Raw genomic sequence first — 57185 nt, 5'->3', positions numbered from 1 at the left:
GGAGGTGTCCTCCTGCGCGCCGGGCGGCGGGGCGAGCAGGGCCGCCGCGGTGCCGACGGCGACGGCCGAGCGGGGCAGCAGGGCGGCCTGGGCGAGCACGTCGCGGGCGCGGGCGTGGCTGGCGGGGTCGGTGATGATGACGCCGTCGACGAGTTCGGGGCGGGCGGCGAGCACCGCCGCGTGGTCGGCGGGGTCGACGGCCTGGGCGAGGTAGCGCCAGCCGGACAGGGCGGGCACGCCGTGCTCACCGAGGTACTCCACGGTGGCCAGGACGTCGGGGCCGGGCGGCAGCAGGCCTCCTTCGCCGAGCGCGCCGAGCATGCGCGCGTCGTCGCCCGCCGCGGTGCGCAGGTCGAACAGGCGGCGTTCGCAGGTGGCGACACGCTCCTCCAGCAGTTCGCGCAGTTCGTCGGCGCCCCGGTCGAGTTCGGTGCCGGTCAGTGGGCCGTCGGCGCCGAGCAGTTCGACCAGCCGGGGTTCGGCGCCCAGCGCGGTGGCGGCGTCCAGTTCGGCGCTGTGGGCGGCCTCGGCCGCACCGGCGGCGTCCGCCGCGCGGGCCGCGGCCAGCTCGGCGCGGGCGAGCGCCTCAGCGGCGTCCCGGTCTCGTTCGGCGGTGCGCCTGGCCGCCTCGCGTGCGTCGTCGAGGGCCTGCGCGGCGGCCTTCTCCGCGTCGGCGGCTGCGAGCGCGGCACGGGCCGGGTCGGCGTCGGGCGCGGTGTCGTCGAGCCACCCGGCCCGGACGGCCTGTGCGGTCTCCTGCTCGACCTCGGTCAGCCGCTGCCGCAGGTGCTCGCCCTCGCTGCGGGCGCGCTGGGCGGCGGTGGCGGCGGCCGTCGCGTCGCGGTGCGCGGTCTCGGCGGCGACCTGCAGGGCGGTGGAGCGCTCCTCCTCCTCCGCGGCTGTCCGCTCCCCGTCGGCCGCCGCGGCGTGCAGGGCGCCGACCAGGTCGGCGGCGGCGGCGGACCGGGCGGCGAGCGCGGGCGCGGCGTCGCGCTCGGCCTCTCGGATGGCCGCCGCGACGCGGGCGACGCGGTCGGCTGCCGCCCGGTGGCGCAGCGCGATCTCGGCGGCCTGCCAGGCGGCGGCGAGGGTGCGGGCGTCGGAGAGTTCGCGGCGCTGGGCGGTGGCCGCTCGTTCGGCGGCGGCCAGGGCGAGGGACGCGTGCCGGTAGGCGAGTTCGGCGGCGACCAGGTCGGCGCGGCCGCGCGACTGCTCGGCGTCGGCCACCGTGCGCGCGGCGGTGGTGGTCTGCTCGGCGAGTTCGCCGGTGCGGGCGCGTTCCAGTGCGCCCCGGGCGGCGAGGCGCGCGGCGAGGCCGCGGGTGCGCTGCTCGGCGGCGGTGTGCACGGCCCGGTGGCGTTCGCGGCGGCCGGCGGCCTCGTCGATGCGGCGCAGCAGGTCCAGGGACCCGGCGGTGAAGTCGCGTTCGGCGGTCAGCTCGGCGCGGCGGCCCAGCTTGTGGGCGAAGCCGTGCACCAGGTCGGCCAGGCCGTCGGTGTCGCGGGTGTCGGTGACGGCGCGCAGCAGCAGGTCGGTGAAGTCTGAGTCGTTCTTCACCGCGAACAGGCCGGCCGCTTCGCCCTCGTCTGCGTTCATCTCGCGCTGGTAGCGGAAGAGTTCGGGGTCCAGGCCGAGCGCGTCGAGGTGCTCCTTCCAGCGGTCGTGGCCCTCCTCCCAGACGACGTCGAGGTTGGGGTAGGCCTTCGCGGTCTCGGTGAGGACGTCGCGGAAGCCCTTCATGGTGCGGCGCCTGCCGCGGGCCCCGGAGGCGCCCTCGGCGCGCGGGCGCAGCGCGGTGGACTCCGACACGGGCAGCGAGTCGAGGCTCATGCCGGGTCCTGGGCGGAAGGAGTACCAGGCCTCGGCGAAGCGGCGGGGGTCGTTGGAGACCTGCCGTCCGCGCCATTCGCTGACCTTGCCGACGACGACGCTCTCACCGGTGAGGGTGTGCTGCCACTCCAGCGCGACGTGTCCGCAGTCGTCGGCGAGCAGGAACTTGCGCAGCACGCCGGAGCTGGCGCCGCCGAGGGTGTTGCGGTGGCCGGGCAGCATCACCGAGAAGATCAGCTTGAGCAGGACCGACTTGCCGCCGCCGTTCTCCAGGAAGAGCACGCCGGCCGGGGCGGGCCTGCGGGGCGGCCCGGTCGGCTCGTCCTCGAAGAAGTCGGCCTGCGCCGGGGCGGGGCTGGGCACCGGCTCGCCGACTCCGCGCAGGTCCAGCACGGTGTCGGCGTAGCGCGCACCGGCGGGTCCGATGGAGTGGAGGCGGATCCGGGACAGCTCGTACATGGGGCGGACTCTCGGTGCGGCGGTCGGGTGGGGGCGCGGACGGTCGGAGGGCGGGCGGGTCAGCGGTGGAAGGGCAGGCCGGCTCCGTCGGCGAGTTCGAGGTCGTCGCCCTCGGGCGGCGGCACGAGCGTGCCGCTGCCGTCGCTGACGGGCACGATGCCCAGGTCGAGCAGTTCGGCCATCGCCGCGTTGCCCGCCATGTCGCGGACCTGGAGCTGGTAGCGGGCGGTGGTGCGGTAGGTGCCGCCCGCCTCGTCGCCGGTGCGCTGCAGGAAGCCGGAGTCGGTGAGGAAGGCGACGGCCTTGCCGACGATGCCGGTGGTGGAGCCGGCGAGGCGGCGGGCGTCCTTGGTCGCGCCGGTGGCGCTGCGCCGGGCCCAGACCCGCCAGGCGGCCTCCAGCCCGGGCGCGTCGGTGGCGGGGTCGGTGTTCTCGCCGCGGGCTGCGGCCTGCTCCTCCAGCCGGCGGCAGGCCTGGCGGACGAAGGCGTCCACGCCGTTGACGGTGAGCCGCCCGACGTAGCCGTCGTCGGCGAGGTCCTCCGGGCGGGGGAAGGCCATGGCGGCGACGGCCAGGTGGGCCAGGCCGTGCAGGAAGCGGTCGGCGGAGTCGGCGGCGGCCCGGCGCGCGTAGTCGCCCATGCGGACGGCGAACACGGAGTCCTCGGCGGCGGTGACTGCCATGCCGGCGCGGGTGGAGACCTCCAGGACGACGAGGCCCAGCCCGGTGGCGACGGCGTCGGCGAGCCGGGCGAACGCCGGGTCCTCGCGGTGGCGGCGGAGCAGTTCGGCGTACTCGGCGTCGCGGGACGGCAGCAGCTTGGGCTGGAGGCCGAAGGAGACGAGCCGGGCCGCGTCGGCGGCGTCCGCCGGGGTGAGCCGGGCGGGTCCTTCGGCGGTGGTGTGCGGGCCTGGCCCGGTGCCGGGTTCGCTCACGTCGTGCGCTCCTCGGTGGTGGTCGGTCATGAGGCGGCCTCGGACCGTCCGGCGGCCATGCCGGCGGCGTCCAGCAGTGCGGTGCCGACGACCAGGTCGGCGCCGCCGAACTCCGGGTCCTCCAGCGGGGTGCCGTCGTCGACGGCGAACAGCAGCCGCTCGTCGCCCTGCCGGTAGGCGGTGCCCACCGGGGGGCTGGCGGCGTGCACGGCGAGCAGCGCCACCAGGTAGGGAAGGTCGCGGTCGTGGCCGCGGGCTTCGGCGAGCAGGCCGGACAGGCGCCGCGGGGCGTCCGGCGGCAGGTCGAGGAGTTCCCGGGCGTCGGCGAGCTGCTGTTCGCTGAAGCGGCTGTCGTCGGGGGTGGTGACCAGGTCCGGTTCTGGCATCTCGGCGCCGAGGTGCTCACGCGGCGCGGGGGGCGTCAGCAGCAGGTCGACGAGGTCGCCGACGCGTACCGCGCCGGGTGTGCGCAGGCCGGTGCCGTGCCGGAAGAACGCCTCGGTGACGCGGGCGGCGCGTTCGAGGGGTTCGGGCAGCAGCGGGGCGAGCAGCTGGCCGTGCAGGTCCAGCCCGGCGCGGCCGGCCGCCGGGGCGAACGCCTGCCGGTCCTGTTCGGCGCGGAACAGCGGGCCGGCCTCCAGCAGGCGGGACTGGAGCTGGGTGTGGCGCCTGATGCAGTCCTTGACTATGTCGACGAGTTCGGCGGCCCGCAGCCGGTGGTCGGGGTGCCGGTCGTCGGCGGTCTCGTCGCGGACGCGGCGGATGTTGGTGAGAATGGCGTTCTCGTGCCGGTAGCGGTCGGCGACGTGGTCGAGCGCCTCGGCGATGAGGTCGGGCACGGTGCGCAGCCAGTCGACGGAGCGCACGTCGCGGCGGGTGGCCTCCAGGGTGCGGCGGAGCGTCTCGGCGTACTGGACGGTGCGGTAGCGGGCCTGCTCGGCGGCGAGCTGGGCGTCCGCCAGCCGGCCGCGGTTGACCAGCACCTCCAGCTTGACCTCGGCGGCGATCTGGGCGCTGGTGACGTCCGTGTCGAGCGCGCCGACCAGGACGTTGACGGCCTCGTCGGTGGTGCGCAGGTACACGCCGCCACCGGGGCCGGGGACCTCCTCGATGAGCTTGAAGTCGTAGTCCCGCCGCACGTAGGCGCCGTCCGGCCCGAAGGTTCCGTAGACGGCGCGGAAGCCGCGGTCGACGCTGCCGACGTTGAGCAGGTTCTCCAGCACCCATCGGGCGACACGCTCGTGCTCGGCGGTGCTCCGCCCCGGGGCCTGCGCGGCGACGCGCGGCAGCAGGCGGGCGACGACGTCCTCGTGGTCGGCGCCGGTGTCGAAGTCCATCTGGAGGGTGACGAGGTCGATGGCGGAGAGGGCCACTTCGGCCATGGCGTAGGTGGTGTACTCCCCCGCCAGGTTCGCCTTGCGGACGTCCAGGTCGTGCAGCGGCGCGGTGCAGGCCAGGGCGCGCAGCCGCCGCGCGAGGCCCTCGTCGGCGGCGGGACCGAGCGCCGGGCGGAGGGAGGGAGCGGCCGGGCGGGGGGCTTGAGCGGCCATCGGGCGGGTGCCGGAGGCACCCGCGGTGGCAGCGCCGGAGGCACCCGCGGTGGCAGCGCCGGAGGCACCCGCGGTGGCAGCGCCGGAGGGTCCGCCGGTGGCGGCGGGCGCAGAGGGGCCGCCGTGGGACGGCGGGCTCTGCCGCCGCTGGCCGGGCACGCCGCTCTGAGCTGGAGAAGTCACGTCGCACAGATTAGGCCGTCGCACCGACATCGCACGAAACGGCACGGTTGGGCAGGAGGCCCGCCGGGTCAGTGCGCGGTGCCGCCCGGCTTCGGACGGGGGCGGGCCAGGAGCAGCGCGACGTCGTCCAGCGGCGTGTGGTGCAGGGCGTGCAGCACGGTGTCGCAGGTCTGTTCCAGGGGTCGCGGGTCACCGGTCAGTACACGTGTCAGGGCGCGCAGCCCGGCGTCGATGGGGGCGCGGCGGTCCTCGACGAGGCCGTCGGTGAACAGCGCGATCGTCGCGCCCTCGGGGAGGTCGCGCTTCTCGGTGCTGAACGGCACCCCGCCGACGCCCAGCGGGGCGGCGTTGGGCAGGTCGACGAGTTCGGCGACGCCCTCGGGCGAGATGAGGACCGGGGGCAGGTGTCCGGCGCTGGAGAGTTCGCACCGGCCGTGCAGCGGGTCGCAGACGGCGTAGACGCAGGTGGCGATGGACTCGCCGAGCGAGGTGAGGATGTCGTCGAGGTGCCGCATCAGTTCGGCGGGCGGCATGTCGAGGCGGGCCAGAGCCCTGGTGGCGGTGCGCAGTTGGCCCATGATGGCGGCGGCGTGCAGGCCCTTGCCCATCACGTCGCCGACGATCAGGCCGAGTTTGCCGTGGCGCAGCGGCAGGACGTCGAACCAGTCCCCGCCGACCGCGCTGACGGCCGGCAGGTAGCGGGCGGCGATCTCGATGTCGGGGTGGCGGGGCGGCGCGTCGGGCAGCAGGCTGCGCTGCAGTGTCAGCGCGGCGTTGCGCTCCCGGCTGTACAGGCGGGCGTTGTCGACGCAGATGGCGGCGCGGGCGGCGAGTTCGGCGGCGAGGGTGAGGTCCTGGTCGTCGAAGGGCCGCGGGTTGCCGGTGCGGTAGAGGCTGACGGTGCCCAGGACGTCGCCGCGTGCGATCAGCGGAGCTGCGAGGTAGGAGTGCACGCCGGCAGCCGTGAGCACGTCGGCGGCGGCTGTGTCCTTCGCGATGCGGCGCACGTCGGCGGAGTCCACCTCGGGGAGCAGGATGGGCCGGGCCTCCCGCACGCACTGGGTGATCATGCGGGTCGGTCCGTAGGACGCGAGTTCGCCGACCTGGTCGGCAGCCTGTGAGGCGTCGGTGCCTTCGGCTGCGATCACGGCCAGCGCCCGGAACCGTGCCGAGCCGTCGGGGCGGACGGCGGCTGCCACCTCACCGCCGAGCACGGAGTCCAGCACATCGACCGCCGCGAGGTCCGCGAGCCGGGGCACGGCCACTTCCGCGAGTTCCCTGGCGGTCTGCTGAAGGTCGAGGGTGGTGCCGATGCGGACGCCGGCGTCGGCGATGACGGCCAGACGGGCCCTGGCGCCGGCCATCTCGGCGGCCACCCGCTGGCGTTCGCTCACGTCGATCGCGGAGGTGGCCACGCCCAGCGGTCTGCCGCGCGGGTCGTCGATGCGGTAGTAGGACACCGACCACACACGTTCCTCGTCGCTGCCGACGGGGCTGCGGCAGGCTGTCATCTGATCCAGCAGGGGCCGGCCGGTCGCCATCACGTGGTGCAGGGCGCGGCGCACCACGTCGGGGTCGACGGCAGGCAGCACGTCTTCGAGGTTGCGGCCGAGCATGGCGCCCGCGGCGAGGCCGCCGGCGCGTTCCAGTGCCGGGTTGACCCGCAGCCAGCGCAGTTCGTTGTCGAACATCCCCATGGCCACCGGGGACTGGTTGACCAGGCTGTTGGAGAGGGCCAGGTCGGTCTCCAGGCGGCGCAGCGTCCCGGCGTCCGCGGCGAGCCCCAGTGCGTGCACGTCGCCGTGGGCGTCGTGCAGCCGGATGTTGCGGAACTCCACCCTCCGGACGGAGCCGTCCTTGGCGCGGACGGGGAAGACGCCCGACCAGCTGGCTCCGGCCCTGACCCTGCCGAACAGCTCCTTCACCAGGCCCAGGTGCTCGGGGGCGACGAGCAGGTGCCCGGCGGGGGCGCCCAGGGCCTCCTCGGCGGAGTACCCGAAGAGGTGCTCGGCCTCCGGGCTCCACAGCACCACGCGTCCGGCGCCGTTGAGGACGAACGCGGCGACGCGGAGCAGGTCGAGCAGGCCGCCGGGCGCGGCACTGACGCCCTCGGCGTCGGTGCCGCCGCGGATCTCCGGCTGCCCGGGGTCGTCCATACCGGCTGCTCCCCCTCTCAGCGCTCGTCGAGGAGTTGCTCGGTCCACATGGTCTTGCCGGAGGATGTGTACCGGCTGCCCCAGCGGTGGGCAAGCTGTGCGACGAGGAAAAGTCCGCGACCGCCCTCGTCGGTCACGCGGGCGCGCCGCAGATGCGGCTGGGTCTGGCTGGGGTCGGACACCTCGCACACCAGCGTCTCGTCCTTGATCAGCCGTACTCCGACCGGGCCGCCCGCGTAGCGGATGGAGTTGGTGACCAGCTCGCTGACGATCAGTTCGGTGACGAAGGCCAGCTCGGTCAGCCCCCACAGGTCGAGGCGTTCGTTGACGAGGTCCCTGGCCCGGGCGACCTGCACCGCCTCGGCGGGGAACGTCCACGACGCGGTGGCCTCCTCGGGCAGCCGGCGGACACGTGCCATCAGCAGGGCGACCTCGTTGTCCGGCGGGCCCTCGGGCAGCAGCTGCCGCAGGATGTCCCGGCCCGTCTCCGCGGGGGTGCGGCCCGACATGGCGGCGGCCCCGATCCGGGCGGCGAGCGTGCCGCCGTCGTCGCCCCGCCGGTGGGAGTCGTCGCCGCGCAGCATCAACTCGTCGCTGCCGAAGGCCAGTACGGAACCTGGTTCCAGTTGCAGTTCCAGCGGTTCGAACGGCTTGCCGCCCATGCCGAGCGGCGGGCCGGGCTTCAGGGCGACGGGCGCGGCGTCGCCGCCGTCCGGCCCGGCGAGAAGCGGCGGCATCCGGCCCGCGCTGGCCATGGCGCAGCGGCCGGTGACCGGGTCGTAGACGCAGTACAGGCAGGTGGCGCCCAGCACGCCCGCCGCGGGGCGGGCGGCGGTGCCGCCGCCGGGGTCGGCCAGCCGCACGGCCAGGTCGTCCAGGTGGGTCAGCAGTTCCTCGGGCGGCAGGTCGAGGTCGGCGAGGGTCTGCACGGCGGTGCGCAGCCGCCCCATGGTGGCGGTCGCGTCCAGGCCGTGCGCGGCCACGTCGCCGACGACGAAGGCCACCTGCGCGGAGGACAGCGAGATGACGTCGTACCAGGTGCCGCCGGTGCCCGCGGTGGTGCCGGCGGGGACGTAGACGCCGGCGGTGTCGGCGGCGCTGGTCTCCACGACGGGTTGCGGCAGCAGGCTGCGCTGGAGTGCCTCCACTGACCGGTGCTCGCGGGTGTAGCGGCGGGCGTTGTCGACGCTGAGCGCCGCGCGGGAGGTGATCTCCTCGGCGAGCGCCGCGTCCCGGGCCGTGAAACCCGTGCGGTCGCCGGTGCGCCACAGGGCGACGGCTCCCAGCACCAGCCCGCGCGCCTGCAGCGGCACGACCATCAGGGACGTCGCGGCGTCGGGGAGCACCAGCCGGGTGCGGCGCCGGTCGCCGCCGTAGCGGCTGCGCAGCCTGGCGAGGTCGGAGGTGAAGACCGGGGTGCCGCTGCGCAGCCGCTCGCTCTCCACGTCCTCGATGCGGAAGGTCTCCCCCACCGGGTACAGCTCCTCGGGCCACGGCCCGTCGTTGTGCGCGGCGGCGACGCGGCGCAGCGGGGCGCCGGCGCGGAAGTCCCCGGGTTCACCGCCGACGAGCACCGTCTCGGTGAGGTCGACGGCGGCGAGGTCGCCCAGACCGGACAACAGCACGCGCACCAGTTCCTCGGCGTTGCTGGTCACGTCGAGGCTGCGCCCGATGCGCTCGGAGGCGGCGTGCAGCAGCGCGAGTCGGCGCCGGTCGGCGCGCTGCTCGGTGACGTCGGTGGACACGCTGGCCACGCCGATCACCCGGCCCGCCGGGTCGCTGAGCCGATACGCGGCCAGCGACACGGCGCGGTCGCCCGCCGGGTCGTGGCGCAGGCGTGCGGGGTGCTCCCAGCCGATCAGCTGCCCACCGGTGTCGGCGACCTCCCGCAGCCGGGCGAGCAGCGCGTCCTGGTCCTCCTGGACGAGCGGGCCGGGGGCCCGGTTGCGCCGCACCACACGCAGTTCCTCGTCGTGCAGGGTGAAGCCGACCGCGGTCTGCTCGAAGAGTTCCCGCAGAAGGGCCTGTTCCCGGTCGGTGCGCCGGGCCTGTTCGAGCGGGACGACGGTGACGAGCAGTCCGTCCTCCAGCGGCACGCCGGTCACCCGTACGGCGACGGGCGGGCCGCCGGGGTGGCGCAGCTGGGTGTCGACGCCCATCGGGCGATCGGCGAGGCGTTCCGCGGGGCTCTCGGCGTCTTCGGCGGGCGGTGTGCGGCCGGGTTCGGTGAGCAGGTCGGCCAGGGGGAGGCCGCGCAGCGCGGCGGCGGGGCGGCCGGTGAGCGCCGCGGCGCCGGGGCTGACGGAGCGGACGGCGCCAAGGGCGTCGAGTACGAGCACCGCGGGTTCCGTGCCGGGCGGCGGGTCTGTGTACGGGCCGTGCTCGCTGGCGCTCACGTCTCTCCCTCACTGCGGGGGCATCGCGGCGGTGTCCCTCCGGCGGTCCGGGCTCTTGTCGTCCCTCCATTCAACCCGCAGCGCCGCAGCGCCGCTCGGTGGGCCGCCCGGGTGTAGGCCGGTCGGTGGTGCGGTGTTCACCCGCTCGGCGGTTGCTCTCCGTAACCTCCGCCGCCGGGTGTCTCCAGCACCAGGACGTCCCCGGTGTCCGCCTCCGCGGCGGCGACCCCTGCCAGGGGCGTCACCGTGCCGTCCGGGTGCTCCAGCGCGTTGCGTCCCAGCGCTCCCGGCCCGCCGCCGGCGAAGCCGTAGGGCGGGACGCGGCGGTGGCCGGTGAGCAGGGCGAGGCTGACGGGTTCGAGGAACCGCAGCCGGCGGCGCACCCCGTCGCCCCCGCGCCAGCGGCCGGTGCCGCCGCTGCCGGTGCGGACAGAGAACTCCTCCACCCGGACGGGCAGCCGCCATTCCAGCACCTCGGGGTCGGTGAGGCGGGAGTTGGTCATGTGGGTCTGCACGGCGTCGGCGCCGTCGAAGCCGTCACCGGCTCCGGAACCGCTGGCGACCGTCTCGTAGTACTGCACCCGGTTGTTGCCGAAGGCGACGTTGTTCATGGTGCCCGACCCTTCGGCCTGCACGCCGAGCGCCCGGTAGAGCGCGCCCGTGACCGCCTGCGAGGTCTCCACGTTGCCCGCGACGGTGGCGGCGGGCGGCCGGGGCGACAGCATGCTGCCGGGCGGGATGCGGATGTCCAGCGGGCGCAGGCAGCCGCCGTTGAGCGGGATGTCGTCGGCGACCAGCGTGCGGAAGACGTACAGCACGGCGGCGGTGACGACCGAGCTGGGCGCGTTGAAGTTGTCCGGGCGCTGCGCCGAGGTGCCGGTGAAGTCGACGACGGCACTGCGGGCGTGCCGGTCGACGCGGACGGCGACCTCGATGACGGCGCCGCTGTCGGTCTCGTAGCGGCAGGTGCCGTCGTTCAGCCCGGCGACGATGCGCCGCACCGACTCCTCCGCGTTGCCCTGGACGTGGCCCATGTAGGCGCGCACCACGTCGATGCCGAACTGGTCGACCAGGGCCCGCAGTTCCTCGATGCCCTTGTTGTTCGCGGCGATCTGGGCCCGCAGGTCGGCGAGATTGGCGTCCGGGTCGCGGGAGGGGTACGGGCCGCGGGTCAGCAGTGCCCTCGTCTCCGCCTCGCGCAGATGGCCGTCGCGGACCAGCAGCCAGTTGTCGAAGAGCACACCCTCCTCGGCCGCGGTCCGGCTGAACGCCGGCATCGACCCGGGGGTGATGCCGCCGATCTCCGCGTGGTGGCCGCGCGAGGCGACCAGGAAGAGGAGTTCGCCGCCGTCCTCGGAGAAGACGGGGCTGACGACGGTGACGTCCGGCAGGTGCGTGCCGCCGTGGAAGGGGTCGTTGACGGCGTGGACGTCGCCGGGGCGCAGCGAGGTGCCGTTGCGGCGCAGGATCTCCTTGACGGTGTCGCCCATCGAGCCCAGGTGCACGGGGATGTGCGGGGCGTTGGCGATCAGGTCGCCGTGGGCGTCGAAGAGCGCGCAGGAGAAGTCGAGCCGCTCCTTGATGTTGACGGAGTGCGCGGTGTTGGCCAGGCGCACGCCCATCTGCTCGGCGACGGCCATGAAGAGGTTGTTGAAGACCTCCAGGCGGACCGGGTCGGCGCGGGTACCGACCGCTGTGGTGCGCGGCCGGGGTGCGGCCCGGGTGAGCAGCAGGTGGCCGGCGGGGCCGGTGCGGGCCTCCCAGCCGGGTTCGACCACCGTGGTGGAGTCGGGCTCGGTGACGAGCGCCGGTCCGCGCACCGTGTCGCCGGAGGTGAGATCGGCACGGCGGTGAAGCGCGGCCGGCTGCCAGCGGCCCCCGGCGTGCACGGGCGAGGGCTCCGGCTGCGGGCCGCCCGGCGCGGTGGGTTCGGCCGGCGGTGGGGCGGACGCTCTGGTGGGCGAGGGGCCGGGCGGCGTGGGGGCGGCGGGCGTGGCGGGCGGCTGGGGGGCGGGGGCCCCGGCGGGCTGCGGGGTGTCGTCGGGCGGGCTGCTGCGGCCGACCGCCTCGACCGCCGCGGTCGCCGCGACCAGCGGCTTGTCCATGGTGAAGCCGTAGCGTGCCCGGTGGGTGCGGGTGAACTCCTCAGCCATCGCCGCGGGTTCGTCGAGCGCCACCGGCAGGGCGGCGTCCGTCCCGGCGTACCGCAGGTGCAGGTGGGCGGTGGTGCGCACCGAGTCGCCGGGCACGCCGTCGGCCCGCAGCTCGGCACGGGTGTGCTCCTCCAGCGCCCGGCACACCTCACGCAGGGAGCCCATGGCCTCCGGCGTCAGCTCGCGTTCCACCGACTGCTCGCGGAGCGCGGTGGCGTCCGCGACGCCGATGCCGTACGCCGAGAGCACGCCCGCCAGCGGCGGCACCACGACGGTGTCCACGCCGAGCGCGTCGGCGACGGCGCAGGCGTGCTGGCCGCCGGCGCCGCCGAAGCTGGCCAGGGCGTAGCGGGTGACGTCGTGGCCGCGCTGCACCGAGATCTTCTTCACCGCGTTGGCCATGTTGAGCACCGCGATCTCCAGGAAGCCCGCCGCGACCTGCTCGGGAGTGCGGTCGTCGCCGCTCTCGCGGCGGGCGCGGTCGGCCAGTGCCGTGAAGCGGCGGCGCACCTCCTCGCGGTCCAGCGGCTGGTCGCCGCGCGGGCCGAAGACGTGCGGGAAGTGCTCGGGCCTGACCCGGCCCAGCATCACGTTGGCGTCGGTCACGGTGAGCGGCCCGCCGCGCCGGTAGCAGGCCGGGCCCGGGTCGGCGCCCGCCGAGTCGGGGCCGACCCGGTAGCGGGTGCCGTCGAAGTGCAGGATCGAGCCGCCGCCCGCGGCGACGGTGTGGATGTCCATCATGGGCGCCCGCATCCGGACCCCTGCGACCTGGGTGTCGAAGCTGCGCTCCAGCTCACCTGCGTAGTGCGAGACGTCTGTCGAGGTGCCGCCCATGTCGAAGCCGATGACGCGGTGGTGCCCGGCCCGCGCGCAGCTGCGGGCCATGCCGACGACGCCGCCGGCCGGCCCGGAGAGCACCGCGTCCTTGCCCCGGAAGTGCCCGGCCTCCCGCAGCCCTCCCCCGGACTGCATGAACATCAGCCGCACTCCGCGCAGTTCACCGGCGACCTGGTCGACGTAGCGCCGCAGTACCGGGGACAGGTAGGCGTCGACCACGGTGGTGTCGCCGCGCGGCACCAGGCGGATCAGCGGGCTGACCTCGTGCGAGCAGCTGACCTGGTGGAAGCCGACCTCCCGGGCGAGCGCGGCGACCTGCTGCTCGTGCCCGGGATGGCGGTAGCCGTGCATCAGCACGATCGCGGCGGAGCGTACGCCCCGGGCGTACGCCGCGCGCAGCCGCTCGGCGGTGGTCGCCAGGTCCAGCGGGCGCACCTGCTCCCCGTGGGCGCCGACCCGCTCCGGGACCTCGACCACCTCCGTGTAGAGCGCGGACGGCAGCACGATGTGCCGGTCGAACAGCCGTGGGCGGTTCTGGTAGGCGATGCGCAGCGCGTCGCGAAACCCGGCGGTGGTCACCAGCACGGTCGGTTCGCCCTTGCGTTCCAGCAGGGCGTTGGTGGCGACGGTGGTGCCCATCTTGACCACCGCGATCCGCTCCGCCGGCACCTCTTCGCCGGGGCCGGTGCCCAGCATGCGGCGGATGCCCTCGACGGCGGCGTCCCGGTAGTGCTCGGGGTGGTGCGAGAGCAGCTTGCCGGTGGTCAGGGTGCCGTCCGGCCGTCTGCCCACCACGTCGGTGAACGTGCCGCCGCGGTCGATCCAGAACTCCCAGCGTCCGGTCATGGCGTCATCGTGCCAGGTGGCGGCCTGCCGTGGAACGCCGCGCTGCGGCGGGTCGGGCAGGCCGCGCACGGGCGGGGCGGCGGATCAGCGGGCGAGGGCGGTGCGGGCCTGGACGACGTGCGCGTAGTGCTCCAGCAGGCGGTCCCCGACCGCCTCCCAGGTGCGGCCGGCCACCGCGGCGCGGCCGGCGTCGGCGAGGGAGCGGCGCAGCGGCGCGTCGTCCCGCAGCCGGCGCACCGCGCTGCGGACCGCTGCGGCGTCCAGCGGCGGCACCAGCAGCCCGGTGCGTTCGTGCGCGACCAGGTCCAGCGGCCCGCCCGCCGCGGGCGCCACCACGGCGACCCCGGCGGCCTGGGCCTCCTGGACCGTCTGGCAGAACGTCTCGAACGGGCCGGTGTGCACGAAGACGTCCAGCGAGGCGTAGACGCGGGCCAGTTCGGCACCGGTGCGGCGGCCCAGGAACCGTGCGCCGGGCAGGGCGGTGCGCAGGGCCGCCTCGCTGGGCCCGTCGCCGACCACGACGGTCCGCACGCCGTCAAGCGCGCCCAAGCCGGCCAGCACCTCCACGTGCTTCTCCGGCGCGAGCCGGCCGACGTAGCCCACCACCAGCTCGCCGCCGGGCGCCCAGCTGCGGCGCAGCGCCTCGTCGCGCAGCTCCGGGCGGAAGCGCGCCGTGTCGACGCCGCGCCCCCACAGCCGCACGCGCGGCACGCCGTGCGCGGCGAGGTCCGCGGCGGCGGGCGAGGAGGGGGCGAGCGTCAGGTCGGCGGCGCTGTGCACGGCGCGTATCCGGCGCCAGGCGGCGGCCTCGCCGGCGCCGAGGTAGGTGCGGGCGTATCCGGCGAGGTCGGTCTGGTAGACGGCGACCGCGGGCCGTCCCAACCGGGCGGCGACCGCCATGCCGCGCACGCCCAGGACGAAGGGGCCGGCGAGGTGGACGACGTCCGGACGGTGGGCGGCCAGCGCAGCGCGCAGCCGGCGGCCGGGCAGCGCCACCCGCACCTGCGGGTAGCCGGGCAGTGGGAGCGAAGGGATGTGCACGACGGGGGCCGGGCCGTCCTGCGGCAGGTCGGTGCCCGGTGCCGGGGCGGGAGCGACGACCAGCACGTCGTGGCCGCGGCGGACCAGGTGGCGGGCGGTCTGCACGGCGCAGTGGGCCACACCGTTGACGTCGGGAGGGTAGGACTCGGTCACGAGGGCTACGCGCATGCCCCGGTTCTCGCCACCGCGGCCGTGCCCGGGGCCACGGCCGTGTGGCCGGGAGGGGAACGGTCCGTGAGGTCTTGGCGCGGGGGTGCGGCGGGTGGTCGGTGGGTGTCGGCGGGTCCGTTGACGAGCCGGTGGGCCCGGGCGCCCCGGCGGACGACGGACGTCCGGGCTGCTCAGGCGGAGCCCAGCCGGCCGCGGACGGCGCTCTGCACTCCGGCCTCCTCGGCCGGGTCGGTGGCCAGCCGCCGCAGCCGCTCCACGACGCGCACGTCACCGGTGGTGGCGTGCCGGGCCGCGAGTTCCCGGGTGGACTCCTCGCAGTCCCACAGGCACTCGATGGCGAAGCCGGCCGCGAAGGACGGATCGGTGGCGGCGAGGGCGCGGGCGGTGATGCCGCGCAGCCGGGAGGAGCACGTCTCCCGGTAGAGGTGGCGCAGCACCGGTGCGGCACGCTCCACGGTGAGCCTGCCGAGCCCCTCGACCAGCGGCCACAGCCGCTGGCTGTCGGGCCCCTCGGCCCGGGCGGTCCGCAGCACGGCGGCCAGCACCGCCTGCCCGTCGCGGGCACCGCCGCGGCAGGCGAGCATGGTGGCCGCCTCCACGCCCAGGGCGTCCGCCCGGACGGCCCAGCGGCGGGCGCGGTCCAGGGCGGCGACGCTGCGCATGCGGGCGAAGGCGGCGCAGGCGGCCTCGGCGACCGGCGCGGGACCGGCGACGACGGCGGCCTCGATCAGGTCCAGGGACTCGCGGTCGCCGCGTTCGGCGAGGTGCCGCAGGGCGGCGGCACGGGCGGCGTCGGGACCGCCTCGGGCGGCACGGAGCAACTCCTCGCGGTCCTGCGGGCCGGCGACCGCGGCGAGGCAGCGGGCGGCGGCGGCCTCCCGTGCCTGGCGGCGCTCGTCCGCCGGGTCGGCGTCCCGGTCGAGGCAGCCGTCGGCGGCCCACTCCAGGATCTCGCGCACGCTCCAGCCCGGGCGGGGGCCGGCGGCCCGCATCTGCTTCGCCCAGCGGTCGAAGGAGTGCTGCTCGCGGGCGCGGACCAGGCGCTCCCGCTGCTCGGGGCGGTGCGGGTCCTCCTCCCACAGCCGCCACGGGCGCGGCTCGAAGGCGTCCCGCAGGGCCAGTGCCAGCTCGGCGTCCCCCTCGGCGGTGCGGGGGAAGCGGTCGAGCACCGCCGCTCCCAGGGCGCGCAGGCCCTCGTCGTCGTCGCGCACCGCCAGCTCGTCGAGCGCCCACTGCCAGTTGGCGCCGCGGGCGGCGTAGCGACGCAGCAGCTCTAGGGCCCCGGTGTCCCCGTAGGAGGCGAGGTGCCCCAGCACCGACAGGGCGAGGCCGGTGCGCTCCTCGCCGGTCTCGGCGCCGTCCTCGGGGGCGAAGAGGTGCTCCTCGATCGCGTCGAGTGGCGCGGCCAGCTCGGTGTGCAGCCGGGCGTAGTACAGCGAACGGTGCTCCAGTTGCCAGTCCCGCCGGGGATCGTTCAGCAGGCACCGGCGCAGCGCGGCCAGGGCCTCGGGACGGGGTGCCGCCAGCGCGTGCAGGGTGCCGTCACCGCGGCCCCGCTGCAGGAGGCCGAGCAGCGTGCCGCTGGGCGCTATGTCTGGATCGACGTGTTCGGCGTACATAGGGGTCAGCATCCGGTGCGGGGTGTTCGACTGGCAACGGGATTTACGGTTCGTCCGGCAAAACCGCCGGTGGGAGGGTTGCGTGGGGCCGCGGAGAGCGGTACGAAGGGCGCAGCCTACCTTCGGCGGTGGCCGGCGGCGAGGGCCGGGGGGACGGCGCCTGCAACCGTCGCGCCGTTGACATATGCCGGAAGCACCACCGTATCGGGTGTCGCCGAATCCCTTACGGACCGTCGCACACTGTGCAAGAGTCGTAACCGGCCCTCCTGTCCCGGCGTCCGCCGGTGAAACGCCCGTATCGGAGTACGCGATGCCCTCCCATGTCCCCGCGGACCGTCCCGCCGCCGAAGTGGCCGAGCGGGGCACCCTCGACTCCCTCATCTCCCAGGCCCGCCGGTTGCGCGGTTCTCTGGACGCCGTGCGCCAGGGAGCGGTCGACACGGACGGCCAGCCGGACGGCGAGGGCGCCAGACAGCGGTGGCAGCGAGCGCTGTGCTCCCTGGCGGTGCAGCAACTCGACGACGTCGGACGCCAGTTGGATCAGCTGCGCGACGGCCCCCCGACTCCCGGGGTGCCCGCGGCGCGTACCGCGTCCCAGGGCCCCTCACAGCGCGGCGCCGCCGCGCCGGGGCGCACCGGCAGCGCCGAGTGGAACCTGCGCACCGACGAGGTGCAGTGGTCACCGGAGCTGTTCGTGATCTTCGGCCGGGAGCCCGCTGACGGACCCCTCTCCCTGGACGAGCTGCCCGCCTGGCTGCTGCCCGACGACCAGGTCTGGATGATGGAGGCCGTCACGGACTGCCTGGTCGACGGGAAGCCGGTCGACGGCGAGTTCCGCATCGTGCGGCCGGACGGTGACATGCGCACCCTGCACATGTCCGGCGAGCCAGTACTGGACGGCGACGGCTGCACGCTCTCGCTGTGGGCCGTGGTGCGCGACGTCAGCGCACTGCGGCGCACGGAGAAGGAGGTGCGGGACACCACCGAGTCACTGCGGCACGAACAGCACGCCGCCGAGACCGAGCACCGGCTCGCGGTCGAACTCCAGGAAGCCGTGCTGCCGCCGTGGCAGGGCCCGTTGCGGTTCCCGCACCGCGAGCCGGCCACCGGCGGCCTGGACGTGGCGGCGCACTACCTCCCCTCGGTGACCAGCGCGCTGATCGGCGGTGACTGGTACGACGCCATGGAACTGCCCGACGGCAGCGCGCTGCTCAGCGTCGGCGACCTCACCGGCCACGGTGTGGCGGCCACTTCGGGCATGGCCATGCTGCTCGGCGCGGTCCGCGGCATGGCCGTCGCCGGTGTCGCCCCGGGCGTCCTGATGGGCCACCTCAACCACCTGCTGGACGCCGCCGCGCAGCCCGCGCTCGGAAGTGCGCTGTGCTGCCGCTACGAACCGCGCACCGGGTTACTCACCTGGGCCCAGGCAGGCCATCCCGCGCCGCTGCTCTTCCGGGAGGGCCTGGGCCGGGCGCTGCCGCAGCCCGACGGCGTTCTGCTGGGTGCCACCAGCGGTGCCGTCTACGGTCAGCGCACCGAGCACCTTCGGCCGGGTGACCTGCTCGTGCTGCACACCGACGGACTGGCCCCCCGCGCGGGGCACTTCGGCCCCGAGCAGCAGTCCGGCACGGAACGCCTGCTGGCGCTCGGCCCGCGCCTCGGCATGGCCCGCACCGCACGTGAGTGCGTGCGCATCGTGGTGGAGGAGTTCGGCACGGAACGGGAGGACGACGGCTGCGCGCTGGTCGCCCGGGTCGGCGGCTGACGGGTCTGCCTCACCGCCGACGACCGCCGACGACCGCCGGGAGGGGCGGCTACACCCTCAGCTCCTTGGGGCTCTTGACGCCGCTCGCGCCGCTGCCGCGCGGCTTCCGGGGCAGCGCCGACTGGATCTCCTCCCGCAGGTCCTCGATCTTCGCGTAGCCGGAGTACTGGCCGGTGAGCCGGTACATCTCCCGCAGCCGGTCCCATGTGCGGTGGGAGGAGTTGTCCCCGATGGAGACCAGCGCCAGGCGCGCGTACCGGTCCGCCTGCTCGGGGTCGTCGGCGATGAAGCACGCCGAGGCGAGCGAGATGTAGTCGAAGATCTTCGACCGGTCCCGGTTGCTCTCCCGGAGCAGGAGGGCCTGCTTGGCGTGCTTCTCGGCGATCCGCGCGGCACCGGGGTCGTGCTCGGCGAGCGTGCGGAACGCCAGGGCCTGCATGCCGTGCAGGTCCGCCTCGTCGAACATCTGCATCCAGCTCGGCGGCGGCACGTCGCCCTTGTCGGAGACGAACAGCTCCTCGGCCTCGCCCAGGGTCCGCCGCATCGCCTGTCCGCGGCCCATCGATGCCTGCGCCCACGCCTCGATGGTGTGCAGCATCGCGCGGGTCCGGGGCAGCATCTGCTCACCCGAACCGCTCCTCGCCAGCTTCATCAGGTCCAGGGCGTCGTCCGGGCGTCCCAGGTGGACCATCTGGCGGGCGGCGCGGGAGAGCGCCTCGCCCGCCCGCGGCCGGTCGCCGCCCTCCCGTGCCGCGTGCGCCGCGATCACGAAGTACTTCTGGGCGGTGGGCTCCAGGCCCACGTCGTGCGACATCCAGCCGGCGAGGACCGCCAGGTTCGCCGCCACCCCCCACAGCCTGCGCTGCAGGTGCTCGGGATGGTGGTGGCCGAGCATGCCGCCCACCTCGTTGAGCTGCCCGACGACCGCCTTGCGCTGGAGTCCGCCGCCGCGCTGGGCGTCCCAGGCGCGGAACACCTCCACCGAGCGTTCCAGTGCGTCGATCTCCTGGGAGCCGACGGGGGCCGCTTCGTAGGTGTCGTACCCGGCCGCCTCGGCGGTGGTCCGAGGGTCGTACGCCGGGGCGGAGAAGGCCGGGGCCGGATCGGCCAGCAGCCAGTCGTGCAGTGAGCTGTGCAGGGCTGAGCCTGCCGCGAGCGCGGCACCCGCGCCCACCAAGCCGCGTCGGTTGAGCATGAGGTCCATTCCCGTGAATTCGGTGAGGACCGCGGCGGTCTGCTCAGGTGCCCAGGGCAGTCCATGCACGGACTGCCGTCGTGCTGCTCCTGGCCGGCCGAACCCGAGATCCTCGATGGTCACGACACGGCCGAGTCGCTCGGTGAACAGGGACGCCAGCACCTTCGGCACCGGCTCGCGGGGGGACTCCCCCATGTCGATCCAGCGCCGCACCCGGGAGGTGTCGGTGGCCAGCTGCGGATGGCCCATGGCCGCCGCGTGCCGGTTGACCAACCGGGCGAGTTCGCCCTTGGACCATCCGGCCAGGCCGAACAGGTCCGACAGACGGGTGTTGGGTCCTTTGTTCACTTCAAGCCCCCAGGTTCTCGGCTGAGTTGACAGTAACTGCCGGAAATGGGCCCTGCGAGCATTCGCCAGGGTTCGCCAGGGTTCGCCAAGTGGTGTGCCACCCGTTCGTGGGTGTCCTGTAGGAAGCGCGCCACCCCGGCCCGGTCTCCACCAGGCGGCTGACGGCATTCCCCAGGGTGCGACACAGCCTGATGTGAACCGTGCGCGACCGACATGCGCACGGTTTGTTCCGACCGGGCCGGGGGCGCGCGTCCATCTGTCGGCGCACGAAGGGATTCGGCCAGCTCATGTATCAAGCAACATCCCCCGTGTCCGCCCCGCCCCGGCCCCGGTTCCAGCACTACACCGGAGCCGTCACCCAGGAACGGACGCGGCGGCCGCTCGGACCCGCGTCCCCCGGTGCGTCGCCACCGCTGAGCGGACGGCTCGACCTCTCCGGCGCGCAGGGTGCGCGCCTGCGGGCCGCGCTCGGTTCGGTGCACCGGATCTGCCCCGACTTCCACCCGGTGCAGGTACTGCGGCGCAGCGGTCGGACGGTGATCCTCGCGGGCACCATCGGCCGCACCCCCGCCATCGCCAAGTGCCTGCTGGACCACTCCCCCGCGTGGACTGCCGGATTCCGGCAGGAGATAGCGGCCTACCGCTCCTTCGTCCGCCACCGGCCGCCGGTCAGGGTGCCGCGCCTGATCGCCGCCGATCCCGACAACTGCACACTGGTCATCGAGCGCCTGCCCGGCAGACCTGCCGCCGCGCACCGGCACCCGGCCGGCAGCCCTCAGCGCGCCGACCTGCGAACGGTGCTGGGGGCGGTGACCCGCCTCAACGGATGGCGTCCGCCCACCGGCATGTTCGAGCGGCCGCTGGACTACGGCACCCGACTGGCGCGTTTCCACGAACTCGGCCTGCTGACCGACCGCGACCTCGACGACCTGCACAAGCTGCTGCACGGGGTGGCCCACCCCGGTGGCCGTACCCGTCCCTCCTGGCAGTTCTGCCACGGCGACGCGCTGCCGGCCAACGTGCTGCTCTCCCCGACCGGGCCGGTCCTGGTCGACTGGGAGCAGGCCGGGTGGTACCTGCCGGGCTACGACCTGGCCACGCTGTGGTCGGTCCTCGGCGACTCCCCCGTGGCGCGGCGCCAGATCAGCCAGACGGCCCAGAGCGACGGCACACCCGCCCGGGACTCCTTCCTGGTGAACCTCATGCTGGTCCTCACCCGGGAGGTGCGGAACTGCGAGATGGCGGTGCAGCGCACGATGCGCGAACCGGTGGGCGGCACGGGCGGCGGCGAGCAGGGCGGGGTACCGGCGTCCGGCGAGGAGCAGCGGCTGCTGCTGCGCCGCCTGCACGACGACTGCGCGCTGGCCAGACGCGCGGTGCGGGCCGCCGTCGGCACCCGCTGACGCCCGCATCCGATCGACGTCCCGCCACGTCCGTCCACGTGGCGGGGGTACGCCGGCCGGGCCGGGGGCGACGCGCCCCTGGGCTCGACGGTCCTTTGACGGTCCGTCAGCCGGTGGTAGTTGTGAGGCAGCCGATGGGCGGGGCCCGTCCCGCCACGGCTTCCCCTGGAGGCTGCCGTGCGCCGCGTCGTTCCCCACCCGTCCCGGATCAGACTGCGGGCCGCGGGTGCCGCGCTGGCCGCGGTGGCGATGGCTGTGCCGCTGCTGTCCGCTGCCCGTCCCGCGGCGGTGGAGCCACGCGCCGGGTCCGCGCTGCAGCGCGAGTTCCGCGACGCCGCGGAACGCCACGGTGTGCCGGAGCGGGTGCTGCTGGCGGTGTCGTTCCTGCAGTCGCGGTGGGACTCCCACGGCGGCGCTCCCAGCGTCTCGGGTGGCTACGGCCCGATGCACCTGACCGACGCCGAGGCCGCGCTCGCCGACAGCCGGCACCACCATGCCGGGGCCGAGGACCCGCGCGGCGACGACGCCCGCGCGGCGCGGAAGGGGGTCACCGCCCTGCCGGACACAGACCGGCTGCCCGCACGGCTGCGCACGCTGGAGCGCGCGGCGCGCCTGACCGGACTGCCCGCGTCCCACCTGCGCACCGACCGGGCGGCGGGCATCAGCGGCGGGGCCGCGCTGCTGGCGCGGGCGCAGCGCGACCTGGGACTGCCCGCGAGCGGCGACCCGGCGCGCTGGTACGCGGCGGTGGCCTCCTACCCGGCCGCGGACAGCAGCCGCGCGGCACGCTTCTTCGCCGACGAGGTGTTCACCGTCCTGCGTGCGGGGCAGCGGCGCACCACTGACACCGGGGAGGCTGTGGTGCTGCCGCCGACCCGGAAGGTGGCGCCCGACACCCGCCAACTGGCCCTGCTGGAACTGCCGTCACTCAGGTCGGCGCTGGTGCCGGAGTGCCCGGCCGAAGTGTCCTGCGAGTCGGTGCCCGCTCCCCGCGAGGAGTACCCGGGCGCGGACGGCGGCACCGACTACGGCAACCACGACCGCTCCGGGCGGCCCGCGTCGCAGCGGATCGAGTACCTGGTGGTGCACGACGTGGAGGGGTACTGGGAGGGTGCACTCGGCATGGTGCGCAATCCGCGTTCGGTCTCCTGGCACTACACGCTGCGGTCCTCCGACGGCCACGTGGCACAGCACGTGCGGACCCGCGACGTGGCGTGGCACGCCGGGAACTGGTACGTCAACAGCAAGTCCGTGGGCCTGGAGCACGAGGGTTTCCTCACCGCCCCGGACGCCTGGTACACCGAGGTCATGTACCGGTCCTCGGCCCGCCTGGTGCGGTACCTGGCCGAGCGGTTCGACGTCCCGCTGGACCGGCAGCACGTCATCGGCCACGACAACGTGCCCGGCGGCACCCCGTCCGCCGTCCGCGGCATGCACACCGACCCGGGCCCGTACTGGGACTGGCGGCACTACTTCGACCTGCTGGGCGCGCCCTTCGAGGCCGAGCCGCGCGACGGCGCCGGCCGGCCGGGAGGCGCCGCCGCGGGCCGGGCCCCGGCCGAGGGCGAGGTGGTCACGGTGCGCCCGGACCACGACGCGCACCGGCCGGTGTACACACGCTGCGACGGCACTCCGGCCCGCTGCCCGGCACGGGGTTCGTCGGCGGTCCGGCTGCACACCGCGCCGGACGCCACGTCCCCGCTCGTCAGGGACGCGGGTCTGCGGCCGGACGGCAGCCCCTCGACCGACGGAGTGAACGACATCGGCGCACGCGCGGCCACCGGCCAGCAGTACGCGGTGGCCGGGCGGAGCGGGGAGTGGACGGCGATCTGGTACCTGGGTGGCAAGGCGTGGTTCCGCGATCCGGTGGACCGGCCGACGGCCGTGCGCACCACCGGCACGTTGGTGGAGGCGGCGCCGGGCCGCACGTCGGTACGGGTCTACGGACGGGCGTACCCGGAGCGGGACGCCTACCCGGCGGGGGTCCCGGTGCAGGAGGTGTCGCCGCTGCCGTACACGCTGGCCGCCGGCCAGCGGTACGTGCGGGGGCTCACCACTCACGCGGAGTACCTGTCGGCGCGCACCTTCGACCCGAAGGGGCACACCGTCGTGCGCGGGGAGGAGTACCACCAGATCCAGTTCGGCCACCGGGTCGCCTTCGTGAAGGCGGCCGACGTGCGGCTGCTGCCGGCGAGGTAGCGGACGCCTTGCGGGTCGGGCGGCGGGCTGCGGGCTGCCTCCGGTGGCCGGAGGCACCCCGTCACTGCTGGAAGAGCTCGGCAGGAAGCGGCTTGAGCAACTGGTAAAGGTCGTCGGTGATCGGCCGGTCCCAGCTGGCGATCGTCACCAGCACGCCGTCGCTGCGGTCGAACTGCACGCAGGAGATCCGGCTCTCGGAGCACTTCACACGCCGCACGATGAGCAGGTTCCCGTCGTGCATGACGGGGCTGTCCTCGGTGCCGGTCACGGCGACGGGCTCGTCGTTCTCCAGGGCGGCCAGCAACTGCGCCACCTCGAAGGGGACTTCGCCGTCCTCGATGTCGCGGGCCGGCGAGCCCTCGGGCAGGTTGCCGATGACCATCGCCGGTCCCCGCCCGCCGAAGAGGTCGTAGCGCAGGAACACACCCTGGCAGCTGCCGTCGGGGGCGGGCAGCAGTCCGGCGCCGAGGTTCCCGGGCCAGTCGCCGGGGTCCATCGCGAGGACGTCGAAGTCCGGCCCGGCGGGCGTGGCGGCACTGCGGCGGCGAAGGAAGGACATGTGGTTATGGTACGCGGACACTCAGGCTGTTCGACCCGCCAGGTCCTCCAGAACGGCGATGGCGACCGAGGCCCGCTCGTAGGGCACGAACAGGTGGTCGTGGTGGTAGCCGGCCACCACGTTGCAGCTCAGCCCGGCCTGTTCCAGGGCGGCGGACACGGCGGCGGTCAGTCCGACGGCCTCCAGCGCGGAGTGCACCCGCAGGGTGATCCAGCCGGCGGTGTAGGTGTAGGGCAGGCCGGAGGCGTCCGCCTCCTCGCGGGGCAGCACCAGGGTGAGCCCTTCGGCCTCCCTGACCGTCACGACCGGGTTCAGCCCGGCGGGCTGGTCACCACCGGGAAGGGTCACGAAGACGTAGGCGCCCGGATGGAGGTCCGGCCGCAGCCCGCGGAGCAGCTTCTTCAGATCGCGTTCACCTGCCATGATCACATCGTATGACGGATACGGTGAATCTGTGGCAGTCCGGGCTCACGCAGGTGCCAGACGAGGTCTGGCGAAACGTCGATCTGCGGGTACTCATCCTGGCGGAGAACCGCCTGGTTTCGGTGCCCGCCCGCCTCGGCGAGCTGCGCGCCCTGCACACCCTGGACCTCGGCCACAACCGGATCGAGGCGCTGCCGCCGCAGCTCGGTGACCTCACCACCCTGGACCGGTTCCTGTACCTGCACGACAACCGGCTGCGCACGCTCCCCTCCGAGCTGACCCGCCTGGCGGCCCTGACCTATCTGAACGTGGGCGACAACCCGCTGCACTCCCTGCCCCCTGACCTGGGCGCGATGCGCGCCCTGGTCGAGCTGCGGGCGCAGCGCTGCGGACTGGAGAGGCTGCCGGACAGCGCGGGCGCCCTCCCGGCGCTGCGCGAGCTGTGGCTGGGCGGAAACCGGCTGACCGGGCTGCCGGGAGCAGTGGGCGGGCTGCCCGAGCTGCGGCTTGTCGAGTTGCGGGACAACCGGCTGGAGGCCGTCCCCGGAGCGCTGCGCGGGCTGCCGCTGCTGCGGCGTGTGGACCTGCGGGGCAACGGGCTGACCACGCTGCCGGAGTGGCTGGTGGAGCTGCCCGCGCTGGAGAAGCTCGACCTGCGGTGGAACCCGCTGGACGAGGGGCCCGCGCTGCGGCGCACCGAAACCGCGCTGGTCAGCCGGGGCACGGTGGTACTCCGGTGAAGACCGGGCGGTGGGGGCGGCTGCGGGGGCGACCGGCTCGGCCGCCGCTGTCAGGTGAGCTGGTTGCCGTCGAAGACCCCGAGACGTTCCCGGTAGAGCTCGACGGGGACGCCGTTGGGGTCCTTGAGGTAGAGACTCTCCTCCACTCCGCGGTCGGGGCCGACGTAGGCGATCCCGGCGGTGTCCAGGGCGCGCCGGGCCTCGGCGTGCTGGACGGGGTCCATGGACAGCGCTAGGTGCTGCACGCCGCCGACGGTCTCGGTGAACGGCGGATGCGGGTGGCCGGGGAAGTCGAAGAAGCCGAGCAGGTTGTTGTTGCCGAGGTCGAAGAAGAAGTGGGTGGACCCCGGGTAGTCGCGGTTCTCCACCATCTCCACCAGCGGGAAGCCGAGCAGTCCCTGGTAGAAGTCGACGGTCTCGGCCACGTCTCGGCAGATGAACGCCACGTGGTGCACGCCCCGGGTGGGGGGCGGCGGCCGGTCTCCCGCATCCTTCAAATGGCGGGCCCTGATCTGCGCCCTGCGGGCCCGCAGGGCGTCCACGTCGGGCACATCGGGACGGGCGTCCACGTCGGAACCTCCGGGCACCTCGGGAAGGGCGGCGGCCTCGGATCGGCCGGGGGTGTCCGGCTGCGTCATCGGGATCTCCTCGCGCGACGAGTGGTTGCTCAATCAACCATCCCTCGCGCGGGGCCTCCAGGCAATGCGGGAGGTCCCACCCCGGCGGCACGGGGCGCGGGGCCGCCGGGGCGTCAGGCAGCCCGTCAGGCAGGACAGCGCCGGGCGGGCGGGGGCGCTCAGGCGCCGAAGGAGGCGGGGCCGCGGCGCAGGGTCGCCACCTGGCGGTACAGCTCGACCGCCTCGGTGCCGTGGCCGAGCTGCTCCAGGCAGTGCGCCTCGTCGCTGCGGCTGGTCAGCGCGTCCGGGTGGCCGGGCCCGAGGACCCGCTCCCGCGCCCGGGTGACCTGCCGGTAGACGTCCAGTGCCTCCTCCCAGCGCCCCAGCCAACCCAGCGCGACCGCGGTTTCCCGGCGGCTCACCAACGTGTCCGGATGGTCGGGGCCCAGAGCCCGCTCCCGGGCGGCGCACACGTCGCCGGCCTCCGTCAGGGCCTCTTCCCAGCGGCCCAGCCGGCCCAGGTTGACGCCGTAGCCGTGCCGGGCCCGCAGCGTCTCCGGCGCGTGCGGCCCCAGCGTGCGGGTGCGCACCAGGACCAGTTCGCGGTACAGCTCCAGCGCCTCCGCGCTGCGTCCCAGCCGTCCCAGCCCGACGCCCGTCTCGTAGCGGGCGGCGAGCGTGTCCGGGTGTGCGGGGCCGAGCACCCGGCTGCGGGCGTCGGCAACCTGGCGGCAGACGTCGAGCGCGTCCTCCCAGCGGCCCAGCCGGCCGAGCGTGTAGCCCACCTCGTGCCGCGAGGCCAGCGTGTCGGGGTGTTCCGGGCCCAGCACCGCGGTGCGGACGGCGGCCACCCCGGCTGCTGCCCGGTGGGCCTCGTCCAGCCGGCCCAGCCGGCTCAGGTTGAAGGCGAGGTTGTGGCGGCAGCGCAGCGTCTCCGGGTGTTCGGCGCCCATGGCCTCCTCGATGGCGGCGAGCACCGCCTCGTACTCCTGGTGCGCTTCGGCGTGGCGGCCGAGCCGGCCCAGCGCGTAGGCGCACTCCTGGCGGACGGCGAGGGTGTCCGGATGGTCCGCGCCCAGTGCCCTGAGCCGTCCGGCGGCCACCTGTTCCAGCTCCCGCAGCGCCTGCGCGGTGCGGCCGACGCGCCCCAGCGCGAAGCCGATCTCGTAGCGGCTGGCGAGCGTGTCGGGGTGGTCCGCGCCGAGCAGCGCCTCCCGTTCCGCCGCGACCGCCCGGTGCAGGTCGGCGGCCTGCTCCCAGCGGCCCAGACGTCCCAGGTCCAGGGCTCGCCGGTACCGGTCGGCCAGGTCGTCGAGCTGTGCGGGTGAGGCCGAACCGGCCGGCGGCGGTTCGGGCGGCCTGGTCCACCGGCCGCTGAGCGGGGCGGGCGGCGTCTGCGGCGGCGGGCGGTGGCCCCCGGCCCGGGAGCCGACGCGCATGCCGCGGGTCCAGGTCGGCAGCGCCGCGGCGCCGTGCACCTCGGCGGCCCGGCCGCCGCGACGCACGGCGGCGATGCGGCGGACCAGTTCACCGGCGTGCTGGGGGCGCTGCCCGGGGTCCTTCGCGAGCAGGTCGAGCACCACGTCCTCCAGCCCGCCGGGCAGGTCAGGGCGCAGCGCCCGCGGCGGCTTCGGCGGGGTGTCGCGGTGGCCGACCAGTACCGCCCAGGCGTCGTCCAGGTCGAACGGGGGCACACCGGTGGAGAGTTCGTACAGCACGCAGCCGAGGGAGTACAGGTCGCTGCGGTGGTCGACGTCCGTGCCGGCGATCTGCTCCGGCGACATGTAGTGCGGGGTGCCCATGGCGATGCCGGTGACGGTCAGCTGCGCGGAGGAGCCGCCGCCGTCCCCGGGACGGGCGATGCCGAAGTCGCAGATCTTGACCGTGCCGTCGGGCAGCCGGACGACGTTCGCCGGCTTCAGGTCGCGGTGCACGATGCCCTGGTCGTGGGTGTAGGCGAGGGCGGAAGCCACCTGGCCGGCGATGTCGAGCACGTCCGCGACGTCGAGCGGATGCTGCTTGTTCTCCTCCAGCAGCCTGCTCAGGTCGAGGCCGTCGAGCAGTTCCATCACCAGGTAGAGCACGCCCTCGTGCTCGCCGAAATCGTGCACGACGGTGATGCCGCGGTGCTGGAGCCCGGCCGCCAGCCTGGCCTCCCGGCGGAACCGCTCCCGGGTCACCTGCGCCAGCGAGGCGTCCGGCTGCTGGCCGAGGGGCTTGAGGCACTTGACGGCGACCCTGCGGCCCAGCGCCTCGTCGCGGGCCCGCCACACCTCGCCCATGCCGCCGCGACCTATCACCTCGAGCAGCTGGTACCGGCCCTGGATCAGCCTGGTGTCCGCCATCGAGCACTGTCCCCCGTCGTCGCTCCCGTTCTCCCCCTGCGCCTTCCAGTATGGCCGCCCACCGCCGGGGTGGGTATGCCGTCCGAAGCGCCCGCGGAGCCGGACGCGGGAACGCGCCCGGAGCGGTGACGGGCACAGGGCCCGCGCGCGGCATCGTTCCGTACCGCCCGCTGAGCTGCGACAGTGGCAGTGTCGGCGAAGACCAGGACGGGAGCCCGCGATGAAGCAACTGATCAACGTGCCGGAGAGCGTGGTGGCCGACGCCCTGCGCGGCATGGCCGCCGCCCACCCGGAGTTGGCCGTCGACGTCGAGCACCGCCTCGTGGTGCGGCGGGACGCGCCGGTGGCCGGCAAGGTCGGCCTGGTGTCCGGGGGCGGTTCGGGGCACGAGCCGCTGCACAGCGGCTTCGTCGGCCCCGGCATGCTCGACGCCGCCTGCGCCGGCGAGGTGTTCACCTCACCGGTGCCCGACCAGATGGTCCGGGCCGCCGCCGCCGTGGACAGCGGGCGCGGTGTGCTGTTCGTGGTGAAGAACTACACCGGTGACGTGCTCAACTTCGACATGGCCGCCGAACTCGCCGAGGACGAGGGCGTGCAGGTCGCACGGGTGCTGGTCGAAGACGACGTCGCGGTGACCGACAGCCTCTACACGGCCGGCCGCCGCGGGACCGGCGGCACGCTGTTCGTCGAGAAGATCGCCGGCGCGGCGGCCGAGGAGGGCGCGTCACTGGAGGAGGTCGAGTCCCTGGCCCGTCGGGTCGCCGGGGCGTGCCGCAGCTTCGGGGTGGCGCTCAGCGCGTGCAGTACGCCCGCCAAGGGCGGCCCCACCTTCGATCTGCCGCCGGGTGAACTGGAGCTGGGCATCGGCATCCACGGCGAGCCCGGCAGGGAGCGGCGCGGCATGATGACGGCCGGCGAGATCGCCGACGCGGCCGTCGACGCCCTGCTGGAGGACCTGCGGCCCGTGGGCCCGGTGCTGGCGCTGGTCAACGGCATGGGCGGCACACCCCTGCTGGAGCTGTACGGGTTCAACGCCGAGGTGCAGCGCGTGCTCACCGCGCGCGGTGTGCCGGTGGCCCGTACGCTCGTCGGCAACTACGTCACCGCGCTCGACATGGCCGGCTGCTCGGTGACGCTGTGCGAGGCGGACGAGACGATGCTCAGGCTCTGGGACGCGCCGGTCCGCACCGCCGGTCTGCGCTGGGGCGCCTGAGAAGCGACGGATGAGGAGTGAACGGGTGGAGATGGACGCCGACTTCTTCCGGCGGTGGATGGACGCAGCCGCGACTGCGGTGGACCGCGAGGCGGACCGGCTGACCGAACTGGACTCGGCCATCGGCGACGCGGACCACGGCAGCAACATGCGGCGCGGGTTCACCGCCGTGCGCACCGCGCTGGAGCAGGAGCAGCCGGACACGCCGGGCGCGGTGCTGATGCTGGCGGGCCGCACGCTGGTCTCCACGGTCGGCGGCGCCGCCGGACCGCTGTACGGGACGCTGCTGCGCCGCACCGGCAAGGCCTTGGCGGACACGTCCGCGGTGGACACCGAGGCGCTGCGGGCCGCGCTCGGAGAGGGTGTGGCCGCCGTCGGCGCGCTCGGTGGCGCCGCGGCCGGCGACAAGACGATGCTGGACGCGCTGCTGCCGGCCGTCGACGCGCTGGCCGGCGGTCCGGCCGCCGCCGCGCGGGCGGCGCGGGAGGGCGCGGTCGAGACGGTCCCGCTGCAGGCGCGCAAGGGCCGGGCGAGTTATCTGGGCGAGCGCAGCATCGGCCACCAGGACCCGGGCGCCGCATCGGCAGCGCTGCTGGTCGCGGCGCTGGCGGAGGTGGCTGATGACTGAGGACGGGCAGGTCGGGGTGGTACTGGTGTCGCACAGCCGGGCCGTCGCCGAGTCGGTGGCCCATCTGGCCGTGGGACTGGCCGCGGGCGGCGCGACGACGGCGGTGGAGCCGGCCGGCGGCACCGGTGACGGAGGACTGGGTACCAGCGCCGAGCTGATCACGCAGGCGGCACGGCAGGCGGACCGGGGCGCCGGTGTGGTGGTGCTCGCCGACCTGGGCAGCGCCGTCCTGACCGTGCGGGCGCTGCTGGCCGAGGGCGGGGAACTGCCCGACGGCACCCGGCTGGTGGACGCGCCGTTCGTGGAGGGCGCGGTGGCGGCCGTGGTGACCGCGTCCAGCGGGGCGCCGGCGGACGCGGTCGCGGCGGCAGCGGAGGAGGCGTACCGCTACCGCAAGTTGTGAACGCGTGCGGGCGGGACGGCGGCCGGTGAGGGGCAGCGACGCCGGGTCAGCGGCCGCCGGCGAACCAGGTGGGCCCGCCGGCGGCGGCGAGCTTGATCCGCTCCGTGCCGAACTCCTCCAGGGCGGGGAGTTCGTCCGGCGCGAACCAGCCGACCTCCAGTGACTCCTCGTCGTTCACCCTCGCCTCGCCGCCGACCGCGCGGCACAGCAGGGTGATGTCCAGGAACTGGCACACGTCGCCGTTGACGTACCGTATCGGCTCCCTCGTCTCCACCAGCACCACCCGCTCCACCTCGCACCGCACCGCGGTCTCCTCGTACACCTCGCGGACCGCGGTGTCCGCCGGCTGCTCACCGGGCTCGCAGATGCCGCCGATGACCGCCCAGCGACCGGTGTCCGTGCGTCTGCCGAGCAGCAGCCTGCCCCGGTCGTCGTAGACGAGCGCGGTGACGCCGGGCAGGAAGAGCAACTGCTGTCCGATGTGGGTCCGCAGGTCGCGGATGTACTCGGGAGTGGTCATGCGGCGAGCCTACGCGGCGGGCCCGGCGCGCGGACGCGCACACCGGGCGCATCGTTTCTGCGCGGGCTGTCCACATTCGTGACGTCAGCCGTTACGGTGGCCACCGAAGTCACCGGCCGTATCGGGCGTCCCGCGGCCGGGAGCGTTCGGGGGGCCATATGGCGTCGTCGGTGCGGACGGCGGACGGACAGCGCAGCCGGGTGGTACCCGTGCTCACCGGCGCCGCGCTGCTCGGCGCCACCGCGGCCTGGGCCCTGCTGTCCTCGCTCGACCGGGAGGAGGCCCGCCCGGAGGGTGTGCTGCTGGCCGTGCTCGCTGTCGCCGCCGGCTACGCCGCGGGACGGATCGGCGGAGCCCTGCACCCGGCCGCGGCGGCGGCGTCGGCAGCCGCCGCCGCGCTCGTGCTGGCCTTCACCTCCGGCGCGCTTCCGGGCGCCGTGTCGTCCGCGGAACGCACCGGTGAGATCGCGGCGCTGCTCGTGCTGGCGGCGGGGGCCGCGTGCTGTGCGGCGTGGGCCGGTTCGCGGCGCGCGGGCCGCACAGGCATGCGCCTCCTGGCGGTGCTCGCCGTGTGCTGCGCCCTGCTGCTGGGTTCCACCGCCGGAGCTCTGGCCGCCGCGGGGGTGCTGCTGTGCTCCTGGGCGTCGGGGCGGCCGCGCCGCCGCACCCCCGCCCTGGCGGTGGCGCTGCTGGCGGTGTCGACGGTGGCGGGCACCACCTGGCTGGTGGCGGAGGACGCGCTGCCGCCGGGGCTGACCGCAGCACTGGAGGGCCAGGTCGGTGCCCAGCGGACCGCGTTGTGGCGGGACGCCGCGGACATCGCGGTGCGGGAGCCGGTGACGGGGAGCGGTCCCGGCAGCTTCGGGACGCTGAGCCCGGCGGCGGCCCAGTCGCCGGTGGAGGACGTGCGGCCGCACTCGGCGCTGCTGCAGGTCGCCGCCGAGCAGGGTGTGCCCGGACTGCTGCTGCTGGCGGCCTCGTTCGGCTGGCTGCTGGTGGCGCTGGGGCGCTCCCCCGCCGCCACGCCCGTGGTGCTGACGGCCGCCGCCACCCTGGCCGTGATCGCCGCACTGGCGTGCGTCAGCAACGCGCTGAGCTTCAGCCCGGTGGCCGCCGGGGCGGGTGTGCTCGCCGGTCTGGCCACCGCGGCACGCGCCGAGCACCTCGAACATCCGGCGATGCGCTGAGCCGTGGGCGGGGCACAGCCCGCCGTTTGGCGCCGCCGGCTGCCGAACCAGCCGACGGGCTGTCAGGCCGGAGCCGGCCGGGCGCTCAGGAGCGGGAGGGGAAGGCGGCGAGGCGGATGGCGCGGGCGGCTTCGGCCAGGCCGTCGCGCCCCTCGTCGGGAGCGTCCAGGCGGGGCAGTCCGTGGGCGGGGACGTCCACCTGCCGCCCGGTGTGCAGCACGGTGAGGCGGCCGGTCGGCTCCGCGTCGGGATCGGGGCGGGTTGCCGCCCGGCGCAGGGCCTGGGCGGCGACGGCCTCGGCCGAGCCGAGCAGTTGCGGGGCCTCGCCGCCCTGCGGCGTCACCGCCTCGCGGATGCGGCCGGTGACCAGTTCGTAGTGGGTGCAGCCGAGCACCAGCGTCCGCACGTCGGGCGGGGTGAGCGCGGCGGCGGCGGCCACCGCGGCGGCGACGGCCGCGTCGTCGGCCTGCTCCACGGCGTCGGCGAGCCCGTGGCACGGCACCGGGGTGACGGCGACCCCGGCGGCGAAGTCCTCGATCAGCCTGCGCTGGTAGGGGCTTCCGGTGGTGGCCGGAGTGGCCCAGACGGCGACCGGCCCGCCCGCGGCTGCGGCCGGCTTCACCGCGGGCACCGTACCGATGACCGGCAGTTCGGGCTCCAGTTCGGCGCGCAGCGCGCCGAGCGCGTGCACCGAGGCGGTGTTGCACGCGACGATCAGCGCGTCGGGCCGGTACTCGGCCGCGGCCCTGGCGCACAGCAGGGCGTGCTCGGTGATGTCGGCCGGGGTGCGCGGGCCCCACGGCATGCCGTCCGGGTCCAGGGACAGGACGAGGTCGGCGTCCGGCCGAAGTCGCCGCACCGCGGCGGCAGCGGCGAGCAGCCCGATTCCGGAGTCGATCAGCGCGATCTTCACAGCAGTCAGGGTACGCGGCCCGGCTCCGCGCCACCCAGGGAGGTGGCGCGGAGCCGGACCCGGGTCACTTGCGCCCGGGCGTCCACTGCATGCCCCACCCGTAGGCGTAGTCCACGGTGCGCTGCGGGCTGACTCCGCGCTCGGGCACCAGGTAGCGGGCCTCGCGCTGGACGACGAGGTCGCCGTTGTTGTTGGTCAGCAGCGCCAGCGCGCAGACCGTGGAAGGCACGGTGCACTCGTCCAGCGAGAAGTCGACCGGCGCGCCGTGCTGCGGGGTGAGTGTCACCGAGGCGTTGAGGTTGGCGAAGCTGCGCGCGCCCTCGTAGATGGTCACGAAGATCAGTACCCGGCGCAGGTCGCGGATGTGGTCCAGGTTGACGGTGAGGTTCTCGCCGGTGGTGAGGGCGCCTGTGCGGTCGTCGCCGTCGAGGTGGATGAACGGCGGCTGGTGCAGCGAGCCGAAGGCGTTGCCGAGTGCCTGCACCACGCCCTTGCGGCCGTCGGCCAGTTCGTAGAGCGCGCACAGGTCCAGGTCGAGGTCGGAGTGCGCGGCCATGGCCCGGCCGAGCTTCTGCCCCCAGCCCTTGAACTGCTTGCGCACCTCCCAGTTGAGGTTGACGCGCAGCGCGCCGGAGGTGCCGCCCTGCTTGGTGAGGGAGACCGACGGGGCCTCCTTGGTCAGCGTGACCTTCGTCAGCCGCACCGGCGCGGGGGCGGGGGGCGCCGGGGGTGCGGCGGGAGCGGGAGCGGGCGGGGTGGGCTGGAGAGCGGGAGCCGGGGGCGGGGGCGGCGTCGCGGGGGCGGGCGAGTCCACGGTGATGCCGAAGTCACCGGCCAGACCGGCCAGTCCGCTGTCGTAGCCCTGGCCGACCGCGCGGAACTTCCAGCCGCCCTGCCTGCGGTACAGCTCGCCCAGTACGAAGGCGGTCTCCGGCCCGGCGTCCGCGCTGTCGAAGCGCGCGATCTCCCGCCCGTCGGCCGCGTCGACGATCCGCACGTACAGGCCGGGGACCTGGCCGAAGGTGCCACCGTCGGCGGAGGCCGCGAGCACCACCGTCTCCACCTCGGCCTCCACGCCGGCCAGATCGACCGTGAGGCAGTCGCTGACGGTCGTACCCGACGGCGTCTTGCCCTCGTGGCGGACGGCCCCCGAGGCGTGCGCCGACTGGTTGTAGAAGACGAAGTCGCTGTCGGAGCGGACCTTGCCCGCGGCCAGCAGCAGGGCCGAGGCGTCGACGTCCGGAACGCCGGGCCCCGACGTCCAGCCCGTCTCCACCCGTACGGCGGCGGCCGGTACGGGGGCGTTGGTCCCCTTGCGCATGGTCATACTGCTCCCCCTCGTGGGTGGCGTGCTGTCCCGCTCTGTCCTGCTCGGCAGGACCACAACCTATGCCAGCGAACTGCTCGCCCTGTCGCCCCCGTCGCCGCCCCCGACCCGAAAGTTCTCCCACATACCCCACATTGGGGCGATCATGCGACCGATTTGCAGAGTTTCGCTCGGATTAGGGACAAGCAGCCCCACAGAACCCGTGAAAAGACCCCCTTACCGGCCTCCTCATCCGGCACTTCTTCCGCTTAACTTATGGAGCATGACCTCCCCCTCCCTCGGCAGCAGCTACGGCGGCTACGGCGGTGGCTACTACGCCACCCCCTCCTTCCCCGACACGCCCATCTACGACAGCCTGGTGGCCGAGCGGGGCACCCCGCAGATCGCTCCCATCAGGGTCCCCGCCGCGTACGACGGCGGCAGCAACCTGCCCGCCCTCCCGTCGGCGCTGCCCGCTCTCACCGCGGGCCCCTCCTACGCGGCCCCGCGCGGCTACCAGGCACCCGCCCCGCAGCCCGCGCCGCTCCAGCAGGCGCCGTCTCCGTACTTCCAGCAGCAGGCCGGACCGGACCGCGGCGGATACCAGTCGGCCCCGCAGCAGTACCAGCAGCAACAGCAGCCGATGCGCCCGGTCGCACCCCGGCCCGCCGCACCGCGGCCGGCCGTGCCCCGGCAGATGCCGGGTGTCTACGAGGACCCGTACGGGCGCCAGCACCCGGCGCCGGGCTACTGACCGCGCGGTCCGGCCCGCGCGGCTGGCGTCAGGACGCGGCTGGCAGGATGACGGCATGCCCAGGCCTGAGCTGTCCGCGTTGCACGTCTATCCGGTGAAGGGGGTGCGGGGGACGTCCCCCGGCGAGGCGGAGGTGCAGCCCTGGGGGCTGGCCGCCGACCGGCGCTGGATGGTGGTGGACGCGGACCACCGCCAGGTGACGCAGCGCGAACAGCCGCGGCTCGCGCTGGCCGCGGCCGAGCCCCTGCCGGACGGCGGGCTGGAACTGTCCGCGCCCGCCATGCCCAAACTGCGCGTCGCGGTGCCCGGCGACGGGACCGGGACGGTCACGGTGTCGGTGTGGCGCGACCGGGTGCCCGCGGCGCCCGCGGACGTCGGCAGCGACTGGTTCTCCGCCTATCTGGGCCGGCCGGTGCTGCTGGTGTACCTGGCGGACCCGCGCGCCCGGCCGGTGGACCCGGAGTTCGGCCGCGAAGGGGAGACGGTCGGCTTCGCCGACGGCTTCCCGCTGCTGGTCACCACCACGGCCTCCCTGGAGGCGCTGAACGAGCTTGTCGCCGAGGGAGGCCACGCGGACGAGGGGCCGCTGCCGATGGACAGGTTCCGGCCGAATCTGGTGGTGTCCGGCACGCAGTCTTGGGCGGAGGACGGCTGGCGCCGACTGCGGGTCGGCCAGGTGGTGTTCCGCGTCGCCAAGCCGTGCGGGCGCTGCGTCGTGACCACCACCGACCAGCGCACCGCCCGGCGCGGCAGGGAGCCACTGCGCACCCTGGCCCGCCACCGTCGGTTCGGGAGCCAGCTGGTCTTCGGCCAGAACCTGGTCCCCGAATCCACGGGCAGGGTGCGCAGTGGGGATCAGGTGGAGGTGCTCGACCCGGTGCCCTGACCGGGGCTGCGGGCCGACTCCTCCTCGGTGAGCAGGCGGGAGCGGATGAGGAAGCGCACCCCTTCGGGTGCCTCCAGGGAGAACCCGCTGCCCCGTCCGGGCACCACGTCCACGGTCAGGTGGGTGTGGCTCCAGTACGCGTACTGGTCGGCGGCGATCCAGAACGGCACCGGCTCCGGCACGCCGTCCACCCGGAGTCGGCCGAGCAGCACGTCGGACGCGCCGGTGCGGAACTCGCCGAGCTGGTAGCACATGGGGGCGCTGCCGTCGCAGCAGCCGCCCGACTGGTGGAACATCAGCGGACCGTGCCTGCCGGTCAGTTCCCGGAGCAGTCCGGCCGCCGCCGTGGTGAGGGCGACCCGCGCGAGCGGGCCGGTGGGCTCGGTGCTGTCGGTCGGCACCACGCACCTCGTCTTCTCCCGGGGCGGCCGGGCGGGCCGCCGGGGCTGTGGTCGCGCTACGGGCGGGAGGGGGCGGTCCGCCCGGGCCGGGAGGCCGGGGCCCGGGCGGACCTGGTACCTGGTCAGAAGAAGCCGAGCTTCTGCGGTGAGTAGCTGACCAGGAGGTTCTTCGTCTGCTGGTAGTGGTCCAGCATCATGTGGTGGTTCTCCCGGCCGATGCCGGACTGCTTGTACCCGCCGAACGCGGCGTGCGCCGGATAGGCGTGGTAGCAGTTCGTCCAGACCCGTCCCGCCGCGATGGCCCGCCCCGCGCGGTAGGCGGTGGAGGCGTCCCTGGTCCACACGCCGGCGCCCAGCCCGTAGAGCGTGTCGTTGGCGGTCTTCATGGCGTCGGCGTAGTCGGAGAACGAGGTCACCGCCACGACCGGCCCGAAGATCTCCTCCTGGAAGACCCTCATGTGGTTGCCGCCCTCCAGGATGGTGGGCTGGACGTAGTACCCGCCTGCGAGTTCACCGCCGAGGTCGGCGCGGGCACCCCCGGTCAGCACCCGGGCGCCCTCCTGCCGACCGATGTCCAGGTAGGACAGCACCTTCTCCAGTTGGTCGTTGGAGGCCTGGGCGCCCATCATCGTGTCGGTGTCCAGCGGGTGGCCCTGCACGATCTGCTCGGTGCGGGCGGTGGCCGCCTCCAGGAACGAGGCGTAGTGGCCCTGCTGGATGAGCGCGCGCGACGGGCAGGTGCACACCTCGCCCTGGTTGAGGGCGAACATGGTGAAGCCCTCCAGCGCCTTGTCCAGGAAGTCGTCGTCAGCCGCGGAGACGTCGTCGAAGAAGATGTTGGGACTCTTGCCGCCGAGTTCCAGGGTGACCGGCTTCAGGTTCTCCGAGGCGTACTGCATGATCAGCCGGCCGGTGGTGGTCTCACCGGTGAAGGCGATCTTCGCGACCCGGGGGCTGCTGGCGAGCGGCTTGCCAGCCTCGGCACCGAAGCCGTTGACGATGTTGACCACGCCGGGCGGCAGCAGGTCGGCGATCAGGCCCATCAGCAGGTGGATCGACGCCGGGGTCTGCTCCGCGGGCTTGAGCACCACGGCGTTGCCGGCGGCCAGCGCGGGCGCCAGCTTCCACACCGCCATCAGGATCGGGAAGTTCCACGGGATGATCTGGGCGACGACTCCCAGCGGCTCGTGGAAGTGGTAGGCGACGGTGTCCTGGTCGATCTCCGACAGCGTGCCCTCCTGGGCGCGGATGGCGCCCGCGAAGTAGCGGAAGTGGTCGATGGCCAGAGGGATGTCGGCGGCCAGCGTCTCGCGGACGGCCTTGCCGTTCTCCCAGCTCTCCGCCACCGCCAGCGCCTCGAGGTTCTCCTCCATCCGGTCGGCGATCCGGTTCAGCACGACCGCGCGTTCGGCCGGGGAGGTGCGGCCCCACGCGGGGGCGGCCCCGTGGGCCGCGTCGAGGGCCCGCTCGACGTCCTCGGCGGTGCCGCGGGCGATCTCGGTGAAGGGCTCCCCGGTGACCGGCGTGGGGTTCTCGAAGTACCCGCCGAGCTTGGGGGCGACGTAGGCGCCGCCGATCCAGTGGTCGTAGCGGGGCTGGTAGGCGACGACGGCGCCGTCGGTTCCGGGTGCGGCGTAGCGGCTCATGATGCGCCTTCCCTGGCTCGAAAGGCGGCCCCCACCTCGTTGCGGAAGCCTGCGTGCTCCGCGACGCTAGCGGCGGCGACGTTGCACGGAGGTTGCGTCGGCCGCCAGCCCGTAGGCGGCACGCAACTCCCGCACCCGGCCGGCCGGCACGTCCCGGGCGGCGGCGGGCAGAACGGCCAGCAGCGCCTCCCAGGCGGCGAGGTCGTCCTCTCCCCACGGCGTGCGGACCCAGTCCTCCAGCGCCACCGGGTCGCGTCCGGTGAGCAGGGCGTGCCGCAGCCGGTCGGCGAGCCGCCGGCGCAGCCGCAGCACTCCGGGGGCCTCGGAGAGGGGCAGCAGCGGGCCCCGGTAGGCGGTGACCGCGCCGCTGAGGTCGCCGTGCGCGACGGCCTCGGCGACGGCCTGCCAGTCGCCGCGCGGCGCGGGCGTGAGGCGGTAGGGGCGGGAGGCCAGGCTGTCACCCAGCAGTACACGCAGCCGGGACAGCTCGGCTCGCAGCGTGACGGGGTTGATGTCCCGCTCGCCGTACAGCTCGGTGGCGAGCTGGTCGCCGGTGAGGCCGTCGGGGTGGGCGGCGAGCAGGACCACGATCTCGCTGTGGCGTCGTCCCAGGCGCAGCGGCGGGCCGGCGCCGGGGCGCAGCAGCACCTCGTCGCGGCCCAGCGCCCGCAGGTGGCTGCCGGGCGGGCGGTGGGCGAGCGCCGCGAGATGCGCCTCGGCGGCCCGTGCGGTCGCCTGGACCAGGGCGAGGCTCTGCGGGGTCGCCAGGTGGTCGCCCCCGGTGATGTCGATGGCGCCGATGACGCGGCGGGTGTGCGGATCGTGCACGGGTGCGGCGGCGCAGGTCCACTTCTGGACGGGGTGGCAGTAGTGCTCGGAGGCGAAGATCTGCACCGGGTGGTCGACGGCGAGGGCCGTGCCGGGGGCGTTGGTGCCGGAGTAGGGCTCGGCCCAGCGTGCGCCGGGAACGAAGTTCATGCCTTCGGCGCGGCGCAGCACCGCGGGGTGGCCCTCCACCCAGAGCATGCGCCCGCTCTCGTCGCACACCGAGAGCAGTTGCGCGCCGTCGTCCGCGATGGCGCCGAGCAGTTCGCGCACCAGCGGCATGACCGCGGCGAGCGGGTGGGCTGCCCGGCGGGCGGCCAGCTCGTCGCCGCCGAGGTCGACGCGGGCCAGGCCGTCAGGGGCGACGCGGGCCCCGGCACAGCGCCGCCAGGAGTCGGCGACGACGTTGCGGACCGGCTGACCGACGCCGCCACCAGCGAGAAAGGACTCATGGGCGCGCCGCAGCTGCCCGGCTCGTTCGGCCGGGTCCGCTCCTGTCTCCAGCGCCAGCCAGGGGTTCAGCACGGGAACATCGTGCTGCAGCAGGGCTCGGGCGGCAACGGATCGCGCAGGGTGCCGCTCGGAAGAGTGGTTTCAGCGAAGGGTGCCGTAGGGCCCGAAGGTGTCGAGCAGGCGGCTGCGCGAGCGCTGCAGCCGGTGCGAGATGATCTCACCGACGGCGAGGGCGAGCGCATAGCCGATCTCGTGGTCGTCCTCGCACATCTGCCGGACCTCGGCGGCGTCGAACTCCAGGGCCCGCACCGGGCTGCCCGCCTCAGCCCCCATGTGCCACAGGTAGGGGCGGAACATCCACGACCAGCCCAGCAGTTCGCCGTGCCCGACGGTCTCCAGCACCTGCGGCCGGCGTCCCGGTATCTGCTGGTCCAGGGTGACCGATCCGGTGTGGATGATCCAGAAGCGGTCGGCGGGACGGCCTTCCTCGAAGATCCGGGCGTCGGTGGGGAACGACACCTCACGGCCCAGGCTCCGCAGGCGCCGGCTGTGCTCGGGGGCGAGTGCTCCCAGCAGTCCTGTGATCGTGCGCATGTGGTGCCCTTCTCCCGGAGGTGGGCGGTCCCGGGAGCGGCCGACTCCCGCGCCGGCGGGTGCGGTGGCGGCCTCACCGGGCGAGGGGTGAGGCCGCTGTCGTCGTCCACGTCCTGAGAACCGAGGGGGAACCTCCAGTCTCTCACCGAACGCGCGTACGGGCAGCTCGGCGGGGGTGCACGTCTGGGGGCGCTGCCACGGCCGGGCGGGCGGGGTCCCGGCTCGGCGGCCGCTACCAGCGGTCGTGCACCTGGGGGCGGATCCGCCGTTCGTAGAGGTCGCTGACGGCGCGCAGTGTCCCGTCGGTGAGCGGCGGCAGTGCGGCGGCTTCCGCGTTCGCCACGGCCTGGCGGGGCGAGCGGGCGCCGGGGATCACCGAGGTGACGCCGGGCTGCTGGACGATCCACCGCAGGGCCGTCTGCGCGGGGGTGGCGCCCTCGGGGGCCAGTCCGGAGAACTCGGCCGCAGCTTCGAGACCCGTCTCGAAGTCCACACCGGAGAAGGTCTCGCCCTGGTCGAACGCCTCACCGCCGCGGTTGAACGTCCGGTGGTCGTCGGGCGCGAAGACGGTGTCGCGGGTGTAGCGGCCGGACAGCAGGCCGGACGCCAGCGGTACCCGGGCGATGATGCCGACGCCGGCCCGGGCCGCGGCGGGCAGCACCTGCTCCAGCGGCTTGAGGCGGAACGGGTTGAGGATGATCTGCACGCTCGCCGTCCCGGGCCGGGCGATAGCGGCCAGGGCTTCGGCGCACGTCTCCACACTCACCGCGTAGGCGGCGACGCGCTTCTCGGCGACCAGGGTGTCCAGCGCGTCGAAGACGGCGTCGCTGGAGTACACGGCCGTCGGCGGGCAGTGCAGTTGCACCAGGTCGAGGGTCTCCACGCCGAGGTTGGTGCGGGAGCGGTCGGTCCAGGCCCGGAAGTGGTCCAGGTGGTAGTTCTCCGGCCTCTGCTCGACCCGGCGGCCCATCTTGGTCGCCACGAACACGTCCGCGTCGGGACGCTCGGCAAGGTAGCGGCCGATCACGCGCTCACTTCGGCCGTCGCCGTACACGTCGGCGGTGTCGAAGAAGGTGACTCCGGCCCTGACCGCCGCGTCCAGCACCTCCAGGGCATCCTCCTCGCGGATCTGCCCCCAGTCCGCTCCCAGCTGCCATGTGCCCAGTCCCACGACGGAGATCTCACGTCCGGTCCGACCCAGTACTCGCTGCTCCATGCGGTGATCCTACGGTCCCGCTCCGGCCGCGGCCCGCCTTCCTGGGGAGTTGCGGCGCCGGGGCTCAGCCACGGACCGGCGATGGGCCTTACTCGCCCGTGCAGCAGGTGTCGCGCTCGGAGCGGCTGCCGTCGGGCCGGCGGTGGGGAGGGGGCCGCAGCGGGCGCCTCCGCCCGCTGCTCGCGGACTTCGCGGCCGGCCGACGAGAACTGCCAGGCGACCGCCTCGGCGGAGGCACCTCGATGACGGAGTCGGGTCCGAAGCCGATCAGCGCGGTGGAGGAGGCACGGGTGCCGGCGCTGGGGGCGACGGCCGCCTCGACCACGTCGTAGGAGATCGTCGCGGCCACCACCAACCGCACCCGCCGGATCAGCACCTCGCGCCACGCCGCCGGCGGGCGGCACAGGAATCCGGTCCCCCGTGCCACCCGCCCGGATGTCTCGACGGTCAGAGCTCGACGTCCTCCAGCACGCCCAGCGCGTCGGGGACCAGGACCGCGGCGGAGAAGTAGACGCTGACCAGGTAGGAGATGACGGCCTTGTCGTTGATGCCCATGAAGCGGACGTTGAGGCTGGGCTCGTACTCGTCGGGGATGCCCGTCTGGTGAAGTCCGACCACGCCCTCGTTCTCCTGGCCGACCCGCAGCGCCAGCACCGAGCTGGTGTTGGTCTCGCTCACCGGGATCTTGTTGCACGGCAGCAGCGGGATGCCGCGCCAACTGCGCACCACGCTGCCCTGGACCTCGGTCTCCGGCGGGTAGATGCCGCGGCTGCTGCACTCGCGGCCGATCGCGGCGATGGTGCGGGGGTGGGCCAGCAGGTACTGGGTCTTGCGCCGCCGGGAGATCAGGTCGTCCAGGTCGTCCGGGGTGGGCGGGCCGGTGCGGGTGTGCAGGCGCTGCTTGAGGTCGGCGTTGTGCAGCAGGCCGAACTCCCGGTTGTTGATCAGCTCGTACTCCTGGCGCTCGCGCAGCGCCTGGATGGTGAGCCGCAGCTGCTCCTCCACCTGGTTCATCGGTTCGTTGTAGAGGTCGGCGACGCGGGAGTGCACCCGCAGCACGGTCTGCGCCACACTCAGCTCGTACTCGCGCGGCGTCGTGTCGTAGTCCACGAACGTGCCGGGCAGTTCCAACTCCCCGTGGTGGCCGGAGGCCAGCTCGATGTCGGCCTCGCCGCGCTGGTTCTGACGGGGCAGCACCCGGGAGAGGAAGCCGTCGATGTGCGCGCGCAGGTCGCGGGACTGCCCGGCGACGGCCTCGAAGTCCGACAGCGGCAGGGCGAGAACGGTGGCCCGGGTGACGGCCCGGAGGGTGAACCCCCACTCCCCCGGTTCGGCCACCATCGCGTGCTCCCCGGCCCAGTCGCCGTCGGCGAGCACCCCGAGGTTGGTCTCGCCGTCGTACTCGCCGGCGCCCACCTTGTTGATCTTGCCGTGGGCGATGAGCAGCACCTCGTCGACCGGTCGGCCCGATTCGACGAGCACGTCGCCGGGCGCGTACTCGCGCTGCACGCAGCGCCCGGCGAGCTGCTGCAGCACGTCCGGGCCCTCGAAACCGTGCAGCGGCGGCAGTTCGGTCAGCTGGGCGGGGATGACGCGGACCTCGGCGCCGGTGGAGACGAACTCCACCCGCCCGTTGCCGACCGTGTGGCTGAGCCGCCGGTTGACGCGGTAGGTGCCGGCCGAGACCTGCTCGAAGGGGAGGATCTTCAGCAGCCACCGGGAGGAGATGCCCTGCATCTGCGGCGGCGTCTTGGTGGTGGTCGCAAGCTGCCGTGCCGCGGTCGTGTCGAGACTTGTCAGGGCGGAGTGGGACATGCGGGGTGAGCCTTCCGGTGTGCGTGGTGGGGAGCGGCGGGCCGGCGGTCGTGCCGAAACCCGCCGGAAGGGCGGAACGGGCGGAGCGGGGGCCTCGCGGCGGCAGGCCGCGGCGGGCCGGGGTCAGAGGCCGGTCTCGACGTCCTCCAGCACTCCCAGGGCGTCGGGAACCAGCACCGCGGCCGAGAAGTACGCGCTGACCAGGTAGGAGATAACCGCCTTCTCGTTGATGCCCATGAACCGCACAGACAGGCTGGGCTGGTACTCGTCGGGAATGCCGGTCCGGTGCAGGCCGACCACGCCCTGGGCCTGCTCTCCGGTCCGCATCACCATCATCGAGGTGGTGCCGCTCTCGCTGACCGGGATCTTGTTGCACGGCAGTACGGGCACCCCGCGCCAGGCGGGCACCCGGTGGCCGTGGTGTTCGATGAACGACGGGTGGATGCCCCGGCTGGTGCACTGCCTGCCGAAGGCCGCGATGGCCTTGGGGTGGGCCAGGATGACGGTCGGGTCCTTCCACACGCTGGCCAGCAGCTCGTCCATGTCGTCGGGCGTGGGCGGACCGGTGCGGGTGTGGAGGCGGTGGGACAGGTCCGCGTTGTGCAGCAGCCCGAACTCCCGGTTGTTGACGAGTTCGTGCTCCTGGCGTTCACGCAACGCCTCCACGGTGAGCCGGATCTGCTCCTCGACCTGGTTCATCGGCTCGTTGTAGAGGTCGGCGACGCGGGTGTGCACCCGCAGCACGGTCTGCGCCACGCTCAGCTCGTACTCGCGCGGGGCGGTGTCGTAGTCCGCGAAGGTGCCGGGCAGTTCCAGCTCGCCGTGGTGGCCGGCGGCGAGTTCGATGTCCGCCTCGCCCTCCGCGTTGCGCTGCGCGGGCAGCGCGGACCGGAACGCGGCGAGGTGCTCACGCAGGGCGGGGGCCCCGCCGCGGACCTCCTCGTAGGCCGCACGGTCCAGCGTGAGCACCGTGCCGCTGGTCACCGACCGCAGGGTGAACTCCCACTCGCCCGGGTCCTCCTCGGTCAGCAGACGGTCCCCGAGGTGGTCGCCGTCGGCGACGACGCCGAGGGAGACCTCGCCGTCGTAGAAGCCGGGGGCGACCTTGTCGAGCTTTCCGTGGGCGACGAGCACGATGCGGTCCACCGGCCGGCCGGCTTCCACCAGGACCTCCCCGGCGGCGAAGTCCCGCTGCACGAATCGGTCGGCCAGGGCACGCAGCACGGCCGGGTCATCGAAACCGCGCAGGGCCGCCATCTCGCCCAGCTCCGCCGGGATGACGCGGATCGCGGCACCGGTGGAGACGAACTCCACCCGGCCGTCGCCCAGGGTGTGGGTGGTGCGGCGGTTCACCCGGAAGGTGCCGCCTGACACCTGGACCCAGGGAAGGACCTTCAGCAGCCACCGTGAGGAGATGCCCTGCATCTGCGGTGGTGTCTTGGTCGTGGTGGCCAACTGCCGTGCGGCGGCGGTGGCCAGGCTCAGGCGCCCGGACCCTTCGGGTGCGGGGTTGCTGCCGCCACTCCCGGAGCCACCGCTCCCGCTGCTTCCGTCGTTGCTGCCAGGAGTCGTCTCGACCGGAGCCGTCACGCAGGGCACCACCAATCCATGAGGGGTGGCGGGGCCTCGACGGCTCCCGCCTCGCGCTCGCAAACTAGTCAGACGAGTTGATCAGCGGCAATCACCCAAAAGAGACGACAAGAGGGTGGATGTGATTCTCATATCCGGGGTAGCGCAGGGCACTTGACGGCGCGCCCCCCACGTTGGGTGATCACGCCGCCGATCAGGGCGACACAGCGTCACCACGGGGGCCGGCGCCGCTTGTCGGCGTACACCAGTACGGGCGAACGTCCGCGTCCGGCGGACCGGGCGCAGGTCCTGGACGCGGACCGGTGGCGGGCCGACCGGAACCCGTCCTGCGGAAGCCCGTGACCGGCCCTGGAGAGCCGGAACAGGCAGGCAAGGAGGTCGGACGGGGCCGGAACAGGCCGCAGGGGGACCGGAACAAGACGGAAGGGGGAGGACAACGGCGCTGCTGGCCAGTACGGTTCTCCCAGGCTGTACGCGGCGGCTGAGGGCTCGACCGCCCGCGGCAGGGACGCGCCCGGGAGCCGGGCGGCGCGGGGACGGGGGTGCACGGTGTTTCGGGCGATCTTCGGCCTGTGGCGCTGGCGGCACAACTCGCTGCGCCGGCGCAGCGACCGGGTGGAAGCATGGCTGGCGGTGTGTGCCGCGCTGGTCATCGCTGTCGGCGCCCCGCTGGTGGGTCTGGTCGCGGGTGACGCCGCCCACCGCTCGCTGCTGAGGACCGTCGCCCAGCAGCACGAGGAGCGCAGCCAGGTGTGGGCGACGGTGCACCGGCTGCTGCCCCGGCCGGCCGCCGAGCCCGAGTTCGAGGAGTCCGGTGACCGCACCGGCCGCCAGCGTGTCGCCGTCGGCTGGACCGCCCCCGACGGCACCGTCCACAGGGCCGTGCTCGGCACCCGCGAGGGCATCCGGGTGGGCGAGCGCTTCCCCGTATGGACCGACCGCGCGGGTCAGGTCACCTCGGCACCGATGCGGACGGACACCGCCGCCACGCACAGCGCGCTGGCCGGTCTGGTCGTCGCGGTGCTCGCCGGCGCGGCGGTGGAGGCGGGCCGCCGCCTCCTGCTGCGCCGCCTGATGCACCGGCGGTACGAGGACTGGGAGCGCGCCTGGGCGCGGGTGGGGCCGGACTGGGGCCGGACGGACGCTTCGAGCTGACCTGGCCACCGGCCGGACCGACCGGCCGGACCGGTCATCCGAGGGGCGCCGCACACGCTACCGTGGTGCGACCGACAGGCTTGGCAGCACGGTCAGTTATCACAGGCAGTTATCTCAGGGTTCTCGCACGAGGTTGGGGCAACACGGTCCATGGCACAGGGCTCGGTCCAGGTGACGCACACCAGCACGTCGCGTTGGCGGCGGCGCACGGGCGACTACGCCTCGCTCGCAGCGGCCCTGGAGGCCGCCGGGGACGGTGACGTGCTGACCATCGCGCCCGGAACCTACCGCGAGAACCTGGTGATAGAGCGCGCGGTGACGCTGCGCGGCCCCGAACGGGCCGGCAGCGGCTCGGTGCGCATCACCCCCGCCGACGGAGTGCCGCTCACGGTGCGCGCGGCAGCGGTCGTGCGGGACCTCCAGATCGAGGGGCAGGACTCCGCCGCGCCGGCCCTGCTGGTCGAGGACAGCACTCCGGAGCTGATCGGACTGCGGGTGATGACCCGCTCGGCGGCCGGCATCGAGGTGCGCGACGGGGCCCGCCCGACGGTCCGCCGCTGCACGGTCGACAACCCGGCCGGGCTGGGCGTGAGCCTGTCCGGCGGCGCGGGCGGCCTCTTCGAGGAGTGCGAGGTGGTGGCCGCCGGCCAGTCCGGCATCTCCGTCCGGGACGGCGCCCACCCGCGTCTGGACCGCTGCCGGGTGCACCACGCCTCCGGTGCGGGACTCTCGCTGACCGGTGAGGGCAGTTCCGTCGAGGCGGTGGGCTGCGAGTTCTACGAGATCAAGGGCACCGGCGTGCAGGTCGCCTCCCGGGCCGTCGGCCAGTTGACGGACTGCCAGGTCCACCGCACCACGGCCGACGGCATCACGCTGGACACCGACGCGGTGCTCACCCTGGCCGACTGCGACATCCACGACCTGCCGGAGAACGGCATCGACCTGCGGTCGCGGTCGGTGCTGACGCTTACCCGCTCGGCGGTGCGCAGGTTCGGCCGCAACGGGCTGTCGGTATGGGACCCGGGAACCCGGGTGGACGCCAACCGGTGCGAGATCCACGACAGCACGGGCGACTACCCGGCGGTGTGGATCAGCGACGGCGCGACCGCCGTACTGGACACCTGCCGGGTTCACGGCGTGCCGGACGCGATCTTCGTACTGGACCGCGGCTCCCGCGCGGACGTGGTGGACAGCGACATCTCCCAGGTGCGCGGCACCGCGGTGTCGGTCAGCGACGGCGGCTCGGTCCAGCTGGACGACTGCCGCATCAGGGACGCCGCGACGGGCGCCTGGTTCCGCGACCACGGCAGCGGCGGCACCCTGTCCGGGTGCACCATCGACGGGCCGGCCAGCGGCATCATCGTCACCAAGGGCGCCGACCCCCAGGTCGAGCGGTGCACGGTCACCGGACCGGCGGAGGCGGGCGTCTACGTCTCCGCCCAGGGCCGCGGCACGTTCACCGCCTGCAAGATCACCGACAGCGGCGGCTACGGCTTCCACATCATCGACGGCTGCCGCACCACGCTCACCCGCTGCCGCACCGAGCGGTGCGCCCGCGGCGGTTACGAGTTCGCCGAGGACGGCACGACCGTGACGGACTGCAGCAGCGACGAGTCGTCGGCCGTACCCTCCCCCGTGCCGCCGGTGGCCGCCACCGCGGTGCAGGGCGCCACCGCGGGGCTGCTCACCGCCGCGCCCCCCGCGACCGTGCCGGCCCCCGCGGCGGCGCCGGAGGCGGAGAGCGGGCCCACTGCCCGCCCGGCGCACGACGTGCTGTCGGAGCTGGACACCCTCGTCGGTCTGGAAAGCGTCAAACGTGAGGTGCGCGCCCTCACCGACATGATCGAGGTCGGCAGGCGGCGCCAGCAGGCCGGCCTGAAGGCGGCCTCGGCCCGGCGGCACCTGGTCTTCACCGGCTCCCCCGGCACCGGCAAGACCACCGTCGCCCGGCTCTACGGGCAGATCCTGCACTCGCTCGGCGTGCTGGAACGAGGGCACCTCGTCGAGGTCTCCCGGGTGGACCTCGTGGGTGAGCACATCGGTTCCACCGCGATCCGCACCCAGGAGGCGTTCGACCGGTCCCGGGGCGGGGTGCTGTTCATCGACGAGGCGTACGCGCTCTCCCCGGAGGACTCCGGCCGCGACTTCGGCAAGGAGGCCATCGACACCCTGGTGAAGCTGATGGAGGACCACCGGGACGAGGTGGTGGTGATCGTCGCCGGCTACACCGAGGAGATGGAGCGCTTCCTCGCGGTCAACCCCGGGGTGGCCTCCCGGTTCTCCCGCACGATCACCTTCGGCGACTACGAGCCGGAGGAGTTGCTGCACATCGTCCGGCAGCAGGCCGAGGAGCAGCAGTACCGCCTCGGGGAGGGTGCAGAGGAGGCGCTGCTCAAGCACTTCACGGTGCTGCCCAAGGGGCCGTCGTTCGGCAACGGGCGGACCGCCCGGCAGACGTTCGAGGCGATGGTGGAGCGGCACGCGGGCCGGGTCGCCCAGCTCCCCGACCCGAGTACCGAGGAACTCACCCTGCTGTACGCGGAGGATCTGCCGGATCTGCGCTGACCGGCCCGCCCCTGCCGCCCGTGGTGTCGATGGCGCCTTGGGAGTCGGTGGCGTCGGCCGGTGCCGGCACGGGGGCGGCGCTGACCTCCCCGACGTCGTTGCCGCTCGGGAGCCGGTCGTTGCCGCTCGGGAGCCGGGGGCCGGCCGGCTGGGTGGGCACCACCCGGTCGTCGCGTTCGGTCAACCGCACCAGCAGGTCGCGGCGTTCGGCGCCGAAGGCCGGGTCGAGCTGGTAGTCGCCGTGGCCGAGGATCGGCGCGTGCAGCGGGTGGCGCAGTGAACGGCCGTACTGCAACGGGTCCTTGAGCGGCCCGCAGTCCACGTCAGGGCCGCCGCCTCCGGGAACGCGCACCGGCCCGCCGATGGGGTCGGTGGCCCGCCAGAGGTTGCGCCAGCAGTCGACCTCGCGGTGCAGCGCGCGCAGTGCGGTGGGCCCGAAGCAGGCGGGGAACCAGCGGCCGTAGAGACGTTCCAGCGGCGAGCCGTACGTCAGCAGCGCCACCCGGTTGCGGGTCACCGGGTCGAGCTGCCACACGGCCGCGGCGGCGAGCACACTTCCCTGCGAGTGCCCGGACAGCACCAGGCGTCCGCCGGTCAGTTCGGTCCAGGAGCTGATCCGCCAGCTCAGGTCGGGCACCGCGCGCTCGGCGTAGCAGGGCGGCGCGAAGGGGTGCGCGGCCCGCGGCCAGAACGTGCCGACGTCCCACAGGATGCCGATGGTGCGCCGTGCCCCGGCGTCCCGGTAGGCGCGGCGGCCGGTGGTGATCAGCACTATCACCAGGGCGCCCATCAGCCAGGAGCCGATGCCCTGGGCGAGCTGCCCCAGCGCCGGGAGCGGCCCGGGGGCGCCTCCGGCCGCCTGTCCGGGCGGCAGTCCCGACAGCACCGCGCCGAGTACCGCGCCTGCCCCCAGCAGCAGCGTCAGCACGGCTACGGAGCCGACGAGCGCGGGAGCGGAGTCGGTGAGGGAGGCGCGGGCGACGGTTCCGGCGATGCGCTCGGTGCGGGAGGGCACCTCCCGCTCGGGGTCCTCCTCCGGGTAGCCGGTCATGACCTCCGGGATGAGGCGCCGCCGCGCCCGCCACACCCTCGCGGCGGAGACCAACGCGAACAGCGCCACCGCCACCACCAGCAGCGGGATCACCGCGGCCTGCCAGGTCAGCACGACCGGCGGGCCGGCGATGAGCCCGGCCCCGGCGCCTTCCGAGGAGGCGGGGGCGAGCCACTCGGCGACCCGCTGGGCGACCCCGCCGGAGAGCACGCCGCCGAGCGCGCAGGCCAGCAGGGCCACCGCCGCGCCGCCAAGTCCGTGCAGCACGCTGCGGTGACCGGCGGGCGCCCGGCGGTGCAGCAGCAGGGCGACGGCGGCGAGGGCCGCGATGAGCAGGCCCTGCACGACGGCGCACACCGCGAAGAACGCGGTGCCCGGCAGGTGCTCGGTGGACGTCCAGCCCGGCCGGTCCCACGCCGCGTGTACCGCGGTCAGCGCCAGCAGGCCGACGGCGGCCCACGGCAGCGCCTGGGTGGCGGCGCGGTCGGAGCGGTCGTCGGGGTGCTCCTCGCTGCGCCCGCGGTGGACCACCACGAACACGGTGAGGCACCAGCACAGCGCCGTGGCGGCGGCCAGCAGGCGGCCGGCGTCCTCGGGCCAGCCGCCCAGCCGGCGGTCGTACCCGGCGACGGCGAACTGCACGGCGCTCGCCACCGTCAGCAGCCCGGCGGAGGTGTGGGCCGCCCGCAGGCGGCCGACGAGGCGGCGCCCGTACCAGAATCCGGGGAGGCTGAGCGGCGGCCGGTCCTCGACGGCCGGGACCCGTGCGGCGGCCGGGGCGAGCGGCGGCGGAGGGGCCGACTCGTAGGCGCTCCACGTGCGGCGGGAGAGGCCCCACAGCAGGGCGGTCAGCAGGACCGGGAGCAGGGACGCCACCACGAGCCTGCGGCCGGGTGTGCTCCACCATCCGTCACCGTCGGCGGCCAGGAACGCCAGCCAGGAGGTGTTGCGGGCGCACCCGGCCGCCCCGGCGCACTGCCAGGCCACCAGGTCGAGCGCCACCTCGCAGGCGGCGGCGACCAGCAGCACGGTCAGGGACAGCGCGATCAGCCGGACGAGCACCGAGTACAGGCGCTGCGCGGGGTGGGCGCGGGGCGCCGCGGGGCGCATCCAGTACGCCAGGTTGGCGATCATGAAGGGCAGCAGGATCAGCCAGAGCGCGCGGGCGCCGTTCCCCGAGGTGAGGTTGGACCAGCAGTACGCCTCCGGTACGGGCTGCGCGGGGTGGCCGTCGGCGCGCTCCTCGGCGTCGGCGTCGTCGGCCCGCCGGTGGATGCCGGCGGTGCCGTCACCGGTGACGCGGACGGTGCGCGGGTCGTCGAGCATGTCGTGCGGGGTGGCACCGCCGACGCCGTGGACGAGGAGTTCCAGGGCGGGAGCGGGCCGCGGACGGCCTGGTCGGGGTGCGGCATGCATCGGCTGGTCCCCCGGTCGGTGTGGCGGGGCCGGCCGGCGGGGGCGGTCCGCTCGACGTCCGGCGGTCGGTGCGGACGCGGATGCGGGCGGTCGTCGGGCGGCTTTCGGCTGCGGCGGCGGGCGCGACGAGGTGCGGAGTCCGCCTGCTGGCAGCATAGTTGACCTGCCGTCAGCCGCTAAGACGGCTGACCGGGCCGGTTCTGCCCGCACCGCGCGGGCGGGGCGCCGCCGGGTGGCGGTGGGGCGGCGGCCTGCGGGCGGTGCGGTCCCTGCCGGGCGGGCGTCAGCGCGGCCAGGTGCCGGTGCGCAGGAAGGTGCGCAGGGTGGTGGTGTAGGGGGCGATGTCGAGGCCCTGACCGGCCAGCCAGGCGTCGGAGTAGTACTTGTCCAGGTAGCGCTCGCCCGGGTCGCACAGCAGGGTGACGACCGATCCGGTGTGCCCGGCGTCGACCATCTCGGCGACGATCCGCAGCGCGCTCCACAGTCCCGTTCCGGTCGATCCGCCGGCCCGGCGGCCGAGCGCGGTCTCCAGTTCGCGTACCGCGGCGATGCTCGCGGCGTCCGGCACCTTCATCATGCGGTCGATGGCGCCGGGCACGAAGCTCGGTTCCATCCGCGGGCGCCCGATGCCCTCGATGCGGGATCCGCAGTCACTGGTGGCGTCCGCGTCGCGGTCGACCCAGCCGTCGAAGAAGCAGGAGTTCTCCGGGTCGGGCACGCAGATGCGGGTGTCGTACTGCATGTAGTGCACGTAGCGGGCGATGGTCGCCGAGGTGCCGCCGGTCCCGGCGGCGGCGACGATCCAGGTCGGCTCCGGGTAGCGTTCCAGACGCAGTTGCTGGTAGATCGACTCCGCGATGTTGTTGTTTCCGCGCCAGTCGGTGGCGCGTTCGGCGTAGGTGAACTGGTCCATGTAATGGCCACCGGTCTCCTCGGCGAGCCGGGCCGACACCTCGTACACCGTCTGCGGATCGTCCACCAGATGGCACCGGCCGCCGTGGAACTCGATGAGCCGGGTCTTCTCCGCGCTGGTCGTGCGCGGCATCACCGCGATGAAGGGGACACCGATGAGCTTCGCGAAGTACGCCTCGGAGACGGCGGTGGAGCCGCTGGACGCCTCGATGACGGGTTTGCCGGGCCGGATCCAGCCGTTGCAGAGGCCGTAGAGGAACAACGACCTGGCCAGCCGGTGCTTGAGGCTGCCGGTGGGGTGGGTGGACTCGTCCTTGAGGTACAGGTCGATACCCCAGTGCTCCGGCAGCGGGAACAGCAGCAGATGGGTGTCGGCGCTGCGGTTCGCGTCGGCCTGCACGCGCCGCACGGCCTCCTTCAGCCAGTTCCGGTAGACGGGGTCGCTGCGGTCCACGTCCACCGGTCGGGGCGCGGGACCGCTCGCGGGGGCCGTGCCGTCGGTGCCGGTCTGCTCGGTGCTCACCGATCGATCATATGCGGCTCCCCTTCCGGGCACCTGGACCCCTGGTCAGCGGCGGCGCGCGTGGGCAGACTGCTGGTGTCGGGGAGTGCCGCCTCACGCGGCGGCACGGTGGAAGGCGGTGGACCGTGGTGGAACCGGAGTTCGACGTCACCGGGGTGCGGATCGGGCGGCTCATGCGGTCCCTGACCCGGGCCGGGCAGGTACGGGTGCGGAACGGCCGGCTGGCACTGCTGACCAGCTACGGACGGGAGATCGACAGCGCCCCGGTGGAGCAGGTGCACCTGCTGGGCGGGTGGCCGGCGGCCCGCGACCGGATGCTGGCAACGGTCAACGGCACGGCGTACGCGCTGCGGCTTCCGGTGGCCGGCCGGGAGCGCTTGCTGTCGGCAGTCGGCGAGGCGCGGCGGCGCACTTCCAAGATCACAGAAGATCGACGCATTGTGCCCTCTTGAACACAGCTCGATTTGCGCGAACATGTGAGCTGAATCACGCTGGTAGGTCAGGACGCCGTCGTCATCGGCGCGTCCCTCAGCCACGCACGTCGCCCCGGCCCCAGGGAGTCGCAGTCGTGATCAGTCGCCCCACCCCGAGTCGGCACTGTGCCGTCGAGTTCCAGGCCCTGCCCTCGCGCATAGGCCAGGTCCGCCGCATCGTCTCCGCCCAGCTCCGGTACTGGAAGCTGGATCCCCTCATCGACACCGCCGCGCTCGGCGTCACCGAGTTGCTGGCCAACGTCCACCGCCATACCGGCGAGGACAAGCACTGCACGGTGGAACTCGTGCTGCTGTGGGACCGGTTGACGGTCTCCGTCCGCGACCACGACCCGCGCCTGCCGCAGGTCCGCTCGGCCGGCGCTCTCGCCACCAGCGGGCGCGGACTGGCCCTGGTCGCCGCCGTGAGCGACAGCTGGGGGATGCGCGCCCAGCGCGGTGGCACCGGCAAGGTCGTCTGGTTCACCCTCCCGGCACCACCCGCGGTGCGCTCGGCGAACCGGACGGCCCAGGCCGTCGCGGGCTGACGCCGTCCCGGGCGCGCGCCCTGAGGGGCGCACGACCTCCCGGTTGCGGTCAGGACGGGGACGGCGGGCCGACAGGCGCGCTCAGAGCTTCACCGCGATGCCCACGTGCGGACGCTTCCCCAGCCGCATCAGCGCGCCTCCGCCGTCCACGATCCGGAACCGCCAGCCGTACTTGCGGGCCATTGCCCGCCGCACCCGGGCAAGCCCGGCACGGTCCTCCAGTAGACGCCCGGTGCCCTCGGCCGCCTCGGCGCCCTCGGCGACACGGCCCCGGGCGTCGCACGGCGTCACCGTGACCCGGGCGTCGCGGCGCAGCCGCTTGACCTTCCAGGAGTCACTCCGCGTCCACACCAGCAGCTCGTCCCCGTCCGGCACCCCCCAGACAGGGGTGGGCGCAGGCGTCCCGTCACGGCGGAAGGTGACGAGGCTGACGTACGGGCTGTGGGCGATGTACGGAGGCACCATGGGGTGAGGTTACGCCTGTGCCGGCGGATGGGCCCCGGGCCGGACGACCTTGGGGCAGCGACCCGGTGACCCCGCCCCGGGGAACGCCCGGCACCGCGTCCGCAGTCCCTACTGGCCCAGCAGTACCGACGGGTCGTCCAGCACCGGCTGCCAGGCCAGCTCCGCCGCCCCCACCAGGCTGTTGTGGTCCAGCGTGCACGCCAGGACCGGCACTCCGCCACTGCGCCCCCACAGGCTGCGGTCGGCGACGGTCTGCCGCAGCCGCTCCGGGTCGGCGAGCAGCAGTTCGCGGTGGAGTCCGCCCAGGATGATCCGGTCCGGGTCGAGGATGTTGACCAGCCCGGCCAGGCCCAGCCCCAGCCGGTCGATCAGCAGCCGGGTGGCGGACCGGACGGCGGGGTCGGCGGCCAGGTCCCCGCACAGCAGGTCCCGGGCCTGGTCCAGCAGCGAGACCTCCGGCCCCGGGTCCCGTCCGGCGGCCTCCAGCAGTGCCAGCGGGTCGGTCTCCACGTCGAGGCAGCCCCGGCTGCCGCAGTGGCACGGCCGGCCCTGCGGGTCGACGGTGAGGTGGCCGACCTCCAGGGCCAGCCCGGAACTCCCGCTGTGCAGCCGGCCGTCCAGCACCAGCGCACCGCCGACGCCGCGGTGGCCGGTGGCCACGCACAGCAGCTGCCGGGCGCCGCGCCCCGCGCCGTGGCGGTGCTCGGCGAGCGCCCCGAGGTTGACGTCGTTGGCCGCGAACCCGGCGGCGGTGCTGCCGGGCGCGGGACCCGGCACACCGGCGTCCGCCAGGCAACGGGCGAAGATCTCGCGCACCGGCGCACCGGCGGGCCAGGCCAGGTGCAGCGGATTCAGCGCGGTGCCCTCCGGCTCGGCGACCGCGGAGGGCACCGCGAGACCGGCGCCCACGCACCGGCGGCCGGTGGAACGCAGCAGCCGCACTCCGGCGGCGACGACCTCGCCGAGCACCTGGGCGGGGTCGGCGTCGACCGTGCCGCACCCTGGGTCGGTGGCCACCACCCGCCCGCCCAGGCCGACGAGGGCGGCCCGGAACCCGTCGGAGTGCACCTGCGCGGCGAGCACCACGGGGCCGTCGGGATCCACCGAGAGCCGGTGGGAGGGCCGCCCCTGCGCGCCGGCGGAGATGGCCGGTCCGGAGTCGACGGTGATCAGTCCCAGGGACTGCAACTCCGCTGCGACGGCCCCTGCGGTGGCCCGCGTGACGCCCAGCTCGGCGGTGAGCACGGCCCTGGTCGGAGCCCGTCCGGTGTGGACGAGTTCCAGTGCGGGCCCGAGCGCGCTCCTGCCCCTGTCCGGCCTGGTACGCATCTGGGTCACCCCCTGATCTCCTTTGTGTTGATCGTGAACAAAATATGCTGGCAGTGTAGGCTCCACGCCGCCGCGTACTACCGGCGCGTAACGAATGAGTATGCGTACTCAGGCGGACCGTTCGGCGCCACGCCACCGTGGTGCGCGGGTCAACGCACCTTTCCGGGGAGCCACCATGCCGCGCAGACCGAAGTCACCCAGCACGCCCAGCACCGCGGCCGGTCCCGGCGCGGACGGTTCACCGGCCGCACCGGGCGGCGGCAAGCCCCGTTTCCCTCTGCGGAGTGTGCTGGTGAACCCGGTGTCGCTGGGATACCTGGCGCTGGCCGGTGCCGCCGTGCTGTTCGCGGCGGGCGACGCACTGCTCGGCAGCCACGAGGACGCCTCCATGGCGGGGGTGTGGGTGATGCTCGTGGCGGCACCCACCGTGTTCGTCCTGCTGTTCACGGAGAACTTGTTCTGGGAGGCCGGCGAGGGCCCGACGTGGTTCCTCCTGCTGGTGATCGCCGTCTCCGCCCTGATCCAGGCCGTTCTGCTCGGCGCCTGCCTGCGGGCGTTCCGCCGACGGGCCGCCGCCACCGAGGACGACTGGCACAATCCCGCACATGGAGACAGCTGACTTCCTCATCGCTCTCGAGCAGGAGGGCCGGTCCCTGATCGTGGCCGCCGAGAAGGCCGGACTCGACGCCGAGGTGCCCACCTGCCCGGGGTGGCGGGTACGCGACCTGCTCCGCCACCAGGGCGTGGTGCACCGCTGGGCGGCCGGCATCGTCGGTGAACGGCGCACCGCCCGGGTTCCGATGGACGACACCCCGGTGCCGGACGCGCAGCTGGGCCGGTGGTACCGCGACGGGCACCTGCGGTTGCTGCGGGCGCTGCAGGAGGCCCCTGAGGACATGGAGTGCTGGACCTTCCTACCCGACCCCCGGTCGGCACGGCACTTCTGGGCCAGACGCCAGACCCACGAGACCACCGTGCACCGCATCGACGCCGAACTCGCCGAGGGACAGGCGCTGTCGCCCGTGCGGTGCGAGACGGCGGCCGACGGCATCGACGAACTGCTGACCGGCTTCCACGCCCGCGACCGCAGCAGGGTGCGCAGCACGCAGCCCCGGGTGCTGCGGATCACGGCCACCGACACCTCCTCACCGCGCAGTTGGACAGTGCGCATCGGTGAGGGGCCACCGGTGGCCGTACGGAACGACGCGGGACGGGCCGACTGCGAACTCAGCGGGCCCGCCGAGGTGTTGTTCCTCGCGCTGTGGAACAGGGTGCCCTACGAGGAGGGGCTGGCCGTCGAGGGTGACGCGTCCGTCGCGGAGCTCTGGCGCTCCAGCTCCGGTATCTGATCCGGGCCCCGGCAACCCGGGCGGGCCGTCAGGTGAGGCCGACCGACTCGGCCAGCCTGGTCACCGCGTGGTCGAAGAACGCCTCCCTGGCCTTCACCACTCCGGTGAACTGCCCGAAGAGCTCGAAGCCGACCAGACCGAACAGCTGGGACCAGGCGGCGATCAGCCGGGCCAGCACCGGGGCAGGCAGCGAGATGCCGAGCAGCACGCCGAGAGCGGCGGCGTCCTGTCCGACCTCCGGCGGCAGGCCGTCGTCGGGGGTGCGCAGCTCGCCGTCGCCCTCGGCGTCCACCACGACGGTGATCAGGCACAGCGCCACCCGGGCGGCCGGCCCGGTCGTCTCCTGCGGGGCCGCGTAACCGGGCACGGGTGAGCCGTAGATGAGGGCGTACTCATGGGGGTGGTCCAGCGCCCAGTCGCGCACCGCGTGGCACACGACGCGCCATCGGTCCACCGCCGGGGCCTCCTCCAGGGCGGCGAGCGCGTACTCGGCCGCCGCGCCCAGCGCGCCGTAGGCGTCGACGATGAGCGCGGTGAGCAGGTGGTCCCGGCTGGGGTAGTAGCGGTACAGGGCGGAGGAGGCCATGCCGAGTTCCCGGGCGACGGCACGCAGTGAGAGCCCCGCCGCCCCGGACTCGGCGAGTTGGCGCCGGGCCTCGTCCTTGATCGCTTCGGTGATCTCCTCACGGGCGCGCTCCCGTGCTCCTCGCATCACGTTCATGGGCAGCAGCCTGCCACACGGGAGAGCAATGCAAACAAACGAGAGCAGTGCTCTTGCATGGATCTCCGAATGATGGAACAGTGGTCCAAAACGAGAGCACTGCTCACACCGGAGGCCCGATGCCCGCCCACGTGCACAAGTCGAGCAAGCTCGGCAACCGCGTACTCAACCCCGCGATCATGTGGCTCACCCGCCGCGGCCTCGGCCTGTTCGGCGCGCAGACGCTGACGGTGCGGGGCCGCACCAGCGGCCAGCTCCGCCGCGCCCCGGTCAACCCGCTCGTGCTGGACGGACAGACGTACCTGGTCGCACCCCGCGGCCACGTGCAGTGGACGCGCAACATGCGTGCCAGCGGCAGCGGCGAGCTGAGCCACGGCCGCACCCGGCGGCCGTTCACCGCGGTCGAGGTTCCGGACGCGCAGAAGCCCGCCGTGCTGCGGGCCTACCTGAAGGCGTGGAAATGGGAGGTGGGCGCCCTCTTCCCCGGGCTGGGCCCTGATTCGGAGGACCGGGAACTGCTTGAGGCAGCCCCGCGCCACCCGGTCTTCCGGCTCACCTTCG

Annotated in this window: 45 protein-coding genes and 1 pseudogene (2 of these 46 only partly in view); 17 read left to right on the top strand and 29 right to left on the bottom strand. The window is 74.3% G+C overall.

The features are described 5' to 3' along the window. The 8 genes from QNO07_RS15315 to QNO07_RS15280 all read right to left on the bottom strand — a co-directional run. Positions 1-2289, bottom strand: partial view of a hypothetical protein gene (locus tag QNO07_RS15315; protein ID WP_283992553.1) — the 5' portion only. It extends 2271 nt beyond the left edge of the window; 2289 of the gene's 4560 nt are visible here — the first part of the coding sequence; its start codon is at positions 2287-2289; the stop codon falls past the left edge of the window. Positions 2290-2348: 59 nt separating this feature from the next. Next, positions 2349-3254 (bottom strand): hypothetical protein, encoded by a 906-nt coding sequence (locus tag QNO07_RS15310; protein ID WP_283992552.1) that lies wholly within the window; start codon positions 3252-3254, stop codon positions 2349-2351. Further along, the gene (locus tag QNO07_RS15305) at positions 3251-4774 is read right to left on the bottom strand and encodes a hypothetical protein (RefSeq protein ID WP_283992572.1); all 1524 of its coding nucleotides are present in this window, start codon (positions 4772-4774) and stop codon (positions 3251-3253) included. Before QNO07_RS15305 ends, QNO07_RS15310 begins: the two co-directional genes overlap by 4 nt. Positions 4775-5025: 251 nt before the next feature. Continuing rightward, positions 5026-7113, bottom strand: coding sequence for a SpoIIE family protein phosphatase (locus QNO07_RS15300; protein WP_283992551.1), 2088 nt, complete (start codon positions 7111-7113; stop codon positions 5026-5028). 17 nt (positions 7114-7130) lie between these two features. Then, positions 7131-9509 carry a SpoIIE family protein phosphatase gene (locus QNO07_RS15295; protein WP_283992550.1) on the bottom strand — a complete coding sequence of 793 codons (2379 nt, stop codon included), beginning with the start codon at positions 9507-9509 and terminating at the stop codon, positions 7131-7133. Between the two features lie 137 nt (positions 9510-9646). Beyond that, a complete protein-coding gene (locus tag QNO07_RS15290; RefSeq protein WP_283992549.1) occupies positions 9647-13345 on the bottom strand; it encodes a hydantoinase B/oxoprolinase family protein in 3699 nt (1232 codons plus the stop codon). Between the two features lie 84 nt (positions 13346-13429). After that, the gene (locus QNO07_RS15285; protein ID WP_283992548.1) at positions 13430-14554 is read right to left on the bottom strand and encodes a glycosyltransferase family 4 protein; all 1125 of its coding nucleotides are present in this window, start codon (positions 14552-14554) and stop codon (positions 13430-13432) included. A 173-nt stretch (positions 14555-14727) separates the two neighbouring features. Next, positions 14728-16176 carry a HEAT repeat domain-containing protein gene (locus tag QNO07_RS15280; protein ID WP_283992547.1) on the bottom strand — a complete coding sequence of 483 codons (1449 nt, stop codon included), beginning with the start codon at positions 16174-16176 and terminating at the stop codon, positions 14728-14730. A gap of 310 nt (positions 16177-16486) precedes the next feature. Between QNO07_RS15280 and QNO07_RS15275 the strand changes: the two genes are divergently transcribed. Next, positions 16487-17941: a PP2C family protein-serine/threonine phosphatase gene (locus QNO07_RS15275; protein WP_283992546.1), complete on the top strand. Its 1455-nt coding sequence runs from the start codon at positions 16487-16489 to the stop codon at positions 17939-17941. Between the two features lie 49 nt (positions 17942-17990). Here QNO07_RS15275 and QNO07_RS15270 read toward each other — a convergent pair whose 3' ends face one another. Continuing rightward, positions 17991-19484: a DNA-binding protein NsdB gene (locus QNO07_RS15270; RefSeq protein ID WP_283992545.1), complete on the bottom strand. Its 1494-nt coding sequence runs from the start codon at positions 19482-19484 to the stop codon at positions 17991-17993. Positions 19485-19771: 287 nt separating this feature from the next. Between QNO07_RS15270 and QNO07_RS15265 the strand changes: the two genes are divergently transcribed. Further along, entirely contained in the window at positions 19772-20887 is a 1116-nt protein-coding gene (locus tag QNO07_RS15265; RefSeq protein WP_283992544.1) for an aminoglycoside phosphotransferase family protein, read from the top strand. Positions 20888-21136: 249 nt separating this feature from the next. After that, entirely contained in the window at positions 21137-23086 is a 1950-nt protein-coding gene (locus QNO07_RS15260; RefSeq protein ID WP_283992571.1) for an N-acetylmuramoyl-L-alanine amidase, read from the top strand. 61 nt (positions 23087-23147) lie between these two features. On the opposite strand, the gene QNO07_RS15255 is transcribed toward QNO07_RS15260, so the two are convergent. Both QNO07_RS15255 and QNO07_RS15250 read right to left on the bottom strand, forming a co-directional pair. Then, the gene (locus QNO07_RS15255; RefSeq protein WP_283992543.1) at positions 23148-23645 is read right to left on the bottom strand and encodes a hypothetical protein; all 498 of its coding nucleotides are present in this window, start codon (positions 23643-23645) and stop codon (positions 23148-23150) included. A gap of 21 nt (positions 23646-23666) precedes the next feature. Further along, positions 23667-24068, bottom strand: a complete 402-nt coding sequence (locus QNO07_RS15250; protein ID WP_283992542.1) for an ACT domain-containing protein — start codon at positions 24066-24068, stop codon at positions 23667-23669. Between the two features lie 11 nt (positions 24069-24079). Between QNO07_RS15250 and QNO07_RS15245 the strand changes: the two genes are divergently transcribed. Then, positions 24080-24808, top strand: coding sequence for a leucine-rich repeat domain-containing protein (locus tag QNO07_RS15245; protein WP_283992541.1), 729 nt, complete (start codon positions 24080-24082; stop codon positions 24806-24808). A 50-nt stretch (positions 24809-24858) separates the two neighbouring features. Here the strand turns inward: QNO07_RS15245 and QNO07_RS15240 are convergent, their stop codons facing one another. Beyond that, positions 24859-25479 (bottom strand): VOC family protein, encoded by a 621-nt coding sequence (locus QNO07_RS15240; protein WP_283992540.1) that lies wholly within the window; start codon positions 25477-25479, stop codon positions 24859-24861. 125 nt (positions 25480-25604) lie between these two features. Next, the gene (locus QNO07_RS15235) at positions 25605-27770 is read right to left on the bottom strand and encodes a serine/threonine-protein kinase (protein ID WP_283992539.1); all 2166 of its coding nucleotides are present in this window, start codon (positions 27768-27770) and stop codon (positions 25605-25607) included. Between the two features lie 220 nt (positions 27771-27990). Between QNO07_RS15235 and dhaK the strand changes: the two genes are divergently transcribed. The 3 genes from dhaK to QNO07_RS15220 are packed head-to-tail and all read left to right on the top strand — an operon-like array spanning position 27991 to position 30014. Next, positions 27991-28983 (top strand): dihydroxyacetone kinase subunit DhaK, encoded by a 993-nt coding sequence (dhaK, locus tag QNO07_RS15230; protein ID WP_283992538.1) that lies wholly within the window; start codon positions 27991-27993, stop codon positions 28981-28983. A gap of 10 nt (positions 28984-28993) precedes the next feature. After that, positions 28994-29611 (top strand): dihydroxyacetone kinase subunit DhaL, encoded by a 618-nt coding sequence (gene dhaL / locus QNO07_RS15225; RefSeq protein ID WP_283992537.1) that lies wholly within the window; start codon positions 28994-28996, stop codon positions 29609-29611. Further along, the gene (locus QNO07_RS15220; RefSeq protein ID WP_283992536.1) at positions 29604-30014 is read left to right on the top strand and encodes a PTS-dependent dihydroxyacetone kinase phosphotransferase subunit DhaM; all 411 of its coding nucleotides are present in this window, start codon (positions 29604-29606) and stop codon (positions 30012-30014) included. Before dhaL ends, QNO07_RS15220 begins: the two co-directional genes overlap by 8 nt. A 46-nt stretch (positions 30015-30060) precedes the next feature. On the opposite strand, the gene QNO07_RS15215 is transcribed toward QNO07_RS15220, so the two are convergent. Continuing rightward, positions 30061-30534, bottom strand: a complete 474-nt coding sequence (locus QNO07_RS15215) for an NUDIX hydrolase (RefSeq protein WP_283992535.1) — start codon at positions 30532-30534, stop codon at positions 30061-30063. A 158-nt stretch (positions 30535-30692) separates the two neighbouring features. Here QNO07_RS15215 and QNO07_RS15210 point away from each other — a divergent pair, with 158 nt between their 5' ends. Then, complete coding sequence (locus QNO07_RS15210) at positions 30693-31721, top strand: O-antigen ligase family protein (protein ID WP_283992534.1); 1029 nt, start codon at positions 30693-30695, stop codon at positions 31719-31721. Positions 31722-31806: 85 nt separating this feature from the next. Here QNO07_RS15210 and QNO07_RS15205 read toward each other — a convergent pair whose 3' ends face one another. Together QNO07_RS15205 and QNO07_RS15200 are read right to left on the bottom strand one after the other, a co-directional pair. Beyond that, positions 31807-32634: a glutamate racemase gene (locus QNO07_RS15205; RefSeq protein WP_283992533.1), complete on the bottom strand. Its 828-nt coding sequence runs from the start codon at positions 32632-32634 to the stop codon at positions 31807-31809. 64 nt (positions 32635-32698) lie between these two features. After that, positions 32699-33961: a TerD family protein gene (locus tag QNO07_RS15200; RefSeq protein ID WP_502961853.1), complete on the bottom strand. Its 1263-nt coding sequence runs from the start codon at positions 33959-33961 to the stop codon at positions 32699-32701. Between the two features lie 262 nt (positions 33962-34223). On the opposite strand from QNO07_RS15200, the gene QNO07_RS15195 reads away from it, so the two are divergent. Both QNO07_RS15195 and QNO07_RS15190 read left to right on the top strand, forming a co-directional pair. Further along, a complete protein-coding gene (locus QNO07_RS15195; RefSeq protein ID WP_283992532.1) occupies positions 34224-34694 on the top strand; it encodes a DUF6643 family protein in 471 nt (156 codons plus the stop codon). A 55-nt stretch (positions 34695-34749) separates the two neighbouring features. Further along, on the top strand, positions 34750-35580 hold the full coding sequence (locus QNO07_RS15190; RefSeq protein ID WP_283992531.1) for an MOSC domain-containing protein: 831 nt from the start codon (positions 34750-34752) through the stop codon (positions 35578-35580). On the opposite strand, the gene QNO07_RS15185 is transcribed toward QNO07_RS15190, so the two are convergent. The 8 genes and pseudogenes from QNO07_RS15185 to QNO07_RS15150 form a co-directional block, all read right to left on the bottom strand. Continuing rightward, a complete protein-coding gene (locus QNO07_RS15185; protein WP_283992530.1) occupies positions 35550-35981 on the bottom strand; it encodes a DUF779 domain-containing protein in 432 nt (143 codons plus the stop codon). The two genes, QNO07_RS15190 and QNO07_RS15185, sit on opposite strands and share 31 nt — an antisense overlap. 122 nt (positions 35982-36103) lie before the next feature. Next, positions 36104-37627, bottom strand: coding sequence for an acetaldehyde dehydrogenase ExaC (gene exaC, locus QNO07_RS15180; protein ID WP_283992529.1), 1524 nt, complete (start codon positions 37625-37627; stop codon positions 36104-36106). A gap of 66 nt (positions 37628-37693) precedes the next feature. Next, positions 37694-38977 carry a helix-turn-helix domain-containing protein gene (locus tag QNO07_RS15175; RefSeq protein WP_283992528.1) on the bottom strand — a complete coding sequence of 428 codons (1284 nt, stop codon included), beginning with the start codon at positions 38975-38977 and terminating at the stop codon, positions 37694-37696. Positions 38978-39046: 69 nt separating this feature from the next. Continuing rightward, entirely contained in the window at positions 39047-39499 is a 453-nt protein-coding gene (locus QNO07_RS15170) for a Crp/Fnr family transcriptional regulator (protein WP_283992527.1), read from the bottom strand. A gap of 232 nt (positions 39500-39731) precedes the next feature. Next, positions 39732-40715: an aldo/keto reductase gene (locus QNO07_RS15165; RefSeq protein WP_283992526.1), complete on the bottom strand. Its 984-nt coding sequence runs from the start codon at positions 40713-40715 to the stop codon at positions 39732-39734. 173 nt (positions 40716-40888) lie between these two features. Then, positions 40889-41142: pseudogene (locus QNO07_RS15160) on the bottom strand (cation transporter); the annotation flags it as partial. 20 nt (positions 41143-41162) lie between these two features. Next, on the bottom strand, positions 41163-42530 hold the full coding sequence (locus QNO07_RS15155; RefSeq protein WP_283992525.1) for a family 2B encapsulin nanocompartment shell protein: 1368 nt from the start codon (positions 42528-42530) through the stop codon (positions 41163-41165). Positions 42531-42653: 123 nt separating this feature from the next. Then, complete coding sequence (locus QNO07_RS15150; protein WP_502961852.1) at positions 42654-44120, bottom strand: family 2B encapsulin nanocompartment shell protein; 1467 nt, start codon at positions 44118-44120, stop codon at positions 42654-42656. 549 nt (positions 44121-44669) lie between these two features. Here QNO07_RS15150 and QNO07_RS15145 point away from each other — a divergent pair. Both QNO07_RS15145 and QNO07_RS15140 read left to right on the top strand, forming a co-directional pair. Next, positions 44670-45275 (top strand): Rv1733c family protein, encoded by a 606-nt coding sequence (locus tag QNO07_RS15145; RefSeq protein ID WP_283992524.1) that lies wholly within the window; start codon positions 44670-44672, stop codon positions 45273-45275. 150 nt (positions 45276-45425) lie between these two features. After that, a complete protein-coding gene (locus tag QNO07_RS15140; RefSeq protein WP_283992523.1) occupies positions 45426-47840 on the top strand; it encodes a right-handed parallel beta-helix repeat-containing protein in 2415 nt (804 codons plus the stop codon). Here QNO07_RS15140 and QNO07_RS15135 read toward each other — a convergent pair. Both QNO07_RS15135 and cds1 read right to left on the bottom strand, forming a co-directional pair. After that, positions 47800-50307 carry a hypothetical protein gene (locus tag QNO07_RS15135; RefSeq protein ID WP_283992522.1) on the bottom strand — a complete coding sequence of 836 codons (2508 nt, stop codon included), beginning with the start codon at positions 50305-50307 and terminating at the stop codon, positions 47800-47802. The genes QNO07_RS15140 and QNO07_RS15135 overlap by 41 nt on opposite strands. Positions 50308-50590: 283 nt before the next feature. Next, the gene (gene cds1, locus QNO07_RS15130; RefSeq protein ID WP_502961851.1) at positions 50591-51742 is read right to left on the bottom strand and encodes an L-cysteine desulfhydrase Cds1; all 1152 of its coding nucleotides are present in this window, start codon (positions 51740-51742) and stop codon (positions 50591-50593) included. 125 nt (positions 51743-51867) lie between these two features. On the opposite strand from cds1, the gene QNO07_RS15125 reads away from it, so the two are divergent. Beyond that, entirely contained in the window at positions 51868-52194 is a 327-nt protein-coding gene (locus tag QNO07_RS15125; protein ID WP_283992521.1) for a hypothetical protein, read from the top strand. A gap of 116 nt (positions 52195-52310) precedes the next feature. Beyond that, positions 52311-52760 carry an ATP-binding protein gene (locus tag QNO07_RS15120; protein ID WP_283992520.1) on the top strand — a complete coding sequence of 150 codons (450 nt, stop codon included), beginning with the start codon at positions 52311-52313 and terminating at the stop codon, positions 52758-52760. 81 nt (positions 52761-52841) lie between these two features. Here QNO07_RS15120 and QNO07_RS15115 read toward each other — a convergent pair whose 3' ends face one another. Together QNO07_RS15115 and QNO07_RS15110 are read right to left on the bottom strand one after the other, a co-directional pair. Next, a complete protein-coding gene (locus tag QNO07_RS15115; protein WP_283992519.1) occupies positions 52842-53225 on the bottom strand; it encodes a PPOX class F420-dependent oxidoreductase in 384 nt (127 codons plus the stop codon). A gap of 108 nt (positions 53226-53333) precedes the next feature. Next, the gene (locus QNO07_RS15110) at positions 53334-54554 is read right to left on the bottom strand and encodes an ROK family protein (RefSeq protein WP_283992567.1); all 1221 of its coding nucleotides are present in this window, start codon (positions 54552-54554) and stop codon (positions 53334-53336) included. Between the two features lie 175 nt (positions 54555-54729). Between QNO07_RS15110 and QNO07_RS15105 the strand changes: the two genes are divergently transcribed. Next, positions 54730-55173, top strand: coding sequence for an SCO4225 family membrane protein (locus QNO07_RS15105; RefSeq protein WP_283992518.1), 444 nt, complete (start codon positions 54730-54732; stop codon positions 55171-55173). Next, entirely contained in the window at positions 55160-55903 is a 744-nt protein-coding gene (locus QNO07_RS15100) for a maleylpyruvate isomerase family mycothiol-dependent enzyme (RefSeq protein WP_283992517.1), read from the top strand. The genes QNO07_RS15105 and QNO07_RS15100 overlap by 14 nt, the downstream gene beginning before the upstream one ends. 28 nt (positions 55904-55931) lie before the next feature. Here the strand turns inward: QNO07_RS15100 and QNO07_RS15095 are convergent, their stop codons facing one another. Beyond that, positions 55932-56624, bottom strand: a complete 693-nt coding sequence (locus QNO07_RS15095; protein ID WP_283992516.1) for a TetR/AcrR family transcriptional regulator — start codon at positions 56622-56624, stop codon at positions 55932-55934. A gap of 119 nt (positions 56625-56743) precedes the next feature. On the opposite strand from QNO07_RS15095, the gene QNO07_RS15090 reads away from it, so the two are divergent. Continuing rightward, positions 56744-57185 carry the 5' portion of a nitroreductase family deazaflavin-dependent oxidoreductase gene (locus QNO07_RS15090; protein ID WP_283992515.1) on the top strand. The gene runs 8 nt beyond the window's last position, so 442 of the gene's 450 nt are visible here — the first part of the coding sequence; the start codon lies at positions 56744-56746; the stop codon falls past the right edge of the window.

Source organism: Streptomyces sp. 549 (genome assembly GCF_030124175.1).
In the GTDB taxonomy this organism is placed as follows: Bacteria; Actinomycetota; Actinomycetes; order Streptomycetales; family Streptomycetaceae; genus Streptomyces.
This window is presented reverse-complemented; position numbering and strand designations above follow the sequence as displayed.

What these genes read in the sequence shown, in the direction of transcription:
- QNO07_RS15250 (WP_283992542.1), bottom strand. Translation starts at nt 24,068, where the DNA reads ATGGCAGGTGAACGCGATCTGAAGAAGCTGCTCCGCGGGCTGCGGCCG.
- QNO07_RS15135 (WP_283992522.1), bottom strand. Translation starts at nt 50,307, where the DNA reads ATGCATGCCGCACCCCGACCAGGCCGTCCGCGGCCCGCTCCCGCCCTG.
- QNO07_RS15110 (WP_283992567.1), bottom strand. Translation starts at nt 54,554, where the DNA reads ATGCGTACCAGGCCGGACAGGGGCAGGAGCGCGCTCGGGCCCGCACTG.
- QNO07_RS15105 (WP_283992518.1), top strand. Translation starts at nt 54,730, where the DNA reads ATGCCGCGCAGACCGAAGTCACCCAGCACGCCCAGCACCGCGGCCGGT.
- QNO07_RS15140 (WP_283992523.1), top strand. Translation starts at nt 45,426, where the DNA reads ATGGCACAGGGCTCGGTCCAGGTGACGCACACCAGCACGTCGCGTTGG.
- dhaL (WP_283992537.1), top strand. Translation starts at nt 28,994, where the DNA reads ATGAGGAGTGAACGGGTGGAGATGGACGCCGACTTCTTCCGGCGGTGG.
- QNO07_RS15170 (WP_283992527.1), bottom strand. Translation starts at nt 39,499, where the DNA reads ATGCGCACGATCACAGGACTGCTGGGAGCACTCGCCCCCGAGCACAGC.
- QNO07_RS15165 (WP_283992526.1), bottom strand. Translation starts at nt 40,715, where the DNA reads ATGGAGCAGCGAGTACTGGGTCGGACCGGACGTGAGATCTCCGTCGTG.
- QNO07_RS15275 (WP_283992546.1), top strand. Translation starts at nt 16,487, where the DNA reads ATGCCCTCCCATGTCCCCGCGGACCGTCCCGCCGCCGAAGTGGCCGAG.
- QNO07_RS15265 (WP_283992544.1), top strand. Translation starts at nt 19,772, where the DNA reads ATGTATCAAGCAACATCCCCCGTGTCCGCCCCGCCCCGGCCCCGGTTC.
- dhaK (WP_283992538.1), top strand. Translation starts at nt 27,991, where the DNA reads ATGAAGCAACTGATCAACGTGCCGGAGAGCGTGGTGGCCGACGCCCTG.
- QNO07_RS15195 (WP_283992532.1), top strand. Translation starts at nt 34,224, where the DNA reads ATGACCTCCCCCTCCCTCGGCAGCAGCTACGGCGGCTACGGCGGTGGC.
- QNO07_RS15300 (WP_283992551.1), bottom strand. Translation starts at nt 7,113, where the DNA reads ATGGACGACCCCGGGCAGCCGGAGATCCGCGGCGGCACCGACGCCGAG.
- QNO07_RS15285 (WP_283992548.1), bottom strand. Translation starts at nt 14,554, where the DNA reads ATGCGCGTAGCCCTCGTGACCGAGTCCTACCCTCCCGACGTCAACGGT.
- QNO07_RS15310 (WP_283992552.1), bottom strand. Translation starts at nt 3,254, where the DNA reads ATGACCGACCACCACCGAGGAGCGCACGACGTGAGCGAACCCGGCACC.
- QNO07_RS15260 (WP_283992571.1), top strand. Translation starts at nt 21,137, where the DNA reads ATGGCTGTGCCGCTGCTGTCCGCTGCCCGTCCCGCGGCGGTGGAGCCA.
- QNO07_RS15200 (WP_502961853.1), bottom strand. Translation starts at nt 33,961, where the DNA reads ATGACCATGCGCAAGGGGACCAACGCCCCCGTACCGGCCGCCGCCGTA.
- QNO07_RS15095 (WP_283992516.1), bottom strand. Translation starts at nt 56,624, where the DNA reads ATGAACGTGATGCGAGGAGCACGGGAGCGCGCCCGTGAGGAGATCACC.
- QNO07_RS15115 (WP_283992519.1), bottom strand. Translation starts at nt 53,225, where the DNA reads ATGGTGCCTCCGTACATCGCCCACAGCCCGTACGTCAGCCTCGTCACC.
- QNO07_RS15210 (WP_283992534.1), top strand. Translation starts at nt 30,693, where the DNA reads ATGGCGTCGTCGGTGCGGACGGCGGACGGACAGCGCAGCCGGGTGGTA.
- QNO07_RS15305 (WP_283992572.1), bottom strand. Translation starts at nt 4,774, where the DNA reads ATGGCCGCTCAAGCCCCCCGCCCGGCCGCTCCCTCCCTCCGCCCGGCG.
- QNO07_RS15220 (WP_283992536.1), top strand. Translation starts at nt 29,604, where the DNA reads ATGACTGAGGACGGGCAGGTCGGGGTGGTACTGGTGTCGCACAGCCGG.
- QNO07_RS15235 (WP_283992539.1), bottom strand. Translation starts at nt 27,770, where the DNA reads ATGGCGGACACCAGGCTGATCCAGGGCCGGTACCAGCTGCTCGAGGTG.
- QNO07_RS15100 (WP_283992517.1), top strand. Translation starts at nt 55,160, where the DNA reads ATGGAGACAGCTGACTTCCTCATCGCTCTCGAGCAGGAGGGCCGGTCC.
- QNO07_RS15280 (WP_283992547.1), bottom strand. Translation starts at nt 16,176, where the DNA reads ATGTACGCCGAACACGTCGATCCAGACATAGCGCCCAGCGGCACGCTG.
- exaC (WP_283992529.1), bottom strand. Translation starts at nt 37,627, where the DNA reads ATGAGCCGCTACGCCGCACCCGGAACCGACGGCGCCGTCGTCGCCTAC.
- QNO07_RS15255 (WP_283992543.1), bottom strand. Translation starts at nt 23,645, where the DNA reads ATGTCCTTCCTTCGCCGCCGCAGTGCCGCCACGCCCGCCGGGCCGGAC.
- QNO07_RS15290 (WP_283992549.1), bottom strand. Translation starts at nt 13,345, where the DNA reads ATGACCGGACGCTGGGAGTTCTGGATCGACCGCGGCGGCACGTTCACC.
- QNO07_RS15215 (WP_283992535.1), bottom strand. Translation starts at nt 30,534, where the DNA reads ATGACCACTCCCGAGTACATCCGCGACCTGCGGACCCACATCGGACAG.
- QNO07_RS15190 (WP_283992531.1), top strand. Translation starts at nt 34,750, where the DNA reads ATGCCCAGGCCTGAGCTGTCCGCGTTGCACGTCTATCCGGTGAAGGGG.
- QNO07_RS15245 (WP_283992541.1), top strand. Translation starts at nt 24,080, where the DNA reads ATGACGGATACGGTGAATCTGTGGCAGTCCGGGCTCACGCAGGTGCCA.
- QNO07_RS15155 (WP_283992525.1), bottom strand. Translation starts at nt 42,530, where the DNA reads ATGTCCCACTCCGCCCTGACAAGTCTCGACACGACCGCGGCACGGCAG.